At 49.1% G+C, this 57,671-nt stretch carries 55 protein-coding genes, 1 pseudogene and 1 riboswitch (1 of these 57 running past the window's edge); of the genes and pseudogenes, 24 read left to right on the top strand and 32 right to left on the bottom strand.

Annotation, left to right across the window (positions count from 1 at the left end; all coding sequences use genetic code 11):
• From KQI79_RS03605 to KQI79_RS03585, 5 genes are all read right to left on the bottom strand, one after another.
• Nucleotides 1-554: the 5' portion of a MerR family transcriptional regulator gene (locus KQI79_RS03605; protein ID WP_216536965.1), read on the bottom strand. It extends 199 nt beyond the left edge of the window; only the first 554 of its 753 coding nucleotides appear in the window; its start codon is at nucleotides 552-554; its stop codon lies off the left edge, out of view.
• Between the two features lie 899 nt (nucleotides 555-1,453).
• Entirely contained in the window at nucleotides 1,454-2,986 is a 1,533-nt protein-coding gene (locus KQI79_RS03600; protein WP_216536856.1) for an MDR family MFS transporter, read from the bottom strand.
• A 113-nt stretch (nucleotides 2,987-3,099) separates the two neighbouring features.
• Nucleotides 3,100-4,089, bottom strand: coding sequence for a glycerophosphodiester phosphodiesterase family protein (locus KQI79_RS03595; protein ID WP_216536855.1), 990 nt, complete (start codon nucleotides 4,087-4,089; stop codon nucleotides 3,100-3,102).
• Nucleotides 4,082-4,666: a TetR/AcrR family transcriptional regulator gene (locus tag KQI79_RS03590; protein ID WP_216536854.1), complete on the bottom strand. Its 585-nt coding sequence runs from the start codon at nucleotides 4,664-4,666 to the stop codon at nucleotides 4,082-4,084. The genes KQI79_RS03595 and KQI79_RS03590 overlap by 8 nt, the downstream gene beginning before the upstream one ends.
• A 94-nt stretch (nucleotides 4,667-4,760) precedes the next feature.
• Nucleotides 4,761-5,267, bottom strand: a complete 507-nt coding sequence (locus tag KQI79_RS03585; RefSeq protein WP_216536853.1) for a DUF2569 domain-containing protein — start codon at nucleotides 5,265-5,267, stop codon at nucleotides 4,761-4,763.
• 253 nt (nucleotides 5,268-5,520) lie between these two features.
• On the opposite strand from KQI79_RS03585, the gene KQI79_RS03580 reads away from it, so the two are divergent.
• From KQI79_RS03580 to KQI79_RS03570, 3 genes are read left to right on the top strand one after another with little or no spacing between them, the layout of a single operon-like run.
• Nucleotides 5,521-5,847, top strand: coding sequence for a PadR family transcriptional regulator (locus KQI79_RS03580; protein ID WP_216536852.1), 327 nt, complete (start codon nucleotides 5,521-5,523; stop codon nucleotides 5,845-5,847).
• A gap of 3 nt (nucleotides 5,848-5,850) precedes the next feature.
• Nucleotides 5,851-6,315, top strand: a complete 465-nt coding sequence (locus KQI79_RS03575; RefSeq protein ID WP_216536851.1) for a hypothetical protein — start codon at nucleotides 5,851-5,853, stop codon at nucleotides 6,313-6,315.
• Nucleotides 6,316-6,370: 55 nt separating this feature from the next.
• On the top strand, nucleotides 6,371-7,186 hold the full coding sequence (locus tag KQI79_RS03570) for a DUF368 domain-containing protein (protein WP_216536850.1): 816 nt from the start codon (nucleotides 6,371-6,373) through the stop codon (nucleotides 7,184-7,186).
• Between the two features lie 94 nt (nucleotides 7,187-7,280).
• On the opposite strand, the gene KQI79_RS03565 is transcribed toward KQI79_RS03570, so the two are convergent.
• The gene (locus KQI79_RS03565; protein ID WP_253297936.1) at nucleotides 7,281-7,622 is read right to left on the bottom strand and encodes an RsiV family protein; all 342 of its coding nucleotides are present in this window, start codon (nucleotides 7,620-7,622) and stop codon (nucleotides 7,281-7,283) included.
• Nucleotides 7,623-7,853: 231 nt separating this feature from the next.
• Here KQI79_RS03565 and KQI79_RS03560 point away from each other — a divergent pair, with 231 nt between their 5' ends.
• A complete protein-coding gene (locus tag KQI79_RS03560; RefSeq protein WP_216536848.1) occupies nucleotides 7,854-9,236 on the top strand; it encodes an MATE family efflux transporter in 1,383 nt (460 codons plus the stop codon).
• Nucleotides 9,237-9,527: 291 nt separating this feature from the next.
• On the opposite strand, the gene KQI79_RS03555 is transcribed toward KQI79_RS03560, so the two are convergent.
• From KQI79_RS03555 to KQI79_RS03540, 4 genes are all read right to left on the bottom strand, one after another.
• Nucleotides 9,528-11,459: a CAP and S-layer homology domain-containing protein gene (locus KQI79_RS03555; RefSeq protein WP_216536847.1), complete on the bottom strand. Its 1,932-nt coding sequence runs from the start codon at nucleotides 11,457-11,459 to the stop codon at nucleotides 9,528-9,530.
• A gap of 608 nt (nucleotides 11,460-12,067) precedes the next feature.
• Nucleotides 12,068-12,286, bottom strand: a complete 219-nt coding sequence (locus KQI79_RS03550; protein ID WP_230191736.1) for a hypothetical protein — start codon at nucleotides 12,284-12,286, stop codon at nucleotides 12,068-12,070.
• Nucleotides 12,287-13,062: 776 nt separating this feature from the next.
• Complete coding sequence (locus tag KQI79_RS03545) at nucleotides 13,063-13,551, bottom strand: cation:proton antiporter regulatory subunit (RefSeq protein ID WP_216536846.1); 489 nt, start codon at nucleotides 13,549-13,551, stop codon at nucleotides 13,063-13,065.
• A 23-nt stretch (nucleotides 13,552-13,574) separates the two neighbouring features.
• Nucleotides 13,575-14,792, bottom strand: a complete 1,218-nt coding sequence (locus tag KQI79_RS03540; protein WP_216536845.1) for a cation:proton antiporter — start codon at nucleotides 14,790-14,792, stop codon at nucleotides 13,575-13,577.
• A gap of 180 nt (nucleotides 14,793-14,972) precedes the next feature.
• Here KQI79_RS03540 and KQI79_RS03535 point away from each other — a divergent pair, with 180 nt between their 5' ends.
• A complete protein-coding gene (locus KQI79_RS03535; protein ID WP_230191734.1) occupies nucleotides 14,973-16,043 on the top strand; it encodes an LLM class flavin-dependent oxidoreductase in 1,071 nt (356 codons plus the stop codon).
• Nucleotides 16,044-16,119: 76 nt separating this feature from the next.
• On the opposite strand, the gene KQI79_RS03530 is transcribed toward KQI79_RS03535, so the two are convergent.
• The 3 genes from KQI79_RS03530 to KQI79_RS03520 form a co-directional block, all read right to left on the bottom strand.
• Nucleotides 16,120-16,929, bottom strand: a complete 810-nt coding sequence (locus tag KQI79_RS03530) for an alkaline phosphatase family protein (RefSeq protein ID WP_216536844.1) — start codon at nucleotides 16,927-16,929, stop codon at nucleotides 16,120-16,122.
• A gap of 28 nt (nucleotides 16,930-16,957) precedes the next feature.
• Nucleotides 16,958-17,818 (bottom strand): DMT family transporter, encoded by an 861-nt coding sequence (locus KQI79_RS03525; protein WP_253297941.1) that lies wholly within the window; start codon nucleotides 17,816-17,818, stop codon nucleotides 16,958-16,960.
• Nucleotides 17,819-17,971: 153 nt separating this feature from the next.
• Nucleotides 17,972-18,748: a DeoR/GlpR family DNA-binding transcription regulator gene (locus KQI79_RS03520; protein ID WP_356710420.1), complete on the bottom strand. Its 777-nt coding sequence runs from the start codon at nucleotides 18,746-18,748 to the stop codon at nucleotides 17,972-17,974.
• A 111-nt stretch (nucleotides 18,749-18,859) separates the two neighbouring features.
• Here KQI79_RS03520 and KQI79_RS03515 point away from each other — a divergent pair, with 111 nt between their 5' ends.
• Together KQI79_RS03515 and KQI79_RS03510 are read left to right on the top strand one after the other, a co-directional pair.
• The gene (locus tag KQI79_RS03515; RefSeq protein ID WP_216536843.1) at nucleotides 18,860-19,066 is read left to right on the top strand and encodes a hypothetical protein; all 207 of its coding nucleotides are present in this window, start codon (nucleotides 18,860-18,862) and stop codon (nucleotides 19,064-19,066) included.
• 103 nt (nucleotides 19,067-19,169) lie between these two features.
• Nucleotides 19,170-20,306, top strand: a complete 1,137-nt coding sequence (locus KQI79_RS03510; RefSeq protein WP_216536842.1) for an amidohydrolase family protein — start codon at nucleotides 19,170-19,172, stop codon at nucleotides 20,304-20,306.
• 15 nt (nucleotides 20,307-20,321) lie between these two features.
• Here KQI79_RS03510 and KQI79_RS03505 read toward each other — a convergent pair whose 3' ends face one another.
• Nucleotides 20,322-21,158: a YitT family protein gene (locus tag KQI79_RS03505; protein ID WP_216536841.1), complete on the bottom strand. Its 837-nt coding sequence runs from the start codon at nucleotides 21,156-21,158 to the stop codon at nucleotides 20,322-20,324.
• Between the two features lie 15 nt (nucleotides 21,159-21,173).
• Nucleotides 21,174-22,067, bottom strand: a complete 894-nt coding sequence (locus KQI79_RS03500) for a LysR family transcriptional regulator (protein ID WP_216536840.1) — start codon at nucleotides 22,065-22,067, stop codon at nucleotides 21,174-21,176.
• A 130-nt stretch (nucleotides 22,068-22,197) separates the two neighbouring features.
• Between KQI79_RS03500 and KQI79_RS03495 the strand changes: the two genes are divergently transcribed.
• Both KQI79_RS03495 and KQI79_RS28145 read left to right on the top strand, forming a co-directional pair.
• A complete protein-coding gene (locus tag KQI79_RS03495; protein WP_216536839.1) occupies nucleotides 22,198-23,388 on the top strand; it encodes a coenzyme F420-0:L-glutamate ligase in 1,191 nt (396 codons plus the stop codon).
• A 325-nt stretch (nucleotides 23,389-23,713) separates the two neighbouring features.
• Nucleotides 23,714-23,926, top strand: a complete 213-nt coding sequence (locus KQI79_RS28145; RefSeq protein WP_367398128.1) for a DoxX family protein — start codon at nucleotides 23,714-23,716, stop codon at nucleotides 23,924-23,926.
• Here the strand turns inward: KQI79_RS28145 and KQI79_RS03485 are convergent.
• Nucleotides 23,913-24,410: a MarR family winged helix-turn-helix transcriptional regulator gene (locus tag KQI79_RS03485; RefSeq protein ID WP_216536838.1), complete on the bottom strand. Its 498-nt coding sequence runs from the start codon at nucleotides 24,408-24,410 to the stop codon at nucleotides 23,913-23,915. The genes KQI79_RS28145 and KQI79_RS03485 overlap by 14 nt on opposite strands.
• 151 nt (nucleotides 24,411-24,561) lie before the next feature.
• On the opposite strand from KQI79_RS03485, the gene KQI79_RS03480 reads away from it, so the two are divergent.
• The 3 genes from KQI79_RS03480 to KQI79_RS03470 all read left to right on the top strand — a co-directional run bounded on the left by KQI79_RS03480 (nucleotide 24,562) and on the right by KQI79_RS03470 (nucleotide 27,213).
• Nucleotides 24,562-24,987 carry an SgcJ/EcaC family oxidoreductase gene (locus KQI79_RS03480; RefSeq protein WP_216536837.1) on the top strand — a complete coding sequence of 142 codons (426 nt, stop codon included), beginning with the start codon at nucleotides 24,562-24,564 and terminating at the stop codon, nucleotides 24,985-24,987.
• A 439-nt stretch (nucleotides 24,988-25,426) separates the two neighbouring features.
• Entirely contained in the window at nucleotides 25,427-25,774 is a 348-nt protein-coding gene (locus KQI79_RS03475; protein WP_216536836.1) for a hypothetical protein, read from the top strand.
• 260 nt (nucleotides 25,775-26,034) lie between these two features.
• Complete coding sequence (locus KQI79_RS03470; RefSeq protein ID WP_216536835.1) at nucleotides 26,035-27,213, top strand: multidrug effflux MFS transporter; 1,179 nt, start codon at nucleotides 26,035-26,037, stop codon at nucleotides 27,211-27,213.
• Nucleotides 27,214-27,369: 156 nt separating this feature from the next.
• Here KQI79_RS03470 and KQI79_RS03465 read toward each other — a convergent pair whose 3' ends face one another.
• The gene (locus KQI79_RS03465; protein ID WP_216536960.1) at nucleotides 27,370-28,833 is read right to left on the bottom strand and encodes a protein adenylyltransferase SelO; all 1,464 of its coding nucleotides are present in this window, start codon (nucleotides 28,831-28,833) and stop codon (nucleotides 27,370-27,372) included.
• Between the two features lie 871 nt (nucleotides 28,834-29,704).
• Nucleotides 29,705-29,873: pseudogene (locus KQI79_RS03460) on the bottom strand (galactonate dehydratase); the annotation flags it as partial.
• A gap of 471 nt (nucleotides 29,874-30,344) precedes the next feature.
• Here KQI79_RS03460 and ant(6) point away from each other — a divergent pair.
• Nucleotides 30,345-31,202: an aminoglycoside 6-adenylyltransferase gene (gene ant(6) / locus KQI79_RS03455; protein ID WP_216536834.1), complete on the top strand. Its 858-nt coding sequence runs from the start codon at nucleotides 30,345-30,347 to the stop codon at nucleotides 31,200-31,202.
• Nucleotides 31,203-31,305: 103 nt separating this feature from the next.
• Entirely contained in the window at nucleotides 31,306-31,485 is a 180-nt protein-coding gene (locus tag KQI79_RS28140; RefSeq protein ID WP_367398131.1) for an SRPBCC domain-containing protein, read from the top strand.
• A 2-nt stretch (nucleotides 31,486-31,487) separates the two neighbouring features.
• Here KQI79_RS28140 and KQI79_RS03450 read toward each other — a convergent pair whose 3' ends face one another.
• Complete coding sequence (locus KQI79_RS03450) at nucleotides 31,488-31,892, bottom strand: VOC family protein (RefSeq protein ID WP_216536833.1); 405 nt, start codon at nucleotides 31,890-31,892, stop codon at nucleotides 31,488-31,490.
• A 775-nt stretch (nucleotides 31,893-32,667) separates the two neighbouring features.
• The gene (locus KQI79_RS03445) at nucleotides 32,668-33,153 is read right to left on the bottom strand and encodes a VOC family protein (protein ID WP_216536832.1); all 486 of its coding nucleotides are present in this window, start codon (nucleotides 33,151-33,153) and stop codon (nucleotides 32,668-32,670) included.
• Between the two features lie 159 nt (nucleotides 33,154-33,312).
• Here KQI79_RS03445 and KQI79_RS03440 point away from each other — a divergent pair, with 159 nt between their 5' ends.
• Genes KQI79_RS03440 through KQI79_RS03425 form a run of 4 tightly spaced genes read left to right on the top strand, consistent with a single transcriptional unit; the run spans nucleotide 33,313 to nucleotide 37,041 of the window.
• Complete coding sequence (locus tag KQI79_RS03440) at nucleotides 33,313-34,446, top strand: DUF418 domain-containing protein (protein WP_216536831.1); 1,134 nt, start codon at nucleotides 33,313-33,315, stop codon at nucleotides 34,444-34,446.
• Between the two features lie 21 nt (nucleotides 34,447-34,467).
• On the top strand, nucleotides 34,468-35,583 hold the full coding sequence (locus KQI79_RS03435) for a sensor histidine kinase (protein WP_216536830.1): 1,116 nt from the start codon (nucleotides 34,468-34,470) through the stop codon (nucleotides 35,581-35,583).
• Nucleotides 35,580-36,185, top strand: coding sequence for a response regulator transcription factor (locus KQI79_RS03430; RefSeq protein ID WP_216536829.1), 606 nt, complete (start codon nucleotides 35,580-35,582; stop codon nucleotides 36,183-36,185). Before KQI79_RS03435 ends, KQI79_RS03430 begins: the two co-directional genes overlap by 4 nt.
• Nucleotides 36,186-36,189: 4 nt before the next feature.
• A complete protein-coding gene (locus KQI79_RS03425; protein WP_216536828.1) occupies nucleotides 36,190-37,041 on the top strand; it encodes an SDR family oxidoreductase in 852 nt (283 codons plus the stop codon).
• Nucleotides 37,042-37,095: 54 nt separating this feature from the next.
• Here KQI79_RS03425 and KQI79_RS03420 read toward each other — a convergent pair whose 3' ends face one another.
• From KQI79_RS03420 to KQI79_RS03400, 5 genes are all read right to left on the bottom strand, one after another.
• Nucleotides 37,096-38,910, bottom strand: coding sequence for a CBM96 family carbohydrate-binding protein (locus tag KQI79_RS03420; protein WP_253297935.1), 1,815 nt, complete (start codon nucleotides 38,908-38,910; stop codon nucleotides 37,096-37,098).
• 129 nt (nucleotides 38,911-39,039) lie between these two features.
• Nucleotides 39,040-41,406: a glycosyl hydrolase family 18 protein gene (locus KQI79_RS03415; protein WP_216536827.1), complete on the bottom strand. Its 2,367-nt coding sequence runs from the start codon at nucleotides 41,404-41,406 to the stop codon at nucleotides 39,040-39,042.
• Nucleotides 41,407-41,922: 516 nt separating this feature from the next.
• Complete coding sequence (locus tag KQI79_RS03410) at nucleotides 41,923-42,444, bottom strand: TetR/AcrR family transcriptional regulator (RefSeq protein WP_216536958.1); 522 nt, start codon at nucleotides 42,442-42,444, stop codon at nucleotides 41,923-41,925.
• Nucleotides 42,445-43,274: 830 nt separating this feature from the next.
• Nucleotides 43,275-43,646 (bottom strand): MmcQ/YjbR family DNA-binding protein, encoded by a 372-nt coding sequence (locus KQI79_RS03405; protein ID WP_216536826.1) that lies wholly within the window; start codon nucleotides 43,644-43,646, stop codon nucleotides 43,275-43,277.
• Nucleotides 43,647-43,666: 20 nt separating this feature from the next.
• The gene (locus KQI79_RS03400) at nucleotides 43,667-44,335 is read right to left on the bottom strand and encodes a YdeI/OmpD-associated family protein (RefSeq protein ID WP_216536825.1); all 669 of its coding nucleotides are present in this window, start codon (nucleotides 44,333-44,335) and stop codon (nucleotides 43,667-43,669) included.
• Nucleotides 44,336-44,592: 257 nt separating this feature from the next.
• On the opposite strand from KQI79_RS03400, the gene KQI79_RS03395 reads away from it, so the two are divergent.
• Nucleotides 44,593-46,365: a DUF5050 domain-containing protein gene (locus tag KQI79_RS03395; RefSeq protein WP_216536824.1), complete on the top strand. Its 1,773-nt coding sequence runs from the start codon at nucleotides 44,593-44,595 to the stop codon at nucleotides 46,363-46,365.
• Between the two features lie 84 nt (nucleotides 46,366-46,449).
• Here KQI79_RS03395 and KQI79_RS03390 read toward each other — a convergent pair whose 3' ends face one another.
• Entirely contained in the window at nucleotides 46,450-47,949 is a 1,500-nt protein-coding gene (locus KQI79_RS03390; protein ID WP_216536823.1) for a malate:quinone oxidoreductase, read from the bottom strand.
• Between the two features lie 244 nt (nucleotides 47,950-48,193).
• Here KQI79_RS03390 and KQI79_RS03385 point away from each other — a divergent pair, with 244 nt between their 5' ends.
• The 5 genes from KQI79_RS03385 (at nucleotide 48,194) to KQI79_RS03365 (ending at nucleotide 52,303) form a co-directional block, all read left to right on the top strand.
• On the top strand, nucleotides 48,194-49,558 hold the full coding sequence (locus tag KQI79_RS03385) for a hypothetical protein (protein ID WP_216536822.1): 1,365 nt from the start codon (nucleotides 48,194-48,196) through the stop codon (nucleotides 49,556-49,558).
• A gap of 23 nt (nucleotides 49,559-49,581) precedes the next feature.
• Nucleotides 49,582-50,019: a LytTR family DNA-binding domain-containing protein gene (locus KQI79_RS03380; RefSeq protein ID WP_216536821.1), complete on the top strand. Its 438-nt coding sequence runs from the start codon at nucleotides 49,582-49,584 to the stop codon at nucleotides 50,017-50,019.
• Nucleotides 50,020-50,035: 16 nt separating this feature from the next.
• On the top strand, nucleotides 50,036-50,464 hold the full coding sequence (locus KQI79_RS03375; protein WP_216536820.1) for a DUF3021 family protein: 429 nt from the start codon (nucleotides 50,036-50,038) through the stop codon (nucleotides 50,462-50,464).
• A 138-nt stretch (nucleotides 50,465-50,602) separates the two neighbouring features.
• Nucleotides 50,603-51,907, top strand: a complete 1,305-nt coding sequence (locus tag KQI79_RS03370) for an alpha/beta hydrolase family protein (RefSeq protein ID WP_216536819.1) — start codon at nucleotides 50,603-50,605, stop codon at nucleotides 51,905-51,907.
• Between the two features lie 21 nt (nucleotides 51,908-51,928).
• A complete protein-coding gene (locus tag KQI79_RS03365) occupies nucleotides 51,929-52,303 on the top strand; it encodes a hypothetical protein (RefSeq protein WP_216536818.1) in 375 nt (124 codons plus the stop codon).
• Between the two features lie 37 nt (nucleotides 52,304-52,340).
• Here KQI79_RS03365 and KQI79_RS03360 read toward each other — a convergent pair whose 3' ends face one another.
• The 6 genes from KQI79_RS03360 to KQI79_RS03335 form a co-directional block, all read right to left on the bottom strand.
• Complete coding sequence (locus KQI79_RS03360) at nucleotides 52,341-53,162, bottom strand: alpha/beta hydrolase (RefSeq protein WP_216536817.1); 822 nt, start codon at nucleotides 53,160-53,162, stop codon at nucleotides 52,341-52,343.
• A 54-nt stretch (nucleotides 53,163-53,216) separates the two neighbouring features.
• Entirely contained in the window at nucleotides 53,217-53,690 is a 474-nt protein-coding gene (locus KQI79_RS03355) for a MarR family winged helix-turn-helix transcriptional regulator (protein WP_253297934.1), read from the bottom strand.
• A gap of 4 nt (nucleotides 53,691-53,694) precedes the next feature.
• Nucleotides 53,695-54,300, bottom strand: coding sequence for a TetR/AcrR family transcriptional regulator (locus tag KQI79_RS03350; protein ID WP_216536816.1), 606 nt, complete (start codon nucleotides 54,298-54,300; stop codon nucleotides 53,695-53,697).
• A gap of 27 nt (nucleotides 54,301-54,327) precedes the next feature.
• Nucleotides 54,328-54,765: a hypothetical protein gene (locus KQI79_RS03345; RefSeq protein WP_216536815.1), complete on the bottom strand. Its 438-nt coding sequence runs from the start codon at nucleotides 54,763-54,765 to the stop codon at nucleotides 54,328-54,330.
• A 181-nt stretch (nucleotides 54,766-54,946) separates the two neighbouring features.
• Nucleotides 54,947-56,293: an LPXTG cell wall anchor domain-containing protein gene (locus KQI79_RS03340; protein WP_216536814.1), complete on the bottom strand. Its 1,347-nt coding sequence runs from the start codon at nucleotides 56,291-56,293 to the stop codon at nucleotides 54,947-54,949.
• Between the two features lie 136 nt (nucleotides 56,294-56,429).
• A riboswitch (cyclic di-GMP riboswitch) is annotated at nucleotides 56,430-56,519 on the bottom strand.
• 95 nt (nucleotides 56,520-56,614) lie between these two features.
• Complete coding sequence (locus KQI79_RS03335; RefSeq protein WP_216536813.1) at nucleotides 56,615-57,250, bottom strand: class D sortase; 636 nt, start codon at nucleotides 57,248-57,250, stop codon at nucleotides 56,615-56,617.
• Nucleotides 57,251-57,671 lie beyond the last annotated feature (421 nt).

The raw sequence follows: 57,671 nt of genomic DNA, 5'->3' as shown, positions 1-57,671 counted from the left end.
GCTTCCGCCGATTCGGGCGGCATATGGGTAAGGGACGCCAGCTTGCGGTAGATCGCATTCATCTCCTCGCCCATCGCTTCTTGTTCTGCTTTGGACATGCTTGCGATTTTGGCGTTCGACTTGTCGACGGCTTCGTCTCCCCATCTTTCTCGCGCTTCCTGTTCATAGGGGTTATGGCTGAAATCGAAGCCTTCGAACTTCTCTTTATTGGACATTTCCATTTCTCCTTTCGCATGCTTAATGGTCTTATCAATCGTCGCGATCATGCGGTCGACGCGGATGCGCTTCTCCAGCAGCATCCGGCGCTGCATCGTTAACGCCTCCAACCGGTCGAACGAAGGACGACTGATGATTTCTTTAATTTCTTTCAAAGGGAAACCGAGTTCTCTGAAAAACAAAATTTGCTGCAGCGTTTCAAGATTGTCGTCAGAGTATACACGATACCCCGCCTCGGTCGTGCCATCCGGGGTCAATAGCCCGATCTCATCGTAGTGATGAAGCGTGCGCACGCTGATTCCCGTTAAATCGGCTACTTCTTTCACTCTCATTGCCAGTGGCCTCCCTTCATTGCTAACTATAAAGTATCACGTAACGTGAGAGTCAATACCCATTTTAAAACCGCCGGCGGGGGAGATCGTCTTGACAGTTGGTTATGTAACTGCAAAAATCCATTTACAAAAGGAGATTTGGGCGAGTTTCGCCCGCGCAAATGCAGAAATCCATTTATTTCTGCCCCAATTGTCGGCCCTCTGTGAAAATCCCCCTCGTTCAGATGCTAGAAAGCCAGGGTTTATTACATACGGAGCGGGATTGGATTGCTGCATGCAGTCCTGAACGATCATTTGCCGCAGAGGTTATGGAAGCTGTATAGCGTGCTGGCAAGCGATTCCCGTGGGGTAAAAAGGTAAAGCCTGCGATCAGAGTCCACTTCATCATACCGCTGGCGGCTGACGATTCGCCCGAGCGAGCTAACGAAACTGATACACGCTAATAACCTGTAAATCATCATGTTTCAATGTCTAACGAAACTCAAACACGCTAATGAGGGGAAAAAGGCGGTACAATCGCCGATTTCCAATGAATAGCGATATGTACTTTCGTTAGGATGAGAACATCTTCAATTGGAGTCCAATAAGGATCGTTAGTTTCGTTAGCGAGCCAAAAGTTTCGTTAGCGCCAAACAAGGAGCGCAGGTCCGCGCGATCGCCTTCGAAATGGAGGGAGGCATCCCCTTCTATATGCGCAATAAAGCCAGTACCATCAACGGCGGCGAATGATGAAGCAGACTCCAATTGCGGGTTTGCAAAGCTATCAACTTCTCGATGCAACACTAGTGCCCAAAAAGCGGTCTTGGCCTTCGAATAACCGGATTATTGCAGTTGCTGTCAAGCGCTTGACAAAAAAAGCCCGGCCGCCGGAGGGCCAGACTTTATGTTTGGTGCCGGAGACCGCGTCAATGCGAAGCGGCGTACGCTTCCATCTCCGCCTTCGGATCGAACTTCTCGCCGCCCATCAGGAAAGCCGCCGCTACGGCCAGCACCGCGGGGATAAGACCCCATGCGAACGTATCCGAGATGGAGGAGGACAATCCGGCCGTAATCGCGCTCAATGTATCCTGCGGAAGCAGAGTGCGGGTCGACGGCGACATCAGTACGTACGGATCGCTCAAATCGATGCCTGAAGGCAAATCCTCCGTACCGCCGCCCGCGAAGGAGTCCGTTAATTTGCGCGTCATCGAATGGTTCTGGAGTATTCCGAATACGGTGATGCCCACCGTCATGCCGAGCGCACGTTGAAAATTCAAGGTTGCGTTGGCGGCCCCCCGCTCCCTGGCCGGCAAAGAATGAACCGCGGCGTTGGTCAACACCGAGAACGAGGCGCCGATGCCAAGCCCGACCAAAATCATATATAAGGTGACGACGAGCCGGGACGAATCGGCCGATATCGTCGTAAGCAGGCCGAGACCCGCTACGAGCAGCACAAGCGTTGAAATCAGGATCGAACGGTAAGACAGCCGGTTCATGACGAATCCGCCCCCGGTCGCGGTCACGACGGTGCCGAGCATCATCGGCAGCAGCATGAGGCCGGAGTTCGTGGCATTGCCGCCTTGAACGCCTTGCATATAGATCGGAATATACACCGATGCGACGATAAATGCCGCTCCGCTTAAGAGCGCGATGAGCGTACTGGTTGCAAACAGCCGGTTCCGGAACATTCGAAACGATATGATCGGCTCTTTGGCCCTGGCCTCAACGCTCAAGAAAATGACGGCGAGCAATACAAATCCGGCAAGCATGCTTATAATTTGCACCGAGTTCCATGCATACCATTTGCCCCCCAACTCTAAGGCAAACATAAGGCATACGACCGCGCCGACGAGCGTCATGGCGCCGAGCCAGTCGATTTTTTGCCGGCTCCGCTCAAGCGATTCATGATAGGAGGTCATAACGAGACATAAGGCGATCAATCCAAGCGGCAAATTAATATAGAAGATCCATTTCCATCCGATATGATCGGTAATATAAGCTCCGAGCAGCGGTCCGAAGACGCTGGACATGCCGTAGACGGCGCCGAACAGCCCCATCAGCTTACCCCTCTTGTCCGCGGGAATCGCATCCAATAATACCGTGAACACAATCGGCACCAGAGCGCCTCCCCCGATCCCCTGAACCGCGCGGTACAGGCTAAGCTCGACAATGGTATTCGCCGTGCCGCACAGAACGGAGCCTATCATAAACACGATGATGCCGAAGATGTAAAACCGTTTGCGGCCGTACATATCGGACAGCTTGCCGAAAATCGGCATGCCGGCCATTTCCGCCACCATATACGCGGACGTCACCCAAACGAATTTATCGAGTCCCCCGAGTTGGCCTACGATCGTCCCCATCGACGTCGCAACGATCGTATTATCCATCGAAGCCATCAGGATGGTGAGCAGCAGCCCTGCCACCGTCATTCCCATTTTACGGTGATGCAAATTCATGTCATTCCATTCCTCTCAACTATGTTTGATTGAAGATATCATCATTATAGAGAGGGAATGCTGACAGCATTATGTCAGTGTTAAAATGAAGTATAAAATCGATTAAGTTCCCGTTATGTTCCGTCCCGATACAGCGGGGCGATGCGATCGATCCGGTTCGTCCATATCCCGCCGGAATAGCCTGACGGCAGACGCCCGAGATCTTCCGGCGTATCGAACCCGCTGGAGAAATCGCTGCCGTCCCCGCCCACCACGATGACGCGGGTATCGGCCCGGTCCATGCGGTTCAGGAAGCGGTCGGGCCACCCCCATAGCAAAGGAGCGATTTTCTCGGGAATATGCAGCTGCGTATTCTCGCATGCGGAAGGAACATAGCCCGTCCATCCGACGGCGAGGTAAGGAATGAGGCAGCTCTTCATCGACGCTTTGGACATCGCGCGAATTTGCGGCAGCTTGGCTTGCAAGGAAGCGATCGGCTCGTCTCCCCCGTAAACGGACAGCTGGCTCAGCCGCTCTTCCGGCAAGGAGGCGAGATAGCGGGCAAGCTGTTCTCCTTCCGCCGGATCGTTGCTTTTGATATGAATTAAAAACGACTGCTCCGGGAAGCGGGCCAGCACCTCGTCAAGCGACGGCATGAGCCCCACCCCTCGGCCGCGGAACGGATACGTCTTCCCTTGATCGGCCGTATACCCGTAACCGATATCGAGCTGTTTCAACTCGGCCATCGTATAATCGCCCGCCTGTCCTGTCGCGTTCGTCCGGCAATCGAGCGTCCAATCGTGGAATACGGCGAACTGCCCGTCTTTGGTCGGTTTAATATCCAGTTCGACGATATCCGCCCCGGCCGCAAACGCCGCTTCCATGGACGGTATCGTATTTTCCAAGTAAGGATGCTCCGGCTCGTATATGCGCTCGGCCGTGCAGGTATCGTTCTCAATCCCCTCCATCGCGAACGTTTGTGCCAGTCCCCGGTGAGCCAGAAGCAACGGTTCTCCGTTCCGCGGTTTCGCAAAGAAGGAGGTATTGTTCAAGTAGATAAACGCAATCAATAGGACGAGGAAGAGAAATGTTTTGCTTCTCGCTATTTTTTTCAACTTATTCATCGGCAATGCCTCCCCAAACGACATCCAACTGCCGCCGCAGAGCTTCCGTCATTTCCATCCGGTTCAAATGCGAAGCGCCGTTCATGAGCGTATTGAAAAATACGCCCGCCAACACGGCGGCGCTCGTCCCCGCATCCCATAGGCTGCGGAGGGAGCCGCCATCGATCGCTTCTTGAATCATTCCGCGAAGCGTCTCTTGCAATAACGCCAAGTTCGCCGAATCTTCCTTCCCTTCGATCGCCGCTTTGATCGTTTCGATCAAAGTGAGGCGCAGCAAGCCGGCATGCTGCAAGTAGAGGTCGAAGAGTTCGTTGAAAATACGCAATACCCGTTCCTTCAATGCGCCTTCTCGATGTCTTTGAACAATGTCGTCCATCAGCGTCATATAGGAATCCGCCAATTGCAGCAGCACATGTTCTTTTTTCGGAAAATAGTTAAAAAACGTTCCCTTGGCAATGCCGCAAACGGACGCAATCTCCTCTACCGTCACGTTGTCGTAGCCTTTTTGTTTAAACAGCTCGATAGCCTCATATGCAATGCGTTCTTTCAGTTGTTTTTTCCGCGCTTCTCTTAGCATGGGTTCACCTCTCACATCACAAAAAATGACCGAAGTCACAAAATGACTACGGTCATTATATCTCGCTTGCAATGTCTTTGCAACTAAGCGCACGCTATCGGATAAACGTGTTCCGCACCCTTCTCGATTTTATAAAGTAAGGAATCCAAACGGCGCACACGATCGCAGATCGTATTGTATCTCTCAGCGAGCTTCCGTCTTCCATTTCCAGCAATGCAGGAATCTGGTACATGAGGATCAAATCGACGATCCCTATGGCCAAGCTGGCGCCATAGAAGATGATCATCAGCTTCGGTACGATCTTTCTTTTGCCGTAAAAATGAAATAGGATCAATCCGCAAAACAATACAAAAGCGATGTTATAGACGGTTTCAAACACGATCATCGGCGCCCACAGCGGATGGTAATACTCAGACTCCGGAGAGGTTAACAATTCCCACGTTTCCGAACCGAATATCGGAAAGGAGTACAGGAACAGCTGCCCTAGAATCACTACAATCGTAAGGTATAAACCAATCTGCACCAGAATGAGCCATCCGCCTAAACCTGAAATTTCCAATGGCAGACGGTCGTATTTTTTTTCTTGAATGTTCGTTTCCAATGTTCAACACATCCTTGTAATGGAATGATATGGCAAAACGGGTCATCCGGCTCGGCTGTCTGACGGAATCCCGCCAACCCCTCTTATCGTAACCATAGAATGGAAAATATTCCAGTACTTTTTTGAAAAGTCTGTCGAGGCTTGTCTAAAGAGCGGTGCTTGTCAACCTCAAGTGCCTTGCAATTTTAAATACTTTACCTTATGATAGTTATGTACTTAATAAAGTTAGGTAATCAAGTCGGAGGTTATTCCCATGAACGCGGAGATGTTGAAAGGCACGATCGATCTCCTCATTTTATCCATCCTGAACGAGAAGGAGAATTACGGCTACGAAATATCCAAAACGATCAAGACTCGAACGGAAGGCGCTTTTGAAATTCAGGAAGCGACGCTGTATTTATCCCTGAAACGATTGGAGAAGCAAAGCGCCGTCTCCTCCTTCTGGGGCAACGAAAGCCATGGCGGGAGACGCAAGTATTATTCCATTACCGAAACCGGCAAGCGGCTGTTGGATCAATTCGTGCGGGACTGGAAGCAAACGACACGAATGGTAAACCAATTTATTAAGGAGGAGGATTGAAGCATGCAGAACCTGACGCGAAAAATATTCGGCTTGAATGATATGAAGTACGGTTGGTCGTTGCTCGTTTCGATCCTTGTATGCGGGATCACCTTCTACATCGACCGCAACCCGAATCCGGACGATCTGTTCTTGCTGTCGGCCGGATATGGCATGTCGTTCGTTATTGCGATCGTTTGGGGAGCCGCCAAAGAAGCCATTTCCCAATTTAAAGTCAAAGAATTTCTTTCATTATCGAAACATACAACGATTTTCGAGCTTCACGCGCATTACTATTTAATCGGATGGACAATCGTCGCCATTGCCGTCCTCATCGCACTAGGGTTGGCGGGAAACGCCGCGCCCCCCTTTTCCTTGCCGATGCTGCTTGTCGAATCGGTTCTTGTCGCGTACGGAGCCGGGTTCATCGCTTTATTTTTCGTTTATAAACTGCTTGATGCGCTGATTTATAAGAAGCTTCGAGAATAAGGCCAAGATTCCTACGGATAGGACGACTTTTATAAAAAGAGAGGACGAACAAACCATGGAGTGGAAGAACATTTATCGAGGATTAATTATGGGGATCAGCGACTTGATCCCGGGAGTCAGCGGCGGGACGATCGCTGTTGTGCTGGGCATTTACGACCGTTTGCTGGAAGCAATCAGCGGTTTTTTCAGCCGCGAGTGGAAACGCCATATCGGTTTTCTCGTACCTTTAGCGGCGGGCATGGGGGCGGCCATTTTGGCGTTAAGCCGAGTGATCAAATATCTTCTGGAGCATCACTACGAGCCGACCCAATTTTTCTTTATCGGACTCATCGTTGGCGTACTTCCTTTTATCGTCAAACAGTCCGACGCGAAGCGCAATTTTGCGGCACGCCACTTGGTCGTCTTGCTGATCGCCGCCGCAGTCGTCGCATCGATGGCTTTCATACCTGCGGATGAAGCCGCGGCACCGATTACAAGCCTGACATTCCCGATCTTCATCGGCTTGTTCCTGTCCGGTTGGCTCGCCAGCATGGCGATGCTGCTGCCGGGCATCAGCGGCTCGTTTATCCTGCTGCTGCTCGGGGTATATTCGACGGCCATTCACGCGCTGTCCGATCTGAATATCGCGCTGATCGCTACCATCGGAGCAGGGGTCATCATCGGTTTTATCGTAAGCAGCAAGGCGATTCGTTATTTGCTGTCCCGCTTCCCTCATATGACCTATGCCGTCATTATCGGTATGATTGTCGGATCGGTCGTCGTCGTCTTTCCAGGCTTGCCGGGCCAACCGTTGACGATAGCGGTTAGCGTCGCCACTTGCGCCGCAGGGCTTGTCATAGCTCTGTTCTTCGGATCGAAAACGAAGGCTTAACAGCCCCCACTGGCTAGCGATCGGTCGTTGCCGGCATGAGGTTCGTTGGAATTTGTCCAACGGTTTACGCATTTCGACTGTGCAATACAACGTTTCATTGGAAACTGTCCAATGGAATTCGGGAAAAACGCCGCAAAAAGCAAGAGACGGGGGGATTCGGTTGGATGTTTTCCAATCTACTTCCCCATCGAGCATAGAATCCGCCATTTCTGTTGGATGTTTTCCAACAGGCAACAAAAGAGAAGATCGCCGACCAGCCGGAATTCATTGCCGTTGGATGAGGCGATCTTCTTCTGTTATGGCAAACCGGGACGTAACATTCCTTCCCGGCCTGCCGTTCCGTTGGAATGACAAACTCCACCGTCCCCATATAGCCGGACGCCACATCGTATTCGTTAAATACAATGACAATGGCGGCAAACGCATCTTCCGGCATATCGGACGGCTCCACCGAATACGTTTCTTTCCAATTTACGTCACCACCTTGAATCCTCTTGTTAGCTATCGGCGTTTTCATAGAATAGACGAACGAGGGATGCAAAAAAGTTTGCGTTCATCATGACACTATATTCTACCATCGATGATATAATAGGAACGATGTGCGATCGATGGCATAATTGGAATCGATTCTCATCTCCATACTTTCCATGAACCGGGAGCAGCATATATGAATCAAACCTTTACATTACGCGGCAAACTCAAACAAATTTTGGTGATGATCATTCCGATCTTAATTACGCAGTTAGGGATGTTCTCCATGATATTCTTCAACACGATTCTGTCGGGAAAATACAATTCTACCGATTTGGCCGGGGTCGCCATCGGCTCGTCGATCTGGGGTCCGGTGTTTACCGGATTAAGCAGCATATTGCTGGCCGTATCGCCGATCGCGGCGCAGCGGTTCGGGGAGAAGAAACCGAAGGAAGTAACCATGGCGGTGACGAACGGGCTTTATTTGGCGGTTATGATTGGCTTCGCAGTCATCCTGCTCGGCATTGCGCTGCTGAATCCGATCTTGGACCGGATGGGCTTGCCGCAAGCCGTCCAAGCGACGGCCCATGACTATCTGGTCGGGCTCAGCTTCGGGATCGTCCCGCTGTTCATGTATAACGTTTTGCGGTCCTTTATTTACGCCATGGGCATTACGCGCGTCGTCATGTACATTATGATCGGCTCTTTGCCGGTCAATTTCTTTTTAAATTTTACGTTCATTTACGGATATTGGGGATTTCCGGAACTTGGCGGCGCCGGCGCCGGATACGCCACATCGATTACGTATTGGCTCATTGCGGCCGTGACTGCGTGGATCATTCGAACGCAAGCTCCTTTTTCCGACTTTGGCATCTTTTCGAATTTGAAAGAGTTTTCCGTCCGGCAGTGCAAAGAGATACTAAAAATCGGCGTGCCGATGGGCCTTTCGACTTTTTTTGAGTCCAGCATGTTCGCGTTCGTGACGATCCTCATCAGCAAGTTCAGCATCGCCACCGTCGCGGCGTATCAATCTGCCTTAAATATCGTATCTTTCCTTTATATGATACCGGTGAGCGTCTCCATGGCATTAACCGTTCTGGTCGGATTCGAAGTGGGGGCGAAACGGTATCAAGACGCCAAAACGTACAGTTGGCTGGGAATAGGCTTATCGATCGCGATCTCGCTCGTTACCGGTCTGCTGGTCGTCGTCTTCCGTTATCAAGTGGCCGGATTGTATTCGAATGAAGCGGCTGTGATCGAGTTAACGGCACATTTCTTGATCTTTGCGCTGTTCTTCCAAATTTGCGACGCTCTTCAAGCAACGGCGCAGGCAGCGCTTCGAGGATATAAGGATGTCAATATCGCCTTTATTATGACGCTGATTGCCTACTGGCTCATTTGCCTGCCGGTCGGATATCTATTATCCCATTATACCGGGCTCGGAGCGACCGGGTTTTGGATCGGGCTTACGGTCGGCTTGCTGGCGGCAGGAATTTGTTTGTCGATCAGGCTGGTCTACATTCAGAAGCGGAAGTTCGCACCAGCTCCGGCCGCTCTGAACGCGACATCATTGCTGTAAAACAGATCGAAGGGCGCTTCTCATGAAGCGCCCTTCGCGTCTCTTTAACAGGCCGATACTCCTGAAGTTGTACGGAATACAACATTGGAAGGGGATCATATGGGACATTGGTTGCTATGTCGCACTTTGTACAACCAAATCACAGTAATCAATGCCATTTGGCCCAAGTTGAGACAAAAATGTTGTAAATGATACAACAACAGCATCATTTCGGGATGAAACAGCAAGAAATTGTTGTATTTCGTACATCATACGGTTCATATTCGGGACGGAAACGGCGCGGGATGCGGTTTATTCCGCTTTCACATACGGAGCCGCCGTATCCGGGCGGCTTTGAATGGCATCCATCCCTTGCAGCTTCAAATTACGTAAAAATTGGAGCGCTTCGGCACGGGTAAGCCGGTCTTGCCCGGCATAGCCTTCCACGGTAGGCGCCGTTTTGCCGGTCGAATAGCCGGCGTCCAGCAAAAATCGGATTGCGTCGTCATCATTCGCATAGTTCTTTCCGTTTAATCCGGCGATCATTTGCGCAACTTCGGCCCGGGTGATCGGCGCATTCCGCGACTTGGCGTTCGCCGCGCTTTCCTTCAACCCCAAATGAAGCGCCGTCGCATAGCGATAATATTTATCGCTCCAAAGCCCCAGACTCCATACGCCTTGCACTGTACCGTCCTCCTCGATTTGGGACGTCGTATCGGGGTACAGCGGGAACAGCATCGCCAGAAATTCCGCTTCGCTCACGAGCGTGTTCGGTTTGAACGTTCCGTCTTCATAGCCGTTGACGATGCCAAGTTGATAGCCCCATTCGATCGTGTCGCGGGCCCAATGCGAGCGGACATCGCTAAAGCTTGGGAGAGCGGATTCTTTCGGCTCTTGGACAGGCGCTTCGGCTTCCGCCTCTGCTCCCGTACCCGCTTTGCGTCCCGTGGAAGAATCGGCTTGATCCGAGGAACGGCTCGCAGCCTGATCGTCGGCGCCTGTCGTGAAACTCCACGATTTCGTGAACTCGACGGCCGGAATGCCCTTCTCTTCGTAAAAGCTGTTCGTCTCGCTGAAGCTGACGCTGACCGTATACGTCGTATTGCCTTGCAAAGGTTGCTTCGGAATAAGCAAGATGGCTTCATCCGACCCTTTGGTATCGGCATTCACTAAATAATAATCGACCGCTTTGCCTGAAGCTTCGGTAATGGCAGCCGATTTATGAATCAATTTATTGCCGTAAGAGGTGCTGATCGATATCGGATAACCGACCCGAGCCCCTTGTTGATTGTAATAGGCGAGCGGATTCGGCGATTCGTTGGCCAGCCAAAATGTCGGTATGTCTTTCTGGCCGTTGTACGGATAGTAAACGATATCCCGATCTTTCATCGTCTCCCCGAATTTTTTCGTTCCGGGATTGATGACGGTATAGCCGTCCGCTACCCCGATGCCGACCTCGTCTACACTCGGCGACAAGAGCGTAATCCGGTGAAGAGGCGCGTCGATCAACATTTGTGTCGCTTTGACGGGCTCGTCGAAGGTCGGGGCGATCGTCTCCGCCACGCTAATGTTGGGATACCCGAAAGCTTCTGCGCGCATGGAAGGCATGGCACCCGAGAACCCTTCCTTATCCTTCCCCTCAATATGGGTCATGGACTTATGTACGGTCGTGTAATTGGCATGGGCTTGCGCCGCCTTATTCAAACTTTCGTCGAACTTGAACAGCGGTACGTTCACCGCCCCGCGCAGCGAATTAAGCAATGACAGCGAAGCGTTCCGGTGCGTCTCGAGCCTTGTCCGATCTACGCCGGCATATACGTCCAGCGTGGATTGCGGACTCGTCGGCGGATCCGTCTTCCAACGCACTTTCTCCGATACCGTTACCGGAATGTCGAGCGTCAGACCCTCGTAAGAGACGCGCAAGACCGTCTCTCCCGGGGCTACGGAATATACGGCGCCGTTGGAATCGACCAAGGCGACGGAAGGATCGTCGATCGAATACGTTGCGGCAGTCTTGATATCGTCGACATTGCCGACGCCGCGTATGATAGAATATCCGGTCGTAAAGGTTGTCCGCAGGCCGATATCAATCTCTTTGGTCCCTGCAGACAAATACGGGAAGGAGGAAAATTCTGCCGCGTATACTGCATTTCCCGTTCCGCGCACATCGATAGGCGCCGCCAGAACGCACAGGACCGTAAGCAGCAGAGCCGCCGCCCGGCCTAATCTGCTAAATTTTTTCATAAATTCATTTTCATCCTCTCTTCAAAGTTGTCTATTCTATCATACTTCGTACCGGATGTATTTTCCATGCATTTATAAACCGTTTTCATCTCTCCCATCGATACTATCCCGCTTTCGCGAGACATAGCCTATTGTAAAAAAGATCAGAATTGGGGGAGTAAAAACAATGTTATGATTAAGGGAAAGACGAAAAATGTCGGGTGCTGTATGGCAAACGAAGCATCAATCTGGCGAGTGTATATGAAGTGTCCCTGCGGATGCAGGTTTTTTATTTCGACGAGCCCAGCTATGCGTGCATCATCTCGCCGATGAAAGTCCGCTCGCGGGGAGGGGCCAAGCCCAGACTGTTTAGGTTTATTAACAGGCTGAAAGCACCTTTGGGTGCTTTTTATTTTGGCTGAGGTGAAATTGGTTGACCATGAGTAAGGATGCGTGGTATTCCAAAATGCCTTTAAGGATATATAATTGTAACGAAGATTTTACTTGGAGACCCGTTGCGGAGTAAACAGTCCTTGGAAACGTGTTTAAGGATCTCGACGGGAAAAGCCAAATTTGGGCTCGAGGATGAATTATTCTTTTTATGAAAAATTCTATTCATGCTAGGGTGTTTACTTATTATAACTAAAGTAATGTTTTACACCGTTATATATGATACTTAGACCAATAACAATGGCAAGTGTCCTTATAACAAACTCAGCAACCAATAAATTACCCATAACTGTAGTTGTATTATACCAAGAACCTGTAACGATTACGGGGGAGAGGGCTATAATTAAACCGATTATGATACTAATAGAAAGAAAGATTTTTTCATTTGTATTTTTCATGCTTTCTTTCAACTCCTTTATACACCGTTGTGGGCTCTTACCAATGTTGTGTCAATGAGGGATAAAATTCCGATAATACTGTTCCACTCACTTGTTTCACAATAAAATCTTAAAGATGGTTTATAAGTCCAACCAACATCAATTACTGTTGAAAACGTTCTATATGTTGCAGCCGTTGCAGCAGCTGTGACTTTTTCCCTACCAATTTGTAGACCATGCACCTTTGCATAACTTTCCAGAACTTCCGATCTCGCTTAACTAACAGGAATACCTTTATCTACAGCTATCGCATTAACCAACTCATCAAAAGTCATAACATCGCTAACTGTCGCGATTGAATCGAAAAATACAGAAAATATATTTTATCAAGAAGAATTATCCCTCTTGATAGCCCAAGTATAACACCTAATATCTGGAAAATCAAATAACATAAAGTAATTTATGTCAAAAAAGGTAGAATTAACGATTAAATTAGTAGACCTGCGAACGTGATAGTCTGGCTAACATTACCTCACTTAGGTCACCCTGAGTTGTTTTTTTGTTTTTCATAGTTTAATTAATAAAATTTATATTTCAAACTCTTAGGGCTTCATCCTTTTACACAATACAATCGTCATTTTCACATCCGATTACAGCGAAGGCAGAAGCGATTGACCCCTTGCCTTGCCAAGCGGAGTTCCCGACCGACTCCGCATTAACGGGAATGGACCTGCCGGCATAAAAAATGAGCGCCGCAAGCGGGACAGCCCTTTGCGACGCTCATCGACGATATTCGATTATCCGTTCTTCAGGAGCTCCTTCAACAACTTCACCTGATTTCTTTCGCCCGCAATGACAAGGGTCGATTCCGCCGGCAGCCGATCGTCCGGGCCGGGGTTAATTTTGTGGGCATGCTTCTCCGCAATGGCGAGAATGGTGGCTCCCGTTTTTTGGCGTACCTGCAATTCGGCGATGGATTTCTCAATACATGCATACCCCATCCCGACCTTGCACCATTCAATCACTAAATCCTCCAGCGACACTTCGATCGTTTCCAGCGCTTTCGGCTTATAGTTCATGCCGCCAATGATCGCGGCGATTTGCCTCGCTTCCTCGTCCTCCAGCGTGACTTGCGAAATAATCTCATCCGGATCGTCATCTTCGAAATGATAAAGCTCCCGTCTGCCATCGTCGTGAATGACAATAACCAGTTTATCTCCCGATCTCGATTCAACTTGGAATTTCCTACCGATACCAGGCAGATCGGATTCTCTAATCGTACCCATTTTTCAAAATCCTCCGTTCAAAATTATTCCATATTTTTAAGCTTTTCCTTTGGTTTGCTCCACCTGAATACTTTATTTAAGCCGCTGTAAATATGCTTCGACTCTTTCGCCAGCATCGGTCCGACAATGGCCAAGATGAGAACATACAACGCGGAAAATGGTTTCAGCTTCGGCATCAGTCCCGCGGCGATACCCACATTTGCCACGATGATGCTGAATTCGCCGCGCGCCATGATGGTAAGCCCGATATTTAAAGAAGCTTTATGGGACAGCCCGGCTTTTCGGCCCGCGATCATTCCCGATAGAACGTTCGCCAGGATCGTTAAGCAGACGGCGCCAACCGCGATCCATGCCGCATCGCCGAGGGTGAGCGGATCGATCCCCAGTCCGAAGCTAAAGAAGAATACGGCGCCGAAGAAATCCCGAAACGGCACGACAAGTTGTTCGATTCTTTTGCTATGTTCCGTTTCCGATAAAGCCAGGCCGAACAGGAGCGCGCCGATCGCCTCCGCGACATGCAGCTTCTCCGAAAATCCGGCGATAAAAAATAAAGCGGAAAATACGACGATAATAAATATTTCGTTGGAGGTAATGTTCAACAATTTATTTAAGATAGGAGGGCCCTTTCTGGCAATCACGAAGAACAAGAGCATATACCCGATCGAAATCCCAACGGAGAGCAGAACCCCGCCGATGGATGTCGCGCCTCCCATAAGAAGTCCGGACATGACCGACAGGAATACGGCAAGAAAGATGTCGTCGAACAAAATCATGCCCAAAATCAATTCGGTTTCGGAGTTCCCCGTCCGCCTTAGCTCCACCAAAGTTTTCGCTACGATCGCCGTCGAGGATACGGAGAGCATGCCGGCGATAATCAACGTTTCAAACAATGGAAAATTGACGATAAACCCATATGCCAACCCGATTAAAAAATTCATCAAAACGTAAATCGTTCCGCCAAATACAATGTTGCGACCCGATTTGATCAATTTAGAAACCGAGAATTCAAGTCCGAGGTAGAAAAGCAGGAATAGAACCCCTATTCTTCCGAGAAATCCAATGATCTCTTGACTTTCAATGAACTTGAAGTCAAATATTCCGATTGTTGGCGCATGCGGACCGACTAACATTCCAAGAATAATTAAGAAAGGAATGATGGAGAGCTTAAGCTTTCCAGCAAGGACAGAAGCAATGGCGACTAACAGAAGCGCGGTTCCAACTTCAAAGATCATATGATCCATACAATACCGATCCCCCCTTATTTGTCTTTAAACTATTATTATAATAGATATAGGATGCCTTTTCCAGCATTCGCTTATCCGCCAAAGTTTTTTTCGGTTATCAAATGAATTATAACTTACTAAACTTGAGAAACACTAAAATGTATAGTAAAATGATGATAACAAAAGGAGGCGTAGGAAATGGCCGATGAGACGATCGATATGGAAATAGGAATCAGCACCTTTTTGGAAGCTTCGCCTAATTCGCCGATAGGCAAGGCCGTTAGCCATGCCGAGCGGCTGCGCCAGGCAGTCGAGGAGATCGTGTTGGCCGATCAAGTCGGTCTGGATGTGTATGGGGTCGGAGAGCATCACCGCCCCGATTACGCGGGCTCTGCGCCGGCGGTCGTATTGGCCGCGGCGGCAGCCATGACCAAACGGATAAGGCTCACAAGCGCGGTAACCGTATTGTCCTCCGACGATCCGGTTCGCGTATATCAGGCATTCTCCACGCTCGACGCCATCTCGAGCGGCCGCGCCGAGATCATGGCGGGCAGGGGCTCGTTCATCGAATCTTTCCCGTTATTCGGGTACAAACTCGACGATTACGACGAATTGTTCGAAGAGAAGCTCGAACTTCTGTTAGCGATCCGCTCGTCGGAGAAGGTCTCCTGGCGAGGCGGACACCGTCCCGCCATCAACAACCTCGGGGTCTATCCCCGTTCCGTCCAGAACCCGCTGCCGGTATGGATCGCCAGCGGAGGCAATCCGGAATCCGCCGTACGCGCAGGCGTACTGGGGCTGCCGATCGCATTCGCTATTATCGGCGGCATGCCGGAGAGATTCGCTCCGTTGGTCGATCTCTATAAGAGGGCTGCCGCAAAGGCGGGGCACGATCCCGCGAAACTGCCGATTGCGACGCATTCGCACGGTTTTATCGCAGATTCCTCGGAACAAGCGGCGGATTTATTCTTTCCCTATACGCAAGCCCAGATGAACGTGATCGGGCGGGAGCGCGGATGGCCGCCGTATACCCGGGAAACGTTCGATTCCGCACGCAGCCTGCGCGGGGCTCTGTATGTAGGCGATCCGGAATATGTCGCGGAGAAAATCGTTCTATTGCGCCAAAATTTGGGGGTAAACCGCTTCTTCATGCATATTGACGTCGGCGCGATGCCCCATCGGGAGATTATGCGCGCCATCGAATTGCTCGGCACCAAGGTTGCGCCGATCGTACGCAAGGAGCTTGCGCGTATCGAGCCGAAGCAGTGAACCGCGCGCCAGCGGCAAGACCGCAACTACCCCTTCCGCATTCGCGCAAAGGGGTAGTTGTAGTGGTGCGGCAACGTTACGCTTTAAAAATTCCGGCGGGAACTTTCCCTTCCCAGCAGCCCTGCGCAGGGAGTCCCAACGCATGAGCCGCAACAGCCGCCGTATCCATAATATTGACCGGCGTACCGATAACGCCGGGATTGACCCCAGGACCGGCAACTCCCCATGTGATCGTCATATCCATCGGGTGATCGCTGCCGTGATCCTTCAAAATCGCTCCGCCGCCGCCATGGTCGGACACAAGAATAAGCAGCGTCTCTTCCAGCAATCCTCCGTCCCTTAGCGCTTCTTCGATCATATGGACATACCGGTCCGTCGACTCGATCTGCCGAATCTGCTCCGGGGTGCCGAATCCGTGGAGATGCCCGGCCGCATCCGGCAGGTCGAACTGGATAAACATCAAGGTAAAGTCCGGGTTCTCGCGAATATACGAGACGATGGCTTCGGCTAATTCCGGGTCCGGCATGGAAACGCAATGAACGCCTGACGATTGCTCAATAATCCCCGCATTGATCGGTTCCCAGCAGCTAAAAGCGGCCAGTTTCGCATCCGGCCATTGCATGCGGGCAAGCTTGAAGATGGAAGCGTACGGAAAATCGCACGGAACGGCTTGTCCATTCGCTTTTTCGTTGTTTAATCCGTGTTTGCCGGGATCGACTCCGTAGAGAAGGGAACCCCAGCATTCCGCGCTGATACTGGGAAATACCGTTTGAGCCCCGTACGTGTACGCCCCTTTCCGCAGAAGCGCATGCATATGCGGGACTTCGGCATCCTTAATGAAGTTGCCGGCCCCGTCGATGCCGATGATAACCACTTTGTTTGCCATAAGGCGAGTCCTCCTATCCTAAGATCAATTACTTAATGCCCGAGAAGGCAATGATTATAATTCCGGTCACAACAACGGCGGAAGCTGTCATTCTTCGCACGCCTTGCGCTTCTTTTAATACGAGCAAACCGAGCAGCGTACCGAACACGATTCCCACCTCGCGCATCGGGGCGATCGCGGAAACGTTGGCGCTTCTGGCCGCGAACAGGAACAGCAAATACGAACCAGGAGATAAAATCGCTCCAATCCAAATGATGTTCATATGTTTGCGAATCACGCCCATGAGCCGCCCCGGACGAAAGACCGCCGGGGTCAAGCCGAGCACGAAACCGATATTCGTGACCTCAAGCAGCGCAAGAGGGGATAAGTATTGCAGATTGACCTTGTCGATCAGCGTATACGACGTTATGCAGAGCCCGACGCCTAAAGCAAGCAGGACCGGGCGAATCGACGGCTTGTCCCGCATTTGGCCGGGCTTGCGTCCGACCATGACAACAAAGCCGATCAGCATGCAGGCAATGCCGAGCCAGCCCCATGCGGGCATCGACTCGCCCAACAGCAGGACGCCGGCGGCCGGGGCCAGCAGCGTAGGAGTCCCCCTCATGATCGGGTACACCTGCGATAAATCGCCCGCTTTATAAGTCTGCGCAAGCAGCATCGAATAAACGCCCTGCATCACGAGCGACGAACCGATCGTCAGCCATTCGGTTAACGTCAAATCGGCGGCATATAATTCGTTAAGCAGTACGGGAAGCAGCAGAATTGCCGCCGGCATGTAGATCGCCCATAAAAATACCGGTTTATCGGTGCTTTGCTTGGCAAACATATTCCAAACCGCATGCGCCAAACCGGAACATAGAACAAGGGCAAACGATACAGCAAACATCATCAATCACCAGCTCTCTCGCTTTCTCCCAACATATTACCACACAAATGCACACAAATACAATATCATTCTCAGAAAAATACAACCCTTCCCCTTACATACGGCAACAAAAAAAGGTTCCCGGCTTCCGCCAAGAACCGCTAGATGCTGCATTCCTCACTCATAAACGATCTCGATGCCTTCCTGCCTATATCGTTCGACCAGCTTACGGTCGATCCTGGAATCCGTTACAAACCGCTCGACTTCCTCGCAACCGCACACACGAATCAAGGATATCTGTTCAAACTTGCTGCTATCGGCCAGCGCAATCGTACGCTTCGCGTTGGTATGCATGATCTTCTTGATTTGCGTCTCGCCGATCGCATTATCGGTAATGCCCTCTTTCAAAGTAACGCCGCTCAAGCTCATCAGGAACAAATCGGCATAAAACCGGGCGGCGAATTCTTCCGCCAAGCCCCCGACCAGGCTCTGTTCCTCGTGCCGAATCGTGCCGCCGATAAGAATCAGCGTATAATCGGGCATCGAAATCAATTCGTTGGCGATGACCAGCGAATTCGTAATAATCGTGAGCCGTTTGCATCTCGCCTTCAGTTCCTTTGCAATCCACGTGTTGGTCGTGCTGACGTCAAGCGCGACGGACATTCCGTCTTCGACATATCTTGCCGCGATTCGGGCGATCTCCGATTTTTCCTCCCGGTAGATGGACTCGCGGATCGGCAGCGGAATTTCATGGCTGTAATCGAGCTCTCTCAGAATCGCTCCGCCATGCACCCTTTGGAGCAGCCCCTTGCTTTCCAAGTATTCCAGATCGCGCCTAATCGTTTCGAACGAAACGCCGAACGCTTCGATCAGCTCCGATGTGCGAATCGTTTTGTTTTCATTCAATCTGTCGATAATCAACCGATGCCGCTCCTGCGCAAACAATCGTATCATCCTCTCCCGCTCCGGCTGCGGCCGCATATTCTTGTTACATAGTTTACCACAACTGAAGCGCCATGCAGAATCGATTCGGCAAAAAACCGATTCGTCCAACGCTTCCCATCGATGAAACTCCTTATCGTCCAGCGGCAAATTATCCATGCCATCGACAGAGATTATAACAGGAATTGCAAACTTTCCGCGTTGCTGGAATGGATGCAGCAGGCGGCCGACGGGCATATCGCCCGGTTGGGCGTTTCATTGGATCATTTCCGCGGCGAATCTGCGGAGGGAAAGAAGTTTTTCGAAGCAACGACGAACCGCATGAAGTAAAAAGGCTGACGGAAACGCCAAAAAAAACAGTTGTATCTATAACCTTTATGCGTCATATTAAATCTATAATATGGTAAATAATGCCGGTTATGGAGGAGAGAATATGTCTCGCAAAAAAATTCAATCCGCAATCTGCGCGCTGCAACTGTTTATTTTGGTTTTAACCGGATGCGGGGTCCCCGGTGCGAACAAGGAGGTTGCCGTAGAGCCTATCGCAACGTACGAGCCCCGGGACGAAACGGAATGGATTCGGTCCATTCGGCAAACGGACCTCACCGGCATGAGCCTGCCCGAGCTGTATAAGGACTTGACGTTGATCGACATTCACAATCATGACGCGGGAAATTCCGGCGCCGTGGACAAATGGGGGGCGTACGGCATCGATCGTCTCGTCTTATTCGGCGATATCTCCGAGCCGAGCGCCCAGTTCACGGATCAATACGCTTGGGATCTATACCGCAACGATCCTTCCCGAATCTATCCTTCCTTTGCCGGATTCCCCATCTATGAAGACGAGGGGCTTTCCATCGTTCAAGAGAAGCTGGAACAAGGCTACTTAAATATCGGAGAGGTTGCCGCCGCGTCTACCTATTCGCCGATTGTCTCCAATTTGAAGTGGAAGTCCGAGCATCCGAATGACGGCAATCTGCCGCAAATTTACGATTTGGCGGCCCAATACCGCGTTCCGATTCTGCTGCACATCGACCCGCCCAACGGTTCGCCGATCCGGCATCTGGAGGAAGCGATGGAGCGGCATCCGGATACGCTGTTTATTTTTGCGCATGCCAACGCCTATAACTCTCCCGATAATCTAGAGACGCTATTGGCAAAACATCCGAATTTGTATATCGATTTTTTCCCAGGGTTTAATGCTTATAATCCCGAAAGCACCTATACGCTGCAGGACTTCATCCCGCTGATGGAGCGGTATCCGGACCGGTTCATGCTATCGACCGATTCGGGATACGGTCTATCGGTTAATGACGCAGCCGTCGCCTTATACGAGATCATCGATTTGCTTTCCCCGGAAACAGCCGTCAAAGCGGCATATCAAAACTACGAGCGGATGGTTGAGCTGCAGCCGCCGACAAATACGCAAATTGCCAAGATCAAAGAGCTTGCCGCCGGCCTTGGCGAGTACAAAACCTATCAGTTAAACAAACGGATGGCCAATGAACTGATTTTCGAATTGGAGGATAAAATGAAAATCAACAACAACGGGCAGGATTACGACGAATGAATCCGATGCTGGGATTTACTTCGCAATATCCACGAACCCTTCGCCAAACACATCGCGCACGTCATGAATGGTAATGAACGCCTCTTTATCGATCGATTTAACAATTTTTTTAAGCAAACTCACTTCCTGTTTGCTAATCACAATGTAAAGAATCTCTTTCGGCATTTTCGTATAATGCCCGTGTCCGTAGAAGACGGTAACGCCGCGATCCATTACGACATTGACTTGTTCGGCAATGGTATGATGCTCTTTGGATACGATCGTAACGGCCTTTTTAGGGTTCACGCCTTCAATAATAAAATCCATCACTTTGGTTCCTATATAGAGCATGACAATGGTGAACATCAGGCTTTGCGCGCCAATAATAAAATAAGAAGAAAACGCGACGATCAAATCAAAAAACAAAAGCGCATAGCTGACGTTCCAATCGAGATACTTATTCATGATTCTGGCTAGAATGGTGGTCCCCGCAGTCGTTCCGCCAACCCGAATAATCAAGCCTATGCCGACGCCCGTAAATATTCCCCCGAATATGGCGTTGATGATGAGTTCGTCAGAGGCGATACGCCAATCCTTCGTAAGATGCAAAAACAGCGAATTGAATACGACCGCAATAATGGTATATACCGTCGTGTTCTTATCCAAAAATTTATAGCCTACAATCAACAAAATCGAGTTTACAATCAAGCTGACCAGCCCCGGAGACCATTCGAACAGGTAGTAAAGAATGATGGTGATCCCCGTAACCCCGCCTTCGCCGAACTCGTTCGGAATAACAAATAAATTGATAGCCAAAGCAAAAATGAATGCTCCCGCTAAAATGACAAGTATGTCTAGAAAACGTTTTTTCATGGTTATGTCCTTTCATTAAATCCCAATTTTACTTTCCATGATCTCGACAAATTTTGTTGAAGCTATGGATAGAGGTACACTTTTCAAAAAACATACTCCTATGCTTCTCTTGGGAATTTCCTCCGTTAGTTCTACTTCAAACAGCAATCCTTTATTTAAATACTCTTGTGAAAATTCTTTCGTCACACAGGCAATCCCTAAATTGATTCTGGCAAACTCCAATAATAAATCATGCGAGCCTAATTCAAATTCCGGCGAAATCCTTATCCCTTTCGATATCATATACTCCTCTACGTACCTTCTGGAATTTGATTTGGTTTCCAGTAATATTAATGGCAATTTTGCCACTTCATCAAGGCCTGCCGGTTTAGATAATAGATTTTTGTATTTCTCCCCACAAACAAAAATATCATGGATATCAATACACGGTCTTCGTTCTAATGCAGGGTCATCAAGCGGAAAATTGCAAATTGCAATGTCTACCTCTCCCGATTTTAACAGGGAACAGAGCTCTAATGTTGTACCGTTAGCAATCTTTAGCTTTATATTCGGATAATGATTATGAAAAGCTTCTAAATACGGAAGTAAAAAATATCTGGAAATCGTGTCTCCCACACCGATCTTTAATTCCCCTGCCGTTAAATTTTTAAATTCTAACATTTTTTCTTCCCCGGCATCAAGTAAATGAATCGCCGAATTTACATATTCAAATAAAAGACTCCCTTCATTGGTTAACGATACCCCTTTAGGCGTTCTATTAAAAAGACGAATATCTAATTCTCGTTCCAGTTGCATGATCGCCTGGCTAACAGCCGGTTGTGTCATATAAAGGCCTTTGGCGGCGTTTGAAAAACTTTCGCTTTTTGCTACCCTGTAAAATACTTTATATAAATCTAATTTACTTACCATATAAACACCTCTTATATCCATCATTCAATATATCCATTTTACTTATACCATTCAACCGATGTATAGTACAAGTAGGCACGCCGTAATATAAAATGGGTATGAACTTTAATGCTTATAAGGAGCGATTCTATTGGAAAGAACGGTCGGAACGGTTGTTAGGGGCCTTCGTTGCCCAATCATAAATGAAGGGGACAACATCGAGGAAATTGTCGTAAATAGTGTTCTCAAGGCTGCAGAAGCGGAAGGATTTACAATTCATGATAAAGACATCGTGACTGTCACGGAGTCCATCGTTGCCCGGGCTCAAGGCAATTATGCTATGATCGATCATATCGCTCAAGATATTCGTTCAAAATTTGGAGAAGACACGGTTGGTGTCATATTCCCGATCTTAAGTCGCAATCGTTTTGCAGTCTGTCTCCGCGGTATCGCAAAAGGCGTTAAAAAAATGGTTTTAATGCTTAGCTACCCATCCGATGAAGTTGGCAACCACTTGGTGGATCTAGACATGCTTGATGAAAAAGGAATCAATCCTTGGACCGATGTTTTAACGGAACAACAATTCCGCAACCATTTCGGATACAAAAAGCATCCTTTTACCGGTGTTGATTATATTGATTATTATAAATCGTTAGTTGAAGAATACGGGGTTGCATGCGAAGTTATATTCTCAAATCATCCAAAGACCATTCTGGATTACACAAAAAGTGTTCTGACTTGCGATATCCATACAAGATTCAGAACGAAGAAAATATTAAAGGCTAATGGCGGAGTTAAAATCTATTCCCTCGATAACATATTATCGGAACCGATTCATGGCAGCGGATATAATGAAGCATACGGTCTGCTAGGCTCAAATAAATCGACAGAAGATCGTGTGAAACTGTTCCCGCGCAACTGCCAGCCTATCGTTGATACAATACAACAGTTGCTCAAAGAAAAGACCGGCAAACATGTTGAAGTCATGATTTACGGAGACGGAGCATTTAAAGACCCGGTAGGGAAAATCTGGGAGCTTGCCGATCCCGTTGTATCGCCGGCATACACATCAGGACTTGACGGTACGCCTAATGAAGTGAAGTTGAAATATCTTGCGGATAACAACTTTGCGCACTTAAGAGGCGAAGACCTGAAACAAGCTATATCCCAATACATTAACAATAAAGGTTCCGATCTTGTCGGATCGATGGAAGCGCAAGGCACTACACCCAGAAAGCTTACCGATCTTATCGGTTCCCTCTCCGATTTAACTTCGGGAAGCGGAGATAAAGGCACACCGATTGTGTTTATACAAGGTTATTTCGACAACTATACAAAATAATATGATATAACCCCTTGAACTGCGGCCCGTAGGATGGACACTTTGAAAAAAGTGGCTTCTTACGGGTTTTTGCGGTTGTTCCCTTCTACTGTAGTCTAAACTGCATATTTATTAGATGAATTACGTTATGCTTTAAAGCAGCAGCGAGAGCGCGAGCTCTTTCTATGAATAAATATTCCGGGGAGTGTGACGCATTTGAATATCGTCTATATGGTCATTCAGTTGATTCTAATAGGTATATTTGCCGTGTCCGTTGCCATGAAATTGACACGCACAAAATCGATGGTTCGACATTGGAACGAATACAGGTACCCCCATCTGGTTTATGGATGTCGTCGCCTCGTTGGAATCGGTCGGCATACTCGGAATGATTGCGGCATTTTGGATACCGGAATTATCGAACTACGCCGCAGCCCTTTTCATCCTTCTGATGGCAGGGGCCATCCATGCCCATCTGTTTCGGGCCAAGCATAAACCTGTCATGGCGATCAACGCTTTGCTCATGCTGGTGTTGTCTGTCATTCTCATCGTGATGTAGACTCATGTTTCATTTTGTTCATCTCAACCAACGCGATGTCATTGCACTGTCTAATAAAGTCAAGAAGCAGTTGCGTCTCCTGCTCGCTGTATTGCGACAGTAGCGCTAGCATCGATTGAGCGATGGATTCGAACATGAGAGAGATCCGGTCCGAACCGTCCGGAACCGGTTTGACCACGACGCGTCTTCGATCGTTCGGATCCTTATCCCTCATTACATATCCGGCTTGTTCCAAGCGATCGATTACGCTTGTCACCGCTCCCGTTGTTAGACCCGTCAACCCCGCCAATTGACCGGCCGTAACGGGACCGGTGCGCATCAAGAAATCGAGACACTTATGGTCGGTGGCGTTCAGGCCTAATTTCTCGGAGATGAGTTGATGAAGCATAACGGCTCGCGCGCTGTTTTGGCGCAATTCGTTAAGTAAAGCTTGTTGTAGAGATGTAGGGTTGGATAATGCGGAAGGATCATTGTTGCTTGACATGGCGAAACCTCCATATTATAATCATAATACCTTAATATATTAAGATATTATATTCATTAAGCAAATTTGTTTGTTAAGCATTTCTTAGTTACCAGTATACCATAGGGCGACAGCATGTCAGAATAAATTTACGATGAGAGGAACGATTCCAATGGCAAATCGAGAAGATGTGGAGGCTATCCAAGCATTATTTGCAAAGCTGACCGACTCCTGGAATAAGGGGGATGGCGCGGCATACGGCGACTGCTTTACGGAGGACGCGGATTATGTGACGTTTGCGGGACAGCATCTGAAAGGGAGAAAGCAGATCGCCGATACGCACGAATGGTTATTCAACGGTCCGCTGAAAGGTTCGGTGTTGGAATCCAGAGCAGCTTCCGGCTTGCAGCCGCGCTTCATTACACCGGACGTGGCGATTGTCCATGCAATCGGGGAGGCGCGTTTGGCCAATCCTTCCGAGGACCCGAACGACAGAGGCTCGATTAATACGAATGTGGCCGTGAAGCGTAACGGAGAGTGGAAACTGACCGCCTTCCATAATTGCCGCATTCAAGAGATGCCCGGAGGCAAACGTTAGATCGGGTCATAGGACGGTTTCAGGGCGTTCGAAGGGACGCCTTGAAAGATATGATAACTGCCGCTGTTTCAATTCCGATTTCACTTTGAAGGCCTTATCCGCATTCCGGGCCCCGCATATCATTCTTCGAATTATTTCATTGATTGGAATTTCCTCCTCGGCGATTGGAATCGGTCACATAGTCCCTGCCTCCCAGCCTTCGTAGAGGTTGTATTTATACAACTTGTATCAGCAAAATTCGATCCAATGGATATCAATGCAGCAAGAAGATCGCAACCACTGGCCGAATAGAGCGATCTTCCTTTCCCCGCTTATATAAGCCCTCATCTTGGGAACGTAAAGTGATGATGAGAAGTTATCCGAGGAATCATAGGTAATTTTTTACATATACATCTTACATGCTTTATTCACTAACCCCATTCTAAGGAGGAGTTCGGTAATGAAAAAAATGAAAGTGGTTTTACTGGTGTTTGTCATGCTATTCGTTTGTGCCTCGACTGCGTTCGCCGATCAACAAACGGGAACCTACATACACCAAGGCGGTAATCTTAGGGTCCACTATGCGGCCTATGATTCGCATATCGGCGGATACATGTCTATTTATATTTACAGAGTAACGACGAGCGGCGAAGTGCTTATCGATTCCTTCAGCGAAGAAGGCGGGCGACCCGGACATGATATTCATCAGGGCGCGAGGGACTTGGGCAATCAACCTGCCGGAACGTATAAATATGTCGCCGTCGCGCCAAGCGGCTGGATGGGACCTTCGGTTTGGTTCGGCAGTTGATCGAAAAGTCGGCATCATAAGCGGAAAATGACGGGTATCCATTGCGGGTGCCCGAGCGTCCTATAGACAGGGACAAGCCGCCCATGTACATTGTTAACATATTAGAATCTTGATATAATGCTTGATATATTGCCCCCCTATAAGAATAAAGGTGAAACACATGACTCTCTCATTCGCAAGATTAATCAAATGCAACCCCCCCATTCCGTAATTTCTCTTTAAGCGAACTGAGATTTTCGGATTATAGGGGGTTATTGAATATGGCAAGAAAAATCTCAACGCCTTCATTGTTGTTATTCATTCTTCTTGTGGGTTTCCCGCAAATTAGCGAAACGATCTATACGCCGTCATTGCCCGATATAGCCAATCATTTGCATGCAAGCGGCAACGTCATCCAACTGACGCTTAGCATTTACTTCCTAGGCTTCGCTTTCGGCGTTTTTTGCTGGGGAAGACTTTCCGATTCCATAGGACGGCGTCCCGCATTGCTATGGGGAATTATCGTTTATGGCGCAGGAAGCTTGGGTTGTTATCTTTCTAATTCGGCCGAGTGGTTATTGGTGAGCCGGTTCATTCAGGCCTTTGGCGCTAGTACCGGTTCCGTGGTTACGCAAACCATTCTGCGCGAGAGTATTGATGGAGCCAAACGTCATGCTGTTTTTGCTCAAATTTCCGCAGCTCTGGCTTTCACCCCGGCAGTCGGACCGTTACTTGGAGGATGGATCGATCAATCGCTTGGTTTTAAGGCTGTTTTCATCACTCTTCTTGCGATGAGCGCTGCCATTTTTATGTACACGTTCGTTGCTCTGCCCGAGACAAGGGTGTTCGCAACTTCAAACATTAACACTCTTTCTGTAGCCAAACGTTTGATTTCCGACCGTAGAGTATGGGCATTCGGTTTTCTTATAGGAGCGACCAATGGCATATTGTTTAGTTACTATGCCGAAGCCCCGTTTATTTTTATTGAATTTTTCCATATGAGTCCGGGCATGTTCGGTTTTTTCGGAATTTTCGTAGCCATTTCTTCCATATTCGGCGCAATGTTATCGGAAAAACTGCTAACGAAATTGCCGGCGGAACGAATCATCCTACTCGGCGCCATCGTCACGACTGCGGGAGCTGCTTGCCTCACCGGTCTCGCTCTTTATGGAATGAGCCCTTCCATCGTATGTATGGTTTTGATGGTAGCTTGTCTCTTCATTCTACTGCTGGGGATTGGCATGGCTATTCCTAACTGCCTTAGTCTCGCGCTAATCCATTACAGCGATGTACTCGGTACGGCCGGCGCCATATTCGGGTTGGGTTACTACATTGTTGTCAGCCTTATTACCAGCGGCATGAGTTACCTTCATAATGATTCATTAGCAACGATGCCTCTGTATTTCCTCGGCTTGGCGGCATTGATGGTTGTTGTAAGCAAAAGGCTCGCGAGGGCTTAAAACAAAGCAGCATGAAAGTATCATCCTGCAACACGGCCTTGGTCCTTAATTGGACTGAGGCCGTTTCGTTTTGCCAATAATCGCTCCTACGCAAAATGCAGCCCGTCTCCCGAAGGAGAGGGCTGCAGCATTTTGCGTTATTGCGGCGAGGAAATGTCAGGTGCCGCAAAACGTTCGGTAAGGCCGGCTCGACGGCGCAGGCGGCGAGGAATATTCCGCCTGTTCGGGAGAGTGCGCGTAAGGATTGGAAAGAACATGAAGCAGCCGCTCCATCACGCTGTAATCTCCCCGCTCCGACGCGGCTTCCAGCGCCTCTTCCACTCGGTAGTTGCGAGGGATGAGCGCGGGGTTGCTGCTGCGCATCAATTGATGCGAGGAGGCCTGCGATTCCTGTTGCCTGCCCAGCCTCGCCTGCCACTGTTCATGCCATGAAGCGAATTCCGCGGCGCAAGATAAATCCGAGTCCTCCATCTTGTCAAAGGTTAAGGCGAGAAACGTATTGGTGTAATCCGCACGATACTTCTGCATGATGCCGAGCAGGTCTCCAATCAAGGATTCGTCCTCCTGCTCTTCGTGAAAGATCCCCAGCTTCGCCCTCATGCCCGCAAGCCAATTCCGCTGAAACAGCGAGGCAAAATCCGATATCGCATCCTCGGCCATTTTGACAGCCTGCGCCTCGTCGTCATGCAGAAGCGGCAATAAGGTTTCGGCAAATCGCGCGAGATTCCAAGCGGCAATATACGGTTGATTGCCATAGGCGTAACGGCCCTGCGTATCAATGGAACTGAACACCGTCGCCGGGTCGTACGCATCCATGAAAGCGCAAGGCCCATAATCGATCGTTTCTCCGCTAAGGGCCATATTGTCGGTGTTCATCACCCCGTGAATAAAACCGACCCGTTGCCATTGGGCAATGAGCGAGGCCTGACGCTCGACCGCTTCCCGCAACAGAAACAGGTAACGGTTCTCGTCGGGATCGAAATCCGGAAAATGCCTTAGCAGTATATAATCGGCAAGGGTTCGAAGATCCTGGACCGTCCCCCATTTTGCAACGTATTGAAACGTCCCGACGCGCAGATGGCTGGCAGCTACACGGGTCAGAACCGCGCCGGGCAGCTCGGTTTCGCGGAGAATCGACTCGCCGGTTGTTACCACCGCCAGACTGCGGGTCGTAGGAATGCCAAGGGCATGCATCGCTTCGCTGATGATGTATTCGCGCAGCATCGGCCCAAGCGCCGCTCGGCCGTCGCCTCGTCGGGAGTATGGCGTTCTTCCCGAACCTTTCAGTTGAATATCGAACCGTTCGCCCGCAGGGGTGATTTGCTCGCCGAGCAGCAGCGCCCGGCCGTCCCCCAACATCGTGAAATGCCCGAATTGATGGCCTGCGTACGCTTGAGCAAGAGGCTCGGCACCTTCGGGAATTCGATTCCCGGCAAACGCTGCTGCGCCGTCGCCGCTGCGCAGCGCTTCGGCATTCAATCCGAGAGACGCCGCCAGCCGATCGTTAAGAACAACCAGCCTCGGCGAACGAACGGGGGTCGGGTCGACCTTGGAAAAGAACAGTTCTGGCAGACGGGCGTAACTGTTGTCGAAGTTCCATCCTACAAGTTCCTTTGTCATCATATCTCCCTTTTTTCTTATAGCTTGTTGTATCTTAGTGTTTTTCTCTTACATCAAATAATAATCATGGGTAAGAATATAATATGCGGCGGAAAAAACCAATAACATCGCCTGCCGCCCTGCTCCTCAAATTCGCGGACACTGGATACGTTAATTATGACAAACGGCCCGATTTTGGACCGTTTGCGGACAGACGATCCTTTATTCGCGGCAAAAGTGCAAGAACAAGACCTCCGACGAACGAATAACGGAATCAATGTCTTCCTAAACAGCAAATAAGCGATTTGGACGCATAATAACGGCCGTACGGTCCGGATAGCAATTTCTCGGTGCAACGCTATTGGTTTGGTTGAGTAAATACATGCATTTTGAGTAATTCCATAATTGGCCACCGTTGATGAAACAGGGTTCTATTTCGCATATAGAAGGGGATGCCTCCCTACAAATCTAAGGGGATTCACGCGGCGCTCTTGTTGCGCTAACGAAACTGCCAATCCTTATTGGACTCGAAATGAAGACGTTCCCACCCTAAAGAAAGTACAAATCGTTATTCATTGAAAATCGGCCGGTTTACCAACCTTTTCCCCTCAATAGCGTGTTCTAGTTTCGTTACACCAGCAACGGGGTCATTTACAGGCTATTAGCGTGTTCTAGTTTCGTTAGCCCGCTCGACGGATCGTCAGCGGTGCAGCGGTATTATGAAATTGACTCCAATCACAGGCTTTTTGCCTCATTTCCTGTTTAGTTGGGTAAATACATCCATTTTTGCAGGAGTTCGTCTTCAACACGGTGATTGCCGGCCAATAACACATGGCACCTTCCAATGAACTCGAATCCGCAGCCTTTTTCGATGCAACGCCAACGCCATTGCCTACCACTCCGCGATCGTCCGTCCTCCTGCCGCCATACGGGATTCCGCCAATTATGGCCGATCGCAGCCATTTCGCGGACTTTCGCCTCGTTCACCTCGATGCCGAGGCCGGGCAGCGTCAAATTATTTACATAGCCACCTTATATTCGAAAACGGACGGGTCGACCAAATCCTCCGGCTTGCCCCACCGGCCCGCGGGAATGCGGGAATTCACTTGCGGGAGCCGGACATCGTCCTGCATCAAATCGGTATTCATCTCGTCGCCATATAGCCGGGCGCCGTTCCGCCGCAGCCGGCCAGCATACTTAGGGAGAGAAGAAGGGTCAGACCTGTTCCCAGCCATCTCTTTTTCATTTCGTTACCCCCTTATCGTCATATTTGCAATATTTTCAAAAAAATAAAACATAATACTTTCCCAATATAACGGGATTTAACATCCATAACAAAACGTTAACCGATTTATAAGCGTATACACAACTGTGTGGATTGCCATCCAGAGCACCGAAGCATGCGGGGGCAAATCTTAAAGGACCATCCTTGGGGATGACCCTTTCTCTGTACTGTTCGAGCTTTGGACTACTTTGCAGCGGTTCTATTTCTAATGTTACAATAAAATGGCTAAGACTGGAGGACGTTGGAAATGAGGAGCGAGCAAGAAATGATGCGCATGTTTGTTGATTTTGCTATAAAAGATGATAGAATTCGACTCGCAACGTTGGAAGGATCGCGCACGAACCGAAATATCCCCCGCGATTCGTTTCAGGATTACGATATTTCTTATTTTGTGACCGATATGGATTCTTTTAAAGAAAACGATCGTTGGCTGGATCGGTTCGGCAAGCGCACGATGATGCAAAAGCCCGAGGATATGGAGCTGTTCCCGGCGGAACTCGGGAATTGGTTCTCTTATATCATTCTATTTGAAGACGGCAATAAATTGGATTTGACGCTGATTCCGGTAAACGAAGCCGAAGATTACTTTGCAAATAGCGACGGCTTGGTGGAAGTCCTGCTGGATAAGGATGCTCTCGTCAAAACCGAAGTCATCGCAAGCGACCGCCAATACTGGATTCAAAAGCCGACCGCAAGAGCATTTGACGATTGCTGCAACGAATTTTGGATGGTCTCCACTTACGTCGTAAAAGGATTGGCGAGAAAAGAAATCCTCTTTGCCATTGATCATTTAAACGAAATTGCCCGCCCTAATCTGCTAAGAATGATGTCATGGCAGATCGGAGTAGAGCAAGGCTTTTCCTTCAGCGTGGGGAAAAATTATAAATTTATCGACCGCTATCTCCCCAAGGAAACTTGGGACGCCTTGCTATCCACTTATTCCGGGAACGGTTACCCGAATATGTGGCAGTCTTTATTCACTTGTTACGAGTTATTCAGAACATATTCCAAATCCGTGGCAGAGAGCCTTGGATATCCATATCCCGATTATGATGAGGCTGTCACCAAGTATACGGAAAAGATCTATCGCGCATGGAAGGAATAAACGGTGCTGCTTATACTCCTTCTACCGGCAACGATTCGCAGCCGGATGCTCTTCTTTTGCGGAATTCATCGGGAGTCATTCCAATGACTGACTTGAAAGCTTTATCCCCGAAAACTATTCGATCATTACATTTTCGTTATATGAACAAGATAACATGACAGTCTTGAAATTAAAACAAAGCGACTTTGCGACTTTGAGTATGTATGAACATTCGGATAAGAACTGGGAGGCAACATTAGATATCATCAAGCAACTATCCGAAAAAGAATCTTTCGCCGACTGACGTTATTCGCGGCAAATCATCAACTTGTTGCCGTCCGGATCCTTTACAACGAACCACTGATCATGTTCGATTTCCGTTACGAGTTCCACGCCCAGTTGTTTCATATAGGCAAGCGAACCTTCCAAATCCGCAGTCAGGAACGTAAAAGCGGGAGTTTCGATGGGAGGGGCTCCGTCCGGCCGGTCGCCTCCCCACTTCGGCATCGTGTCCAGAACGAGCCCGGTTCCCTCCATCGGCAGCGGGCACAAATGGCCGTTCATAATTTCGCAGTCGGCTCCTTTCAGCCCTAGAACTTGGCAATACCAACGGCGGGACTTTTCTAGATTCCGTACCGGGACGAAAATGCCCCCTATTTTGTTTTTGATCGGACTGACTTGGTTGAGGTGAACCTGCCCTTGTTCATTCATCGATTTGCCTCCTTGGTTACTATTAAACGTACGGCCTGTCATGAGAGGAAAAGAAGCTGCCGTCAAGCTAATCATAGCAAATGATTCCAATATCACAAGGAAAACCGCCAGGGGCGCTCGTCCCGACCGTTTTTTTGGTTGCGTACAGATATGAGCAGCGTTCGCCCTGTTATGTAAGTCAATTTCATAAGTGGCCACCGTTGATGTAACTGGCTTTATTGCGCATATAGAAGGGGATTCCTCCCTATTTCGAAGGCGATCCGCGCCAACCTACGCTTCTTCATTTGGCGCTAACGAAACTGGCAATCCTTATTGGGCTCAAAATGAAGACGTTCCCATCCTAACGAAAGTACGCATCGTTATTCATTGAAAATCGGCGGTTTTACGGCCTTTTTCCCCTCATTAGCGTGTTTCAGTTTCGTTACACCAGCAACAAGGTGATTTACAGGCTATTAGCGCGTATCCGTTTCGTTAGCCCGCTCGACGGGTCGTCAGCCGCCAGTGGTATGATGAAATTGACTCATGCAACTGCAATTTTCCATTTACAAAAGCGGATTCGGACGATTTTCGCTCGCGTAGCTGCAAATATCCAGTTATTTCTGCCCACTTGAACGAAAAGTGCGGGAAACGAGCCCGAATAGATGGATTTTTGCAGTTGCTACGATCCAAAAACGGTTTTTTTCGCCAAATTAATGGATTTTTGCACTTGCTATCAAGCGCTCGCGTTTCCTATGCGGGATGGCCTTATCTTCGTTATGCAAGCATCTTATCGCTCTCACTCGTACGCTTTCCGCAACGTTTCGATATCGATTTTGGCCTTCGTTTGGAGCAACGCCTTCATTACTCGTTCCGATTTTTCCGGGTCGAGGTCGCATATCATCTCCGTCAAATTGCCGGGAACGATCTGCCACGACACGCCGAATTTGTCTTTCAGCCAGCCGCACACCTGCGCCTTCTCGTCTCCCCCTTCAGAGAGCTTATCCCAGAAATAATCCAACTCTTCTTGATCCTCGCAATGGACGATAAAGGATATTGCCTCTGTAAACGTAAAATGCGGACCGCCGTTTAAAGCGACGAATTGCTGTCCTTCCAGTTGAAACTCCGCAGTCATAACCGTTCCCTCAGGCGTCCTGCGCACATCGCGATTGTCCTTCCCATAGTAAGTGATTCTCCCGATTTTGGAATTTCCGAAGATCGAGGTGTAAAATTGCGCCGCCTCTTCCGCTTGCGAATCGAACCATAAGATTGGCGTTGCATTCAATTCTTAAGAAATGCGATGTCTTACCGTCAAAGCAAACGCTCGTTTATGCAGCCATATGACACCTGTCATCAACTTCTCTTTACAGATGTGAATGTTCTGTCCATCTCCCCGTCGTTACAATGGAATTACGCTAATTATGACAAGAAGAGAGTGAACGCTATGGAACAACGCAAAGAAAGAATCCGCCTGCTTGATATTTTACGGGGATTCGCCATCCTGGGAACGCTCGGGACAAACATTTGGATATTCGCGAATTTGGGAGATCTATCTTATATTACAACGTTCGATCATTCCGGTTGGTGGGGCGCGAACGACCTCGTCAGGATGACCGTATTATTCCTTGTGAACGGGAAGCTGCTCGGGCTGCTCACGATCATGTTCGGCGTCGGACTGGAGATGAAGTACCGGCAAGCGATGCGCCAAGGAAAAGCTTGGCCGGGAACCTATATTTGGGTGTCTCTGATCTTGTTCTTGGAAGGCTTGCTTCATTTTACCCTAGTCATGGAATATGACATTTTAATGAGCTATGGCGTGACCGCCATCATTGTCGCCTTCATCGTCAAAGGCGGCGACCGCGTCATATCCGTCACGATGAAAGCGATCGGGAGCATTCACGCGACCTTGATTCTAGGCATTCTGCTGCTTGGCCTGATCGATGCCAATATTTCATTGGGCAGCTTTGCCGATATTATCGCTCTATATCGAGACGGCACTTGGCTGGAGCAAATTCAATACCGGCTGTCTCATTTCCTCCTGCTGCGATTGGAGACAATCCTCGTCATTCCGATGAATGTGTTTTTATTTCTGCTTGGCGTCCGACTTATGCGCTCAGGGGTGTTCGCTCAGGATGAGAACGGCCGAAGACGGCGCAGCAAGCTTTTGAAGCTCGGACTTTATGTAGGGTTGCCTTTAAATCTGCTTGTCTTCATTCCTGGCGGAGCATTCGACTTGCCTGTCCGCTATTTATTCGCTCCATTGCTGTCCCTGGGCTATATAGCAATCATTGGAAACATGGTACAATATACGAAGTGGAATGGGCTTTGGCGCCTGCTTGAACATGCCGGAAAAATGTCGTTAAGCTGTTACGTCATCCAAAATGTGATCTGCTCCGTCATTTTCTACGGCTGGGGCTTCGCTCTCGGCGGAAAGCTTAATTCCTTGACAATCATAGCGGTCTGGTTCGGCATGTCCGTATTCCAATTATGGTTTGCAACCGTATGGCTTCGCGTCTTCAAACTCGGACCGATGGAATCGGTCCGCAGACGCGCGGTAGGACTGTTCGAATCCAGGTAGCCGACCCGGAGGCTATAGCGGATGATTCACAAACTTTACCCGAGAGATCAAATCAAATACTATCTGCTGCTGGATGTCTTCTCGGTCGTATTTTTATTCTATTTCGTTCTCAGCGCAAAGTCCGCTCTTGGGCTCTTGGGCAGCCTACTGCTGTTGCTCTTGTTTATGGCTTCATTTTATATCGCGCTTTGGCGGCGGGATTGGCTGCAACTGGCGGCCATTGTACTCGGGTTGGCCGCATTGGCAATACTTGCGGTGCATGCCGGCCCGAACATCCTGCTTTTTGGATTTATTTTTGCCGACCTGCTCGGAAGATCCAAATCCAAGTGGAATATTGGTCTAGGCATTGCGGCCATCGCTATCATGTTTCTCTTCGTTTCTTGGCAAAGAGCGGATCTGTTGTTCCAACGGGAACAGCCGATTCTGCTCCCGATTATGATCGTTCAAATGATGCTTCCTATCGTCATTTATATCATCGTGAAAACGAGAGACTTGCAGGGCGAATTGGACGCAGCAAATAAACAGCTCATTCAACAAGAGGAAAGAAAGCGGATTGCGAGGGATCTTCACGATACGCTCGGCCAAACCTTGACGATGATCAAGTTAAAAAGCGAGCTCGCCGCGAAATGGGTGGATAAGGATCCCCGGCAAGCCAAGGCAGAACTGCAAGATATACTGGCTACGTCGAGAATCGCCTTGAAGCAAGTGAGGGAGCTGGTTTCGGATATGAAGTTCGCATCCCTGGCCGGTGAGCTGGAACAATCCCGCAAGCTGCTGCATACGGCGGGCATTGAACTTGATATCGTGGAGAACGGGAAGCCTCCGCTGTTATCCAGCGTGGAGGAAACGATGATCGCGCTCTCCGTGCGGGAAGCGGTGACGAATATCGTCAAGCACAGTCGGGCATCGCAATGTACGATCAAATTGGAGACCGTGGACCGTTGCTATTGCATCGATATAACGGATAACGGAGTCGGGCTGGCGGAGCAAGCAAGCGGAAACGGAATTGCGTCGATGAACGAGCGGATGCAAGCCCTTCACGGAACTCTTGCGGTAAATCATGCGCCGGGCGGAGGAACGGCCATTTCCATGAAACTTCCGCTTCGCCGGCAAGGAAAGGAGAATTCTGCATCATGATTCGAGTCGTCATAGCGGAAGATCAGCAAATGCTGCGCGGCGCCTTCGCCTCGTTGTTGAAATTCGAATCCGATATCGAGGTGGTCGCGGAGGCGCCCGACGGAAATCAAGCCTGGGAAGCGATCCAGCGGCATCGGCCCGATGTGTGCGTGCTGGATATCGAAATGCCTCTCGTCAGCGGCCTGGAGTTGGCCGAGCGGATCAGAAACGCCGGCTTGCCCTGCAAAATCGTGATTGTCACCACGTTTGCCCGACCCGGTTACTTGCAGAAATCCATCGATGCCCAAGTCGACGCCTATTTATTGAAGGACGAACCGATCGATTTCCTCATCGAATCGATCCGCCGAGTGATGAACGGCGAACGGGTCATTAGCACGGATTTGGCGGCGGCCCTCTTCATGAAAGAGGAAAACCCGCTCAGCGAAAGGGAGGTCGAAATGCTGCGATTGACCAAGAAAGGCATGTCGACCGACGAGATCAGCAAGGCCCTCTTCCTGACGAAGGGGACCGTGCGGAACTATTTATCCTCGGCGATTCAGAAGCTGGAAGCCGAATCGAGGCAGCAAGCCGTCAATATTGCCGATGAGAAAGGATGGCTGTAAATTCATGACAACGGACATGAACGGAAAGTTGTGCCTGATTACAGGCGCCAATTCGGGAATCGGCAAGGAAACGGCGTTGGGATTGGCAAAGGCTGGGGCGCATGTTGTTATAGCGGCAAGAGATGTAAAGCGGGGGGAAGAAGCAAAAGCGGATATTATAGAGCGAAGCGGAAACCGGAACGTCGAATTGTTGCTCGCGGATATGTCAACCGGCGATGGCATCCGATCTTTGGCAGAGCAATATCTAAGCCGTCACAAACAATTGCATGTGCTGATCAACAACGCCGGCGGCTTATTTCAACAATATCAAAAAAATGCGGAAGGAATGGAAATGACTTTTGCCTTGAACTATTATGCTCCGTTTCTGTTGACCCACCTTTTGCTGGACACACTCAAGGCAAGCGCACCGGCCCGGATCGTCAATGTGGCCTCGAGAGTGCAGGCAAAAAGCTTGAATATCGATCAATTGCCCGAACCTGTTCCGTACAATTCGATGAAAGCATACGGCGCTTCGAAATTGGCTGTCGTCATGTTCACTTATACGCTTGCTCGCCGGCTGTCCGGCACATCTGTGACCGTTAATGCGGTGCATCCCGGAGTCATCTACACGCCTCAATCGGCGCGGATGGCGCCATCCTTGTTTCGGCCTCTCTTAAAGTTATTTATGTCCAATCCGGAAAAAGGAGCGGAACCGTCGCTGAGATTAGCGACCGATTCATCGCTTGAAGGGGTATCGGGCCAATACTTCCATAAAAAGGAACCGAAGCAAACAGGGCCGTTTTCTTACGATAACCGGCAGCAGGAAAAGCTTTACGAGCGGAGCCTGGAATGGAGCGGACTACAACCGTTGGGATAGACAGGAAAACAAGCTCCCTTGTACGGGAAGCTTGTATCCATACTAACTACTTCATTATTTGTTGACATTCTTGTTATACAGGTTGCCGCCGCCGATCCGGACATCGTCGTGGGCTGTCGTCCCTGTTGCCGCACTGGTCGCATATACGACATATCCGGCTGAGTCGTCCAGATTGACCGTATTATGATGAAATGAATTGTTCGTCCCCGTCGGGTATAACGTGCCGTGGGTCCGGACCTGGAACGCGTCGGCGATATTGGCGTTTCCGTTCCGATAGCCTTGGTTGTAGCGAACGACAGTGTTGACGCCTTTGACATCGATAAAGCTGTCCGCGCTATTGGCGCCGCTGATTCCCGTTCCATTGAATGTGCAATATTCAATGACGGTTCCGCTGGCCCCTTCTTTTACATCGATATGTTCCGCGGTAATCCCGCCGTCAAACACCGTATGTCGAATCACGTTGTCATATACCAGATGTTCGTAGTTCGAGCTGGAGTCCGATCCGACATACGCCCCTTCCCCATATCCCGGCTGATACTTGCCGGTATCGTATATCGTTGAATACTCCAGCGTGTTGTATGAGCTTCCGTCCCGGAAATGAACCCCCTCGTCTCCGATGTTGTGCACCTTCAGCCGATGAAGAAGATTATAATTCCCATGATCGACGACAACTCCCTTTTGCGCGGTATGGATCTCAATATCACGAATTTGCCAATAATCTCCGGTCAAATGAATGCCGTAAGAGCCGTCGTTTACATTCGTTCCTTTGAACACGGCAGGGTGAGCCGGATCGCAGCTTTTCAGAATAATTGGGGAAGCTTGGCTTCCGTTTTTGCCGGAATAGAACAAGCCCTGTCCTCCCGGGTCTCCACTCGTGGATCGCACTCCAACATAGGTTCCTGGCGCTATGGCAATCACATCGCCGGGAGAGGCGTTTTTCATCGCATTCTGGATCGCTGCAGTACTGTTAAGCGCATTTGTGCAGACCGGGGTAGAGCCGGAATCCGACAGGGTTGCGACCGTCACTGTGCTGCTGGGAGCGGACCGGTTGCCGGCAGCATCTTTGGCCTTCACGTAATAGCTGTAAGTTGTATCCGGATTCAGGCCGGTATCATTTATAAAGGTACCAGTCGTTTCTGCTGCCAGGTCTCCGTTTCGGAATACTTCGTATCCCGTAACCCCCACATTGTCTGTAGAGGGGCTCCAGCTTAAATAAACCTGTGTCCCTGACATGGCAGCAGCCGTAACATTGGTTGGAGCGGAAGGCGGCTGACGATCCTCGCCGGGACTCGTTCCGCTGCCGGCAACGACAAGTTGGGGTCCGTTCGACCCGTTTTCTTTGCTGTTTAACGTCGTATATTTGCCTGCGCTATCTTGAAGCATAAAAGAGACGACCCCGTCCCCGGCTGCTTCTGCTGCCACGTAAGACGTCACATCCAACTCGTAATAAGCTTTCGCGGTATTCATCGGCACACTTCCGGCCAAGCTTCCCTGCGCCGGTTTATTGTTCCAAGCGATGGTCCGCTCATTCCATTGATCTCCGGTTTGATAGGCGGATAAAACGGTATTGTAAGAAGCGCTCCCATACATTCTGAGCTTGGCGTTCGTTACGTCCGAAATTCCGGAAAGGTTAAATTTCAAAAAGGCTTGGCGGGAGTTGGCCGCATCATTTTTGACGTACAGCGATGAGGAGGCGCCATAGTTGGAGGAAGCATTGCCCTGATGCACATATGAATCGTCCGTTGGACTTAATGCCGCGGACGATGCCAGGGAAAGGATTGGAGCAGCCGGCACAAGCAGGATGAGCGTTAAAAGACATAGGCCTATTTTTCTTAACAGGAACTTCGTTCTGCGGATACCTCCGGACATATGAATCACTCCCTTTTTCGTCATTGGTTGATTCTTATGTTTGCGGGTCCGCTTTTCCGCCCAGAACTTGTTCTATCCGTTTCAGCACTGCGGAAAAGCGGATCGTCTCAAGATTGTTTTTATTCGCTATTACGGCTGCAACTGCCACAGTGCGGGAACATTCGGAGGTTCCCAACCTGGCAATGACGTATGCGACTGCCGGCACTTATACTGCATGTTATTGTACATGACCACATCGCCCGCGGTATAGCTTGTATTGGCTTGCCACTCGGGCGTTGAGACCGTATCTGTCGTGACGCTCAAGGCATTGCTGTCGGCAGATACATTGCCGGCGGCGTCCCGGGCCTTCACCGTGAATACATAGGTCGTGCCGGGAGCAAGTCCGCTTGCCGTATAGGCCGTGCTTGTCGTTGTGCCTGCCAATGCGCCGTCGCGATAGACGTCGTATGCGGCAACGCCGACGTTATCGGCGGAAGCGGTCCATGCCAAGCTGACGCTGGTTGACGTCTTCCCCGTCACGGTCAGACCGCTTGGCGCGGTCGGCGGCTCGGCGTCCGGCACATCCGCGGCCGTTGTTGCACTGACCGCGCCGCTCGCTGCCGATACATTGCCGGCGGCATCCCGAGCCTTCACGGTGAAGCTGTACGTCGTATTCGGAGCAAGTCCGATTACCGTTGCGCTCGTCGCCCCCGTCGTCGTCGTCGACGGAGCCGCGGCGCCGTTCGCATACACTTCATAGCCCGTTACGCCAACATTATCCGTTGAAGCGGCCCACGACAGGCTGACGCTGGCCGAGGTCTGGCCCGTCACGGCCAGGCCGCTTGGCGCGGTCGGCGGTTCGGTATCCGGCGCAGTCGGCTGCGTAAACTTCTGATACATCATATCCGTTAACGCAGTTCCTCCGCTTGCCGGCGAATCTCCCGTAATCTCCCAGGCAATCATGCCTCCCCAACCGGAGTTATTCACGTAATCCGCTTTGAACGCGATGGACACTTCATCTTCATAGGTGTATACCTCCCGTTTCGAAGGCGAATACAACCATGGTGTCTGATTGACCGGATCGCGGTATTTGGTGAACGCCGGGTCTTTCTCCATCGCATTTTTGATATGATAATACGGATTTTGCCCGCCGCACTGGTTATGCTGGGAGTTCGGATCGTCCCAGATGCCGCAAGGTCCGACATTGTAGGTCTCGCCGCTGTTCGCGTACATGCCGTTCACGCCGGTATTCGGGTCGACGAGCCCCCAGCCTCGCGAATAATATGGGGTTCCGATATTCAGCTTGTGCTTCGGCACGCCGAGCGAATGGTAGAGATTCGCCGTGTAATCCGCGTTGAACCTTTCCTTCTCCTTGCCGTCCTCGCTCGGATATACCGGGGAATGGTGGCCTGTGACCCGATCGAACGCCCCCCGATAGTCGTATGTCATCAGATTGATGAAATCCAGATATTGATGATAGACGCCCGGCTCCGACGTCTCAATGGCCGTATAGCCCGCTGGAGCCGCGATCGTCAGCAAATATTTGTCGTTGCCTGTCCGGTTGTCCGCGGCGGAAGCGGCATCCAGCTTCTCCCGCACCTTAGCCAGCAGAAGGTTGAAGTTTTGCTTGTCTTCCGGCCGGTACTTGTTGTTGGTATACGGATCTCCCGGCTGGCCGGGATATTCCCAATCGATGTCAATGCCGTCGAAGCCGAACTTCTTCATGAACGCAACGGAGCTGTCCGCGAAACGATTCCGTTTGACCGGATCGGCGGCAATATCCGAGAATGTGCCGGACAACGTCCATCCGCCGATCGAAATCAGAATTTTCACGCGCGGATACTTCGCCTTCGCATACTGCAGATCGGCGAAATTCCCGTCATAAGCTCCGTCCTTGTTCTCGCAACCCTGGGATTCCTTCATCGCCGCCCAGCAGTCGAACCCGGCAATCGTGCCGTCGGCGAGCGGCTTGGCGAACGCATAGTTCACATGCGTCACTTTATCCCACGGGATTTTGTCCATCGTATAATTGTTATGCGCGCCGTAAATGCCCCACTCCGGGAAATAGACGACGATGTTCTTGTTCGGCATCGGACCGACCGGCGCCGGCGAAGGCAGCGGCCCCTTCTTGCCTACATTGACCGTAATCGGCGCCGACAACGTAGTGCCGAACGAATTCGTCAGCTTCACCGCGTACGTGTATTGTCCGAGCTTCTTCCCCTGCAGCTTGACGCTGCCGCTCTGGCCTCCCGGCGTATTGTCGGTCAACGGCCCGCCAATCCCCGGCATTTCCACATTGTTCTCCAGCAATGCCCAAGACGTTGCATTATTCCCGCTCCACATATTCCAACTGATAGTATAGCTTCCGTCATTATCCCAGTTGTCGTGCGATACCTGCGGCACTGCAGGCGCACCGGTTGCCGCGCCGAGGGCGGTTGCGGCATAGAACGGTATTAAACTGATAACGAGTGCAAGAATGATCGCACCATTCAGCCACTTGCTCTTTGCTGTAATCATGTTCATTCACTCCTTTTCTTCTCAAAATGGAAACGCTTGCAAACCTTTCAAACCAGCCCCTAAAGATAACGCTGCCGTATTACGGAACGGTGAAGACGTTTCTTCTTGTAATGGGCGCGCGTTCCTTCAGGAGGATCGGACCGGGAGTTCTTCCGCGGATCCGATCAACGAACAACAGCAACCAACTTGCGTGTATGCGATTCTATCATCCCGCTTCCATTCGTAGACTCCTTCATGCTCGTCCGGCAGGATTCGTCAATTCCCCCCTTTCTCTCAAAATACAAAAAGAAAAATCGTTTGCAGTCTCAACTGAGATGTCCAAACGATTTCGGAACCAGAAGAAACGTTGCCGCCGTCTTGTAGGGCGAGTGCGTTTCTTCTGAATGATATAGAATTCTAATACGATTGCGATTGTATTAACAATTCTATATCACTCTATCAAGCTATCTTGTTGTTAACATAATTATAATATAACTTTCACTGATTTGTAAATTTTTTCTATAAATTCTGCGATCATTACATTCCTTCCTTCAATTCCGGCATGTCCAGCGCTGCCGAGATGTTGCACAGCATTCCCCGGGCGAGAAACAGCATCGTCCGTTCCTCGGCATTCGGAATGCCGGCCGCTTGATAGGCATCCAGAACCATTCGGCGAACTTCCCGGAATCCGTTACGCATCGCTTCCCGAATGGTGTCTTCCTGGATGGTCTGAGCCTGCATCTGAAGCAGTATTTCATTCCGATACGCGTCCAAAATATCCTCGTAGGCTTGGATCAGCCCAGTCTCCAGCTGTTCCGGCGATGCGGACTCCACGACCTTGCGGAAGGAATCGATCACTCTCGTCCAGGATGCCTCCAGCGCCGCTTGCAACAAAGCTTCTTTGGTCGAGAAGAAACGAAAAATATACGGTTGCGATATTTTAGCCCTTTCTGCGACTTGTGCCGTCGTGGCCCGGTAGTATCCGATCTCCGCGAATACCTCGATCGCCGCCGATATGATGTCGGATTTACGATTCGCCGATGTCTCCATTTTTGCCATCATTGCCGTCTCCTTACTATGTTATTGATTCATTACTCAATAATACCACTATAAACGAAGAATAACATCGAAGCAATACGATGTACCGCCCTGCTCCTCAAATTCGCGGACACAGGAGACGCTATTTGTGACAAACGGCCCGATTTCGGACCGTTTGCGGACAGACGATCCTTTATTCGCGGCAATAGTGCAAAAACAAGCCCTCCGACGAACGAATAACGAAGCCAATGTCCGCCTAAACAGCGAATAAGTGATTTGGACGCATAATAACGGCCGTACGGTCCGGATAGCAATTCCTCGATGCAACGCCATTCCTCATTTCCTGTTTGATTGGGTAAAATACATCATTTTGAGTCAAGTTGATCATATCGCTGGTGGCTGACGACCCGTCGGGGGGCTAACGAAACTGACACACGCTAATAGCCTGCTAAATCACTTTGTTGCTCGTGTAACGAAACTACAACACGCTAATGAGGGGAAAAAGGCGGTAAAACCGCCGATTTCCAATGAATAGCGATATGTGCTTTCGTTAGATTGGGAAAACCTTCATTTTGAGCCCAATAAGGATCGTTAGTTTCGTTACCGCCAAAAGTTTCGTTAGCGCCAAACCAAGAAGCGCCACGCGGATCGTCTTCGAAATAGGGAGGTATCCCCTTCCGAATGAAAGGTCCTTCATGGCCTGGCTATTCTTTCCCGCCGGGGCGGATGGTTGGATAAGATGACGACACTGCTTTGATGCAACGTTAGCGGTCGCGATGGACTGAGAATCCTTGGTTTGGCGAAGCCGCCATATTTGTAGCAATCGCACCTTTATTCCGCCCGTCCGAGCCTCATTCTCTTTCGCTTTCCAGCACCTGCTTGGCGAGCTTCTTCGGCGCAGCCAGCAAATACGCCTCCTTGATGAGTCCGGACAGTTCGCCCCAGTCCGGGGTTGCCGCTTTATCAACCGAAACCCAGCCGTGATTCCCAATGTACGGCATTTTGACATAGCCTCCCTGCTGCAGCAGCAAGAACTGCTCTTCCTTGGTCGATTTGAACGAAAGACTGGGGATGCCTTGGTTCTCTCCCATCATAACAAACGTCTTGCCCCTCACCTTCATAACGTTATGGCCGAAGCCGTCGATCAACTCTTCCACTTCCGGCAAGGGGGCGCAAATCGCCCTTACCCGCTCCAGCATGTCCATTCCCTGCTTCGACTTCATAGTCAAATCCGCCTTTCCGTTTATGGTCTTCTTCGATAGAGATCCATGCTCTTATACCCCGCAGCCAGAACCTCCTTCATTTCCGCCCGCCGCTTCGCTCTTGTTTCCTCCTGCACCGCACTATATACGTATCGGGCCCAATCTTTGCGGTACCCCGGCGTGAGCGATTGATAAAAGGCCAGCACGTCCGGACGATCCTGCAAATCCTGTTCCACTTGCGGAAGCATGGATACATAATCGTCGACGCTTTGGCTAGGTTTCGACGAAGCCCGATTTTTATTGCGTTCGTCCGCTTTGAAGCCGACAACCGTGAAGACATCGTTCAGCCCGACCATGCGCGCAAATTTGACGCTGCTAGTCCCAATATAACCGTCTTCATCGGCGCCTAATCCTTCCAGCAGACTGTCTCTATGAATATAAGTCTCATAAACTTTGTTCCCTTTTTTCGGATACGCCGCGTAGAAATAGCCGCCTTCATTCAGGTGACTATGATCGATCACTTTCTTTACAAGTTTCTGCAATGATTTTAAATCGAGCACAAAAGCGAAGATGAGGTCGTATCCGCCGCCCTTCAGCTCGGTATCATACTGTTCCAAGCCCGCCAATAGATCCTCGCCTTCCGGTTGATCCAATACGGCCGCTTTTTTATATTTTTGCAAGTTTAGCTTTTCAACAATCGTTTTCGCCATCAGATAAACCTCCGATTCTGTTACTATTCTTCATTGTAACAGTTTATCGAAGTGCATACACTGGGAAATGAATGCTTCCGCGATAAATTCCAAACCGACGAGGGGAGGAAACGCCCCGTAAAATATTGGGATAGCAAAACAGAAACATATTCCTTTGCAATGCGTCTATAATGCAGATGATCTTTTTACCGAGTCGGTTCGGAAGGATCCAAAATGGGATTCGATATCCAAAGTGAGGGAGAAGAGGAGAAGATTTTATGGCAAAATTCAGAGTTCTTATTGCTTTACTGTCCATGTGGCTGGTTTGCAGCGCCGTCCCTGCGTTTGCGGCCGGGGAGACGGCCCCGGAACCCTTCGACAAGGCATTCGGCCAAATGATCGTGATTCCCCAGAATTTCCAAGGGAAAGCGTTTGTCAAAGGACAGATGGCAGACCTGTACGGCGATCATCGTATCGTACAACGCGAGGGGCGGATTCTCGTTCCGATTCGTTTGATGAGTACGCTCGCTACGGAACTTGGGCAATCCCAAGGGTTCTGGGATACGAAATGGGATCCTCAGCATCCGAATGACGTGATTTTATCGAACTACCAAGCCAGCAAGACGATCAAGTTTACGGTGAACAGCACCACCATGCTGGTCAATAAAGAGCCCCATACGATGGATGTGCCGCCGCAAAAAATAGCGGGTCAAATTATGCTGCCCTTGAGAAGCGCGGCAGAGGCGCTGGACAAAGAAATCCAATGGTGGGACGGCCTCATTCTGATGGGCGACCGGCCTGTCAATTTGCAGGATCCGCAGGCGGCGGCCGCCAAAGATCGCATCAAAGCCTTGCTAACCGATCGCCGAAAGCCGGTTGATTATACGGAAAGCCTGAATCCGATTACGAAATATGGAGATGCCGCTTATTATGTGAAGACGATTTATAAAAGCGACGAAACGATAGATCAATTATTCAGAAAAGCGGACGGGCAAAAAGAAACGCAAGTCAAGTTGCCGGGCAAGCCGCATCTTAGCAATGCAAAAATCATCAAACACGAGCTCTATTATGTGTCCATCGTCAATGACCAGGCTGAGCTCTATGCATTGGATCTTGCCAATCAACAATCCAGAAAAGTCTGCTCGCTGCATCCGTGGAAACCGGGCGACGGCTGGTTAGGCAACATCGAACTCATCGACAACGAATTGTATGTTATTCTCCATGTTGGAGATAACACGATGGGGGGCGATACGTTATACAAAGTCGATAACGGCGCTTTAACGATGCTTAATAATTTCAAAAGCATAGTCCGGGTAGTCAAATCGGAAGATTCTTTATACCTCGCAGATTTCAGATTTATGACCGATATATCCAATAATGTAAGCCGGGTCGATCTGAAGACGGGAGAATGGAAGTCGGTCGGACAACCGGAGTTTGCATATAACATCTACCGGGAACAGCATCCCCAGGGTGGAACAAGCTTCTCAGCCAGGGACGCCCTGTACGTTCAGGACGGCTATCTGTATACGTTAGGCTATAAAGACAGCGATCCGAACGACGCAAGCGCCGTGTACAAAATCAATCTGGCGGATCAGACGCAAGTGAAATTGACCCCTCCGGCCAGCGACTTCTGGTTGATCGGCAGCGATATTTATTACATCGATTCCAAATCCGGCAACTTGGAGAAAACCGATGTGAATGGAGAACGCCATGGAACGGCAGCCGCAAGAATGGCGACGCAGGTTCAGTACGATAACGGAAGTTTCTACTATACCGCCAAGACGGGAGATACCAATGCGGCAGACCTGTATCGATACGACCCGGCGACAGGCAAAGAAACGAAACTTAGCGATAAATCGGTCGCTTCGTTCTTTGTCGGCAAAGCGGGCATTTATTATCTGTCGAATGGCTATGACCGCGGATTATATAAGGTCGATAAAGATGGCAACAATGTTCGTTTGGTGAACGATCGCATCAATAGCGCCGTCCTCGCCGACGATGGAATGGTCTACACCTTGATCTATGAAAAAGGAATCTACTCCGTAAAATAAACAGCGATATCCCCCAGTACCGTCTTGAGGAACTGGGGGATATTTCATTTGATCTCATCGGAAGCGATAATAGATTTTTATTATCTACTTGGCGAGCTGCAATTCACCGTTTAGGCCAAACATGCGAGCTGCAGAAGTATGAATTTCTTGAATAAGTTCCGGGTTTTCCACGAGCGATACGCCATAAGAAGGGATCATTTCTTTTATTTTCGGTTCCCACGCTTGGAGATGCTGCGGGAAGCATTTCTCAATGACCTCCAGCATGACCGAAACGGCGGTAGAAGCGCCAGGAGAAGCGCCGAGCAGTGCGGCGATCGAACCGTCGGCGGCGCTTACGACCTCCGTACCGAATTGCAGCGTTCCTTTGCCGCCGGCAACCGTATCTTTAATGACTTGCACACGTTGGCCTGCCACCAGCAGATCCCAATCCTCGCTCTTGGCGTTCGGGATGAACTCCCGCAACTCTTCCATGCGCTTTTCTTTCGATAACATCACTTGCTGGATGAGGTATTTTGTCAAGGACAGGTTCTTTATACCTGCCGCCAGCATCGTGATAATATTATGCGGTTTGATAGAGCCGAATAAATCGAACATGGAACCGGTTTTTAAGAACTTCGGCGAGAAGCCGGCAAACGGTCCGAAGAGCAGCGATTTTTTATTGTCGATAAATCTTGTATCAAGATGGGGAACAGACATCGGAGGCGCGCCAACCTTCGCTTTGCCGTATACTTTGGCATGATGCTGCGCGACAATTTCCGGATTGTTGCACACCATGAATAATCCGCTGATCGGGAATCCCCCAATATGCTTTCCTTCGGAGATGCCGGATTTCTGAAGCAGAGGAAGACTTCCTCCCCCGCCGCCGATAAAAACGAATTTCGCGGTATGGCGTTCCGTTGTACCGCTTTCATTCCGTATTTTCAATTCCCACAAGCCATCGCTCGTCCGTTTGATATCATCGACACGATGGTTGTAATGGATATCGACGTCCTTATTTTGTAAGTGGCCAAACAGCATGCGCGTTAAAGCGCCAAAGTTAACATCCGTGCCGGATTCGATTCTTGTGGCCGCAAGCGGTTCGTTCAATGTCCGGTCTTTCATAATAAGCGGAATCCATTCCGCTAATTGATCCGGGTCATCGGAGAATTCCATCCCTTGAAACAGAGGGTTGCCCGACATCGCTTCAAAACGTTTTTTCAAGTACTCTACATTCTTGGCCCCTTGGACTAAGCTCATATGAGGCAACGGCATGATAAAGTCTTGCGGATTGCGTATCAGATCGCTGTTTACAAGATAAGACCAAAATTGCAATGACACTTGAAACTGTTCGTTCACTTTGATCGCTTTGCTAATATCGATGGATCCGTCCGGTTTCTCGGCTGTGTAATTAAGCTCGCACAGTGCGGCATGTCCCGTTCCCGCATTATTCCATTCGTTGGAGCTTTCCTCGCCTGCGCTTGCCAGCTTCTCAAACACGCTAATTCTCCAGTCCGGCATTACTTCTTTCAACAATGTTCCCAACGTCGCGCTCATGATTCCGGCGCCAATTAAGATAACGTCTGTTTCGGTTTGTCTGTTGCTCATGTTTACCGCCCTTGCATCACTATTTATAGATTAAGATATTTACTATTATATGATAGTTATCTGCTATTTGAAAGCCGGAAATTTCAGCGATTACATACTGTTATCGTTAAGAATAGCAATATCCAAACTTATTAGCAGGATTTACAAGTTTCTTCCCACAGCGGTCTTGTTCCCCCCGCATAGGATGAATTTATGGTAACATGTGTATATATTGGCAATCGCAAGATGTTATGGAGGGGATCTCTTGACTGTCAAAAATATTGTTACATGGTCGTTGTTCGCCGTATTAGCCTTTACATTGATTTCCTGCGGGGGATATAACGCCAAACAAAAAAAAGAGATTGAAAAATTGATGTTGGACCATCTCGCCAAGAAATATAATAAAGAGTTTTCCGTTACCATCACAGACAATCTTCACTCCATATCTCTAGGGAACCCTTTTGGAGGAGGGATCGTAGGCCTTAAAGGAGAAGCGCATGTACTAGGCGAAGAAGGGAAAACCTTTCAGGTGCAGTACTTCGAGCAGAACGGAATCATTGATGACGGATATTCAACTATGTTTATGACAGAAAGGGCGGAACAAATCTTATCCGAAACATTAAACGCCGCGTACAACGAGCCGTTAAAATATGAAATCGCCACTTTCGGCAAACCTTTTGGCCTCCTGCCTTCTAATGAATTTACACTCGAATCCGAACTATCGGAATATACGGAAAGTTTCAATATCGAGGTCTATGTGAAGAAGATTTTACATCCGGACGAATATAAGGAAGCTTCCGACAAAATCGACTTGATCCAAAAGGAATTAATTCATCGCGGAATGAACAACTTTTTCATCACCGCCGTTTATCTCAACGATTACGATTTTGCGAATATCGATCATATTCTTGCCGTTCTTAACAACTACTATGGCAATGCCTTCGAAATAGACGATCTCTTTACTTACTGCAGGTTGAAGGACGATTGTAAAATAACCGCTGCTATTGCAGACAATGGCGAACTTCAAAATAATAGAGAATCGATCGAGGAAGGATTTGCGCAGCATCGAGAACCCGATGCGTATAAATTAAAGAAACTCCCGTATATTATGCAGGAAATCGAAACACGGGTCCTATTTGGCGGGGACATGCGCATCGACAGCGCTGTCAAACATGGATACACCATATTGGAAGATGCAACGAGGAAAGAAAGCTTGCACAGTTACGGGAAAAGCAAAATCTACAATGGCTTTCAGGCGGTCGATGGAGTAAAGAAACACCGATTATATCTAACGGATCTTGAAGGCAACCTCCTCTTTGACCAAATCCTTGAACCGTTCCCTTTAGAATTCGTCGATCTAAGGGCAATCGGCGTAAAAAACGAAAAAGCATATAGTTACACCACGATTGCCGTCGTCGCTGATTATCGCGATGAACATAATAACGTCGTAACCAAATCTTCGGTATACCTCGTATCGAATCGCAGCGTTGAATACAACCATGCATTAAACGAGGAACTAAACCGGCTTGGAATCGCCTCATTGAAAGATATCTTTACATTTGTAAAAGAGAACAAAGATGATTACAGGGAATGGATGAGATTTTATAAGAAGAGTTATAATCAGACGTAGCTTGAGTTTCAGTGGGTGATCATATGAAAGTTTCAATCGAAGAAATAAGCAAGGAACAAGAAGAGGAAATTCTCATCAGGTGCCATGAGGTGGATGACGAGATCTACGAAATCGTAAACAAGCTTAAAACGGAAACCCTCATTATACTCGGATACCGCAACGATACCGTTCACCGGATAAAACTTAGCGATATCTATTATTTTGAAGCCGTTGACGGTAAGGTTTTTGTTTACTGCAAAGACGAAGTTTTCGAGGTCAAACAAAAGCTTTACGAATTAGAGGAGCTATGCAATGAAAAGAAATGTTTTCGAGCGTCCAAATCTACGATTTTGAACATCGCCAAAATTTCATACATTCAACCGTCTATCAGCGGCAGATTTCAAGCGGTACTCGATAACGGGGAACGTGTTGTCGTCTCAAGGCAATATGTGCCTGTACTGAAATCTAAGCTCGGATTATAAAGGGGGGGGGACAACCGTGAAGCTTACCGAATTAGTAAACAGGATCGTTAAAAATTATTTTATCATCTTCGGATCGATCGTCATGACGATCACGATTTTGCGGCAAGTTTTTTATCCCGATACGGTTTTTGATTTGAAGTCGATTTATATGATTATGGCGTTTTCACTGATAGGTGCATTAACGGGATTTATTTTATACTCTCATCATAATATAAGCGAGAGGAATATACGTATTCGAATTGCCATTCACTTTTGTGCGCTAGAACTTACATTGATTTCTCTTGGATATTTGCTGGGTATCGTTGAGAGTGCAGCAAGTCTAATCCTTCTTGCCGTAGAAATCGCGGCCATCTATGTCATCGTTCGTCTACTGTCATGGCAAAATGACAAAAGAGCAGCAAAGAAGATTAACGAGAAACTGTTGGCATTGAAGGAAGACATCTGAGATTTAGTTTTAGGAACGCCCTCTTGTTTGCAACTTATTGGCCTATAGCTACAGCTTATTGTTTTTCTATATACATCCTTCCAGTCTTTTTCTAAGATGGATCATAGCAAAAGGATGAGCAGAAAAGGAGTAAGCACTATGGGCATGTTGATATTATTCATCGCTATCATTCTCGAGATTGCTTTGGCCATATACTGTATTGTCACGAGGAAAACCAATAAACCTTTGAGGAATTGGGTTAGAGTTGCCGTCTTCGTCGCATTTGTCATTCTTGTACTCTTATCGGTTATCGTGTGGAGTTTCCGCTGGGTTATGCTTGGAGCGTTGCTTTTCATACTCGCAGCAATCGGCGTCGCCGCACTTTTCCGCAACAAAGCAGATCCCCAAGAACACAAACACTCGCGCGTAATCGGGAAAACAATAGGCATGATCTTTGCGCTGATCGTTGCGCTTGCGCCTGCACTTCTTTTTCCCCAGCATCAATCGCCACAAGTGACAGGAGCCTATGAAGTCGCAACTGCGAGTTACACATATGTTGATACAAACCGAACGGAGGAATTTATCGGCACGGGGAAGAACAGATTCGTCAATGTACAATTTTGGTATCCTAAACATGCCGACGGAACCTATCCGCTTGTCGTGTTTTCACACGGGGCATACGGTGTGAAAGCAAGCAACACCTCTACCTATACGGAGCTTGCAAGCCACGGTTATGTCGTCTGTTCCATCGATCATCCTTATCATTCCTTGTATACCGTTTCAGACGATGGAACAAGGGCTCTCGCCAATTCGGAATATATGAGGGAAATCAAAAATGCCAACACAGAGGGCGTTTATACGACGGAGGAAGTCTATGGGCTCTTTCAAAAATGGATGAAACTGCGTACGGACGATATGAATTTTGTCATTGATACGATACTTGCAGAATCGCAAAGTGACAAGGACCCCATGTATCGACTTATCAATCCGGATCAAATAGGCGTATTCGGGCACTCCATGGGCGGTTCGGCAAGCGTTTGGCTTAGCAGAGAACGCGATGATATAAGTGCGGTTGTCAATATCGATGCCCCGTTGTTTAGCGAGCTTGTCTATGACAATGAGATTCATGATTTTGTGGCAAGCGGCGAAGCCTACACGACCCCGCTTCTTAATATCTATTCCGACAGCGTTTGGGTACAGCTCGACAACAATTCCATCTATGCGGCCAATAAAGCGATTGACGAAAACGCCTCAGACGCATATACCGTTCATTTTCAAGGGGCCAAACATTTAAGCCTGACGGATTTATCGCTGTTCGCTCCTGTGATTGCCGATATGCTGCAAGGCGGCAAAGCGGATATTGATAAATACGATTGTATCGAAACTGAAAATGACCTTATTCTTACATTCTTTGACTACGCGTTAAAGGGCATCGGCCGCTTCACAGCTGCGGGGACTTATTGATAAATAGCGAGGTGTATACCAATGAATATGATTATGGCGATCCTCATCATTTGCTCATTACTTACGGCGTCATTGACGATCGCTTTTATGGTTAAGGGAATGCGGGCACGCAAAAAAGCATATTTGCAACGCAAGGCGATTCTCGCGGGCGGCGCTTCCGCGCAAGCGGTGATCAACTCGATCCGGCAAACGAATGTTCAAATTGACAATCAACCGGAAGTAATGCTCGACCTTACCGTCACGAAGCAGGATGGCGAGGTGATCCATACCGTGGTGAAGACGGTCATCCCGATCGTGAATATTCCCGCTTTTCAAAAAGGCAACATCGTTGAAGTGAAGCATATGACGATAGACAATGAGCAGAGGTTCGAGGTAGTAGGTTCCTATATGCCTTAAGCCGCTTACTCGTCTCTCCATGCCCTCGGCATTCGTTCTAAAATCTGTTTAACCAATCCATGATTGCAGAGACTGCTTCCTTATATCTCTGCCCGACGAGCACGCCGGTATGCGTTGTATTCCAAAGCCCCGTATATTCAGCACGGAGGCGTTCCGCCGTCAGCCTGCCCCGCCGATCGTCATCAACACTGTTTACTGCTTTGATAACCAAGCACGGGCAGGCAATGGAACGGCTGTCTATGGATATGCCCTTCGACTCGTTTGAGATCACAAACGCGTTAAAGGCCAGTGCTGACTCCATTGCGAGATATTTCCTTTGGAATGCAATGTCATCTGCCGTTTCATCGATGCTTGAATGCTCTTCCCGGGCCGGGGCGGGCACGACGATATCGGTCGTCATCCGCTCTAATTCTTCGTATGGCACAGCTTCATGAACTTCTCTGCTTATGACGGAATCGATCAACACCAACCCGGCCAGTTCGACCGTTTCAGCCAACTTCTGGCCCAGGATGCCCCCCATGCTAAATCCGATTAGAATCGGAGCAACGCCACACTCAGCGATCACCTCTTTTATATCCTCCGAATAATCTTCCAAAGTGATCTTCGTCATGTCCAGCAGCCTGCTTTTGTAATGGCTTCTCAAGTTCATGGCATAGCATTTCCAACCTTCACCGATAAAGTGAGGAATGTATTTGGCCCACATCCAGCTTCCCGTGAAAGCGCCGTGCACAAAAAGCAACGGGGGCCTGTTTTTTGTTGTTTTCGAGACGTTGTCCCCCTCGAATATCTCCAGAAACAAATCGTTCTCCCCAATGTACTTCTTGGTATGATCGGGCAATTCTTTCGTAAAATCTTTCATAATGATTTCCTCCCCGGCATTTTGTTTGACATCAAACTATTTCTCGAAAAAAATTTAAAAGTTATCGTAAATCTTTTTTAAAATATGAAGCAGATTTTCTTTTTCTTTTTCAGAGATGCCCAAGTAAAACAAGTCCAACAATTCCTTTGAGACGGATTCAAAGATCGGTTGCAGTTCTTTCCCTTTATCGGTTAACGCAACATAAACAACCCTCGTGTCCTCAACGTCCCTTTCCTTTGTCACATATCCGAGCCTGACCAGCTTGTCGACAAGCGCTGTGACAGTAGACTTATCTTTGTTAATCCTTCTGGAGATGTCGGCCATTGTAAGTCTCGGCGTCTTAAAGAGCGCGTAGATGATATCGCCATGCGAAGCGGCAATCCCTTCGATACCACGCTTCGCCATCTCCGATACGATAAACCGGTTCACTTTCTCTCTAATTTTTGAAATGAATGAAATTACGTCTCTGCTTTCCATAATCGGATTATAGTTTGATATCAAACAAATGTCAAGCGCCAGTTTAGTCATTGGTTTATAAAATCAAAAAGCCCAAAAACATCTCTGCCGTCGGAAACACGTAATCCCCCCGAAAACTTCGACTCGTAAACGCGACTCCTTGAAAAGCGCTGTAATAGAACAATGCAAGCCTCCGTGGATCCCCCGGTTTGAAATCCCCTTGTTCTTGTCCGTGATGGATGAGATCCGATACGCTATCGATCAGTCCGTTCATCGAGGCCCGTACCGCATTCTTCAGATCCGGACTCAACTCTCGACCGGAAAAACTGTCGATTTGGCTAAGGAGAAGCAGCCCATCGGTGGAGGAAGGATCTTCTTGAAGGTTATTGAGCAAAAATGTCGTAGCGTTTATGATAACCTCTTTTTTATTGCCTTCTTGTTGAAAGAGCTCTGCCATACGATCAAACCCGGGGATCGAGATTTCGATCAACCTGCTCATGATTTCTTCTTTGGTGGCAAAGTACCGATATGCTAATCCTTTACTGAGACCGGCGTCTTCCGCAATGTCCTGCATTGTGGTTTTGCCAAACGTTTTGTGAGCGAAAAGTTTGGCTGCCGATAATAAAATCTTCTCCGTGGCCTCGGCTCTCATTGCCTCAAAGCGTTCTTTCTGCTTGCTCAACGTTCATCCGCTCCTTCCGTTCTTCATTTACTCCGCTGTTAAAAATCCTTGGTCCTGCATCATTTGTATAGGGGCGTCATGAGTAATCGTAAAGACCATCTTGATCGATTCTTCCTTGACATGCAGGATGTAGAAAGAATCATGGACGAGGTCGAAGGATTGACCCGAAGCTTGCTCCACTCTCGCCGTGCCTTTCACTTCTACCAACACATAGTTGTCTTTTAAGGGAGTTTCCTTTACAGGCGTAAGCTTGAAATATTTATAACATAAAGATTGTAAGTATTCACCCGACTCTCTTGTCCCCGCCAAGTAATCCTCTTTCTTCACCGCATGTACATCGCCGGATGGATAAGCACCCACCAAAGGATCGTTTACCAAGGGATCGAGAAGATCCGGATCGTACACATTGTTCGCATGCTCGAAATCCTTAAAATAGGCCTGAATTCTTTCACTAACTTCGTTCATTTTTTATTCCCCCCATTTTTTCTTAAAGTGATTTGTAACCTCAATATAAATGACTGAATATATATTCATTATATCACCATTCATTGTCAATCCCTTTTGGAAAAATATGTGTTAGCTGCAACACTCCATAAATCAAACGAAAAGGGGCCGGATTGCTCCGGTCCCCTTCGCACCTGTAACTTTATGCTTTTTTTCTTCTTAGCAGGAACAGTCCTGCAAGCAGAATGATACATCCAGCCAGCAAATAGCTGTACATATTCGTAGCCGTATTCGGCAGCTTATGGCCTATGCCTGACTCGGCATTCGCCGGATCACTCGAAGCATCGTATTGGTCGGATACATTCGATCCGCCGGATAAATTGGAATCGCCCGACCCGCTTGATCCGTCGGATAGCCCGGAATCTGGGAAGGCAGAATCCGAGTTCTCTCCTTCCGGGTTGTTCGGAGTACCGGGCACGCCTGGGTTGCTGCCGCTTCCATCGCCAATGACGATGTCTTCGGAAGGATGATCGGAATGATTCAGGTTATCCCCGGTCACTTCACCCGTGTTGCGGATCGTCTGCCCGGCTTCCCCTGACGCCACTTCGGACCGGAACACGATCGTATGCCAGTCCGTATCCGTAATGGTACCGAATCGTCCGCTGACCTTGCCGTCGACATACGAACCTTGATCGCCATCCACGGCATCCGTTACCGCTTGGCCGTCGACCTTCAACGAACCCGTTACGTATTTCAGTTCTTCCGGAAGAAAATCCGAAATCACCAGGTTGGTGACTTGGCTGTTGGAAACCGTGTTGCGCATCCGGATCGTATACTCGATCACATCACCGACTCGGATGCTGCCCCCGTTCAAATCCTTCGCGATTTTCTCGGATTCCACGACCGGGGAGCGCCATGGATTGTCATCCGGGCTTCCTCCATCGCCGCCGCCCCGATCTCCGCCATCCGGATCGGTAGAATCTACAGGCGGTTCAACCGGCGGCTCCGGCTCTACAACCATTTTTTCCGTCGGTTCGCCCGGCTGCTCCATGTTGTCGCCGGTCACGAGTGCCGTATTTTCGATCGTCCGACCGCCTTGGCCCTCAAGTATGACGGCCTGGAAATCCAGCGTATGCCAGTTCATATCCCATACATCGCCAAATGAACCGTATACTTGCCCGGTAACGGAATGGCCGGCATCGCCGTCTTGCCCATCCGTAACGGATACGCCATCCACCCGTAAGCTGCCCGGAACGTATTCCAGCCCTATCGGCAAATGATCCGTAATCGTCAGATTCTCCAGATAGGTGTCGCTGACCACAGATCTTACACGAATCGTATAGGAGACGATGTCCCCGACTTCATATGTCGTCTTCGTGACATCCGTATTCGTGACAAACTTCTCCGATTCAATCATTGGGTTTCTCGAGTATACTTGCACATCTTCTCTCGGCCTGTCAGGCGTCTTGACATTGTCGGCATGTACGGAAGCGATGTTGATAATATTCTTGCCCGCTTGGCCGGGTTGTACGATCGCTTTGAACTGCACCGTGTGCCAATTCGTATCCGAGACGTCGTATTGTAGCTTCTGAACCTATACAATATATCTACAACTTTCCAAAACACAAAAAGCCCCCGTCTACTATTTACATGCATTGCAAAAATAGACGGAGGCTTCCGTCGTATTCGGCAACTGGCTGGCATAGTGTTTATCGTTCACGTTAGCCCCTATAGCTTTGCGTCGCCACCTTTCGGCGGGTTTGCTATTGTCGTACGATGTATGAAATTATCGAAAAATATCCACATATTTACTATATCTTTTTTTTCTAATCGTGTCTACATTCTTCGCGACTTGAATAGAGGCCCCTGGTCAGGAATCCCCCTCATCTTCGACCGGGTAAGCATACAGGATATAACGCTCAGGCGCATTCCCTACGTAGCGGAACGGGTAGCAGGTCGACACGACCAGCGCCTCGGTTCCCATAGAACGAATGACGGACGTATCGTCTTTATCGACGATGTCCGTACTTTGAATCTCGTATTCAAATGTTCCATAGGGCAGTTTAACGATAAAACGATCCCCTATCGACAACTGGTCGAAATTTCGAAAAACGGTGTCCCGATGCCCCGATAGCAGAATTTGCTCGTTATCCATAGGAAAAGCGGTAGCGCTGTAGTGCCCGACCCCTCGCGCGAGCATCTCCTCATCCGTACCTTCGATAATCGGCAACTCCGCTTCCAGCACTGGAATTTCGAGCATTCCTATCACATCGTTCGGCTTCGGATCAAACTCCGATTTATCGATCAAGCGATCGCGATCGCGGTAGGATACCTGATCCACGCGTTCTCCATTCGAATGGCCGCCGGTGTCCGACAGACGAATTAAAGCGCTCGCTTCTGCCATTGCTTCCTTCAAATTTTGTTGATGTCCGACGTATTGGATGACAGCGAAAGTCACGCACCCTATACCAGCCAGCACAAAGAGTACGCCTAGCATTTTTCGCATGTGATTGATCTCCTTCGGCTTGTCTTTATACTAATGATTCGGCCTCTACATTTTCCCTTTTTATACAATTAAATTTTACTGTTTCATCCCCTCAAAATCCAGTTCAATACCATGGATTACCTTATAATAGGTAAAATAACCCAACACACGCAAGAAAGGTCCTTTTATTCAGAAACCTGCAGTTGGAGTCCATTGCATAATTCGCCGTCGTTAATGTAACTGGCTTGATTGTGCATATAGAAGGGGGTACCTCCCTACATCCGAAGGCGATCCGCGGGGACCTGCGCTTCTTAGCTTGGCGCTAAACATTCCTGTGTAGGCTAAGAAATGGCCTTTGAAAAAAACAGGAGCGCCTCGTATGATAGGGGTGTGACGGGTCTAGAGCCCTAAAAACCTATCAGGAGGCGCTTACTATGAAGTT

Origin of the sequence: Paenibacillus sp. MSJ-34 (assembly GCF_018918005.1) — a bacterium.
Lineage (GTDB): Bacteria > Bacillota > Bacilli > Paenibacillales > Paenibacillaceae > MSJ-34.
This window is presented reverse-complemented; position numbering and strand designations above follow the sequence as displayed.

Coding starts and splice junctions, on each gene's coding strand:
- KQI79_RS03550 (WP_230191736.1), bottom strand. CDS start 12,286: ATGAAAAATACAAATGAAAAAATCTTTCTTTCTATTAGTATCATAATC.
- KQI79_RS03535 (WP_230191734.1), top strand. CDS start 14,973: ATGGCCGATGAGACGATCGATATGGAAATAGGAATCAGCACCTTTTTG.
- KQI79_RS03595 (WP_216536855.1), bottom strand. CDS start 4,089: ATGAATAAGTTGAAAAAAATAGCGAGAAGCAAAACATTTCTCTTCCTC.
- KQI79_RS03355 (WP_253297934.1), bottom strand. CDS start 53,690: ATGACTAAACTGGCGCTTGACATTTGTTTGATATCAAACTATAATCCG.
- KQI79_RS03580 (WP_216536852.1), top strand. CDS start 5,521: ATGAACGCGGAGATGTTGAAAGGCACGATCGATCTCCTCATTTTATCC.
- KQI79_RS03400 (WP_216536825.1), bottom strand. CDS start 44,335: ATGGCGAAAACGATTGTTGAAAAGCTAAACTTGCAAAAATATAAAAAA.
- KQI79_RS03395 (WP_216536824.1), top strand. CDS start 44,593: ATGGCAAAATTCAGAGTTCTTATTGCTTTACTGTCCATGTGGCTGGTT.
- KQI79_RS03510 (WP_216536842.1), top strand. CDS start 19,170: ATGTCTCGCAAAAAAATTCAATCCGCAATCTGCGCGCTGCAACTGTTT.
- KQI79_RS03555 (WP_216536847.1), bottom strand. CDS start 11,459: ATGAAAAAATTTAGCAGATTAGGCCGGGCGGCGGCTCTGCTGCTTACG.
- KQI79_RS03560 (WP_216536848.1), top strand. CDS start 7,854: ATGAATCAAACCTTTACATTACGCGGCAAACTCAAACAAATTTTGGTG.
- KQI79_RS03360 (WP_216536817.1), bottom strand. CDS start 53,162: ATGAAAGATTTTACGAAAGAATTGCCCGATCATACCAAGAAGTACATT.
- KQI79_RS03380 (WP_216536821.1), top strand. CDS start 49,582: ATGAAAGTTTCAATCGAAGAAATAAGCAAGGAACAAGAAGAGGAAATT.
- KQI79_RS03345 (WP_216536815.1), bottom strand. CDS start 54,765: ATGAACGAAGTTAGTGAAAGAATTCAGGCCTATTTTAAGGATTTCGAG.
- KQI79_RS03500 (WP_216536840.1), bottom strand. CDS start 22,067: ATGGTAAGTAAATTAGATTTATATAAAGTATTTTACAGGGTAGCAAAA.
- KQI79_RS03530 (WP_216536844.1), bottom strand. CDS start 16,929: ATGGCAAACAAAGTGGTTATCATCGGCATCGACGGGGCCGGCAACTTC.
- KQI79_RS03410 (WP_216536958.1), bottom strand. CDS start 42,444: ATGGCAAAAATGGAGACATCGGCGAATCGTAAATCCGACATCATATCG.
- KQI79_RS03470 (WP_216536835.1), top strand. CDS start 26,035: ATGGCAAGAAAAATCTCAACGCCTTCATTGTTGTTATTCATTCTTCTT.
- KQI79_RS03435 (WP_216536830.1), top strand. CDS start 34,468: ATGATTCACAAACTTTACCCGAGAGATCAAATCAAATACTATCTGCTG.
- KQI79_RS03520 (WP_356710420.1), bottom strand. CDS start 18,748: ATGATACGATTGTTTGCGCAGGAGCGGCATCGGTTGATTATCGACAGA.
- KQI79_RS03425 (WP_216536828.1), top strand. CDS start 36,190: ATGACAACGGACATGAACGGAAAGTTGTGCCTGATTACAGGCGCCAAT.
- KQI79_RS03590 (WP_216536854.1), bottom strand. CDS start 4,666: ATGCTAAGAGAAGCGCGGAAAAAACAACTGAAAGAACGCATTGCATAT.
- KQI79_RS03525 (WP_253297941.1), bottom strand. CDS start 17,818: ATGATGTTTGCTGTATCGTTTGCCCTTGTTCTATGTTCCGGTTTGGCG.
- KQI79_RS03335 (WP_216536813.1), bottom strand. CDS start 57,250: ATGCGAAAAATGCTAGGCGTACTCTTTGTGCTGGCTGGTATAGGGTGC.
- KQI79_RS03565 (WP_253297936.1), bottom strand. CDS start 7,622: ATGCCGGAAGATGCGTTTGCCGCCATTGTCATTGTATTTAACGAATAC.
- KQI79_RS03475 (WP_216536836.1), top strand. CDS start 25,427: ATGAAAAAAATGAAAGTGGTTTTACTGGTGTTTGTCATGCTATTCGTT.
- KQI79_RS03420 (WP_253297935.1), bottom strand. CDS start 38,910: ATGTCCGGAGGTATCCGCAGAACGAAGTTCCTGTTAAGAAAAATAGGC.
- KQI79_RS03515 (WP_216536843.1), top strand. CDS start 18,860: ATGAAACTCCTTATCGTCCAGCGGCAAATTATCCATGCCATCGACAGA.
- KQI79_RS03570 (WP_216536850.1), top strand. CDS start 6,371: ATGGAGTGGAAGAACATTTATCGAGGATTAATTATGGGGATCAGCGAC.
- KQI79_RS03505 (WP_216536841.1), bottom strand. CDS start 21,158: ATGAAAAAACGTTTTCTAGACATACTTGTCATTTTAGCGGGAGCATTC.
- KQI79_RS03450 (WP_216536833.1), bottom strand. CDS start 31,892: ATGAATGAACAAGGGCAGGTTCACCTCAACCAAGTCAGTCCGATCAAA.
- KQI79_RS03440 (WP_216536831.1), top strand. CDS start 33,313: ATGGAACAACGCAAAGAAAGAATCCGCCTGCTTGATATTTTACGGGGA.
- KQI79_RS03415 (WP_216536827.1), bottom strand. CDS start 41,406: ATGATTACAGCAAAGAGCAAGTGGCTGAATGGTGCGATCATTCTTGCA.
- KQI79_RS03365 (WP_216536818.1), top strand. CDS start 51,929: ATGAATATGATTATGGCGATCCTCATCATTTGCTCATTACTTACGGCG.
- KQI79_RS03405 (WP_216536826.1), bottom strand. CDS start 43,646: ATGAAGTCGAAGCAGGGAATGGACATGCTGGAGCGGGTAAGGGCGATT.
- KQI79_RS28145 (WP_367398128.1), top strand. CDS start 23,714: ATGGATGTCGTCGCCTCGTTGGAATCGGTCGGCATACTCGGAATGATT.
- KQI79_RS03540 (WP_216536845.1), bottom strand. CDS start 14,792: ATGGATCATATGATCTTTGAAGTTGGAACCGCGCTTCTGTTAGTCGCC.
- KQI79_RS03390 (WP_216536823.1), bottom strand. CDS start 47,949: ATGAGCAACAGACAAACCGAAACAGACGTTATCTTAATTGGCGCCGGA.
- KQI79_RS03465 (WP_216536960.1), bottom strand. CDS start 28,833: ATGACAAAGGAACTTGTAGGATGGAACTTCGACAACAGTTACGCCCGT.
- KQI79_RS03370 (WP_216536819.1), top strand. CDS start 50,603: ATGGGCATGTTGATATTATTCATCGCTATCATTCTCGAGATTGCTTTG.
- KQI79_RS03485 (WP_216536838.1), bottom strand. CDS start 24,410: ATGTCAAGCAACAATGATCCTTCCGCATTATCCAACCCTACATCTCTA.
- KQI79_RS03600 (WP_216536856.1), bottom strand. CDS start 2,986: ATGAATTTGCATCACCGTAAAATGGGAATGACGGTGGCAGGGCTGCTG.
- KQI79_RS03480 (WP_216536837.1), top strand. CDS start 24,562: ATGGCAAATCGAGAAGATGTGGAGGCTATCCAAGCATTATTTGCAAAG.
- KQI79_RS03545 (WP_216536846.1), bottom strand. CDS start 13,551: ATGGGTACGATTAGAGAATCCGATCTGCCTGGTATCGGTAGGAAATTC.
- KQI79_RS03575 (WP_216536851.1), top strand. CDS start 5,851: ATGCAGAACCTGACGCGAAAAATATTCGGCTTGAATGATATGAAGTAC.
- KQI79_RS03430 (WP_216536829.1), top strand. CDS start 35,580: ATGATTCGAGTCGTCATAGCGGAAGATCAGCAAATGCTGCGCGGCGCC.